Origin of the sequence: Pseudomonas allokribbensis (assembly GCF_014863605.1) — a bacterium.
GTDB lineage: Bacteria > Pseudomonadota > Gammaproteobacteria > Pseudomonadales > Pseudomonadaceae > Aquipseudomonas > Aquipseudomonas allokribbensis.
Genome location: NZ_CP062252.1, coordinates 1,099,106 through 1,156,010 on the forward strand (window position 1 = coordinate 1,099,106; position 56,905 = coordinate 1,156,010).

General features: G+C 61.0%; 53 protein-coding genes (2 of these 53 cut by a window edge). 25 read left to right on the top strand and 28 right to left on the bottom strand.

What is annotated here, in order from left to right; all coding sequences use genetic code 11:
* The 5 genes from IF199_RS04870 to IF199_RS04890 form a co-directional block, all read left to right on the top strand.
* A protein-coding gene (locus IF199_RS04870) for a PepSY-associated TM helix domain-containing protein (protein ID WP_192559820.1) crosses the window boundary here: on the top strand, positions 1-1,577 show its 3' portion. The gene continues 10 nt to the left of window position 1, outside the view; the window shows 1,577 of its 1,587 coding nt (coding positions 11-1,587); its start codon lies beyond the left edge, outside the window; its stop codon occupies positions 1,575-1,577.
* Positions 1,577-1,900 (top strand): DUF3325 domain-containing protein, encoded by a 324-nt coding sequence (locus IF199_RS04875; RefSeq protein WP_192559821.1) that lies wholly within the window; start codon positions 1,577-1,579, stop codon positions 1,898-1,900. Before IF199_RS04870 ends, IF199_RS04875 begins: the two co-directional genes overlap by 1 nt.
* A 4-nt stretch (positions 1,901-1,904) precedes the next feature.
* Complete coding sequence (locus IF199_RS04880; protein WP_096819110.1) at positions 1,905-2,471, top strand: RNA polymerase sigma factor; 567 nt, start codon at positions 1,905-1,907, stop codon at positions 2,469-2,471.
* The gene (locus IF199_RS04885) at positions 2,468-3,457 is read left to right on the top strand and encodes a FecR family protein (protein WP_192559822.1); all 990 of its coding nucleotides are present in this window, start codon (positions 2,468-2,470) and stop codon (positions 3,455-3,457) included. Before IF199_RS04880 ends, IF199_RS04885 begins: the two co-directional genes overlap by 4 nt.
* Positions 3,458-3,561: 104 nt before the next feature.
* Positions 3,562-5,991: a TonB-dependent siderophore receptor gene (locus IF199_RS04890; protein WP_192559823.1), complete on the top strand. Its 2,430-nt coding sequence runs from the start codon at positions 3,562-3,564 to the stop codon at positions 5,989-5,991.
* On the opposite strand, the gene IF199_RS04895 is transcribed toward IF199_RS04890, so the two are convergent.
* On the bottom strand, positions 5,992-6,867 hold the full coding sequence (locus IF199_RS04895) for an AraC family transcriptional regulator (RefSeq protein ID WP_192559824.1): 876 nt from the start codon (positions 6,865-6,867) through the stop codon (positions 5,992-5,994).
* Positions 6,868-7,006: 139 nt separating this feature from the next.
* On the opposite strand from IF199_RS04895, the gene IF199_RS04900 reads away from it, so the two are divergent.
* Positions 7,007-7,909, top strand: coding sequence for a DMT family transporter (locus IF199_RS04900; RefSeq protein WP_192559825.1), 903 nt, complete (start codon positions 7,007-7,009; stop codon positions 7,907-7,909).
* Between the two features lie 11 nt (positions 7,910-7,920).
* On the opposite strand, the gene IF199_RS04905 is transcribed toward IF199_RS04900, so the two are convergent.
* The 3 genes from IF199_RS04905 to IF199_RS04915 form a co-directional block, all read right to left on the bottom strand.
* A complete protein-coding gene (locus IF199_RS04905; RefSeq protein WP_192559826.1) occupies positions 7,921-8,424 on the bottom strand; it encodes a DUF2165 domain-containing protein in 504 nt (167 codons plus the stop codon).
* A 190-nt stretch (positions 8,425-8,614) separates the two neighbouring features.
* Entirely contained in the window at positions 8,615-9,589 is a 975-nt protein-coding gene (locus tag IF199_RS04910) for a 2-hydroxyacid dehydrogenase (RefSeq protein ID WP_192559827.1), read from the bottom strand.
* A gap of 430 nt (positions 9,590-10,019) precedes the next feature.
* Positions 10,020-10,988 (bottom strand): LysR family transcriptional regulator, encoded by a 969-nt coding sequence (locus tag IF199_RS04915; RefSeq protein WP_096819124.1) that lies wholly within the window; start codon positions 10,986-10,988, stop codon positions 10,020-10,022.
* Positions 10,989-11,170: 182 nt separating this feature from the next.
* Between IF199_RS04915 and IF199_RS04920 the strand changes: the two genes are divergently transcribed.
* Genes IF199_RS04920 through IF199_RS04935 form a run of 4 tightly spaced genes read left to right on the top strand, consistent with a single transcriptional unit; the run spans position 11,171 to position 15,956 of the window.
* Positions 11,171-12,682, top strand: coding sequence for an efflux transporter outer membrane subunit (locus IF199_RS04920; RefSeq protein ID WP_192559828.1), 1,512 nt, complete (start codon positions 11,171-11,173; stop codon positions 12,680-12,682).
* A 10-nt stretch (positions 12,683-12,692) separates the two neighbouring features.
* Positions 12,693-14,885, top strand: coding sequence for an FUSC family protein (locus IF199_RS04925; protein WP_192559829.1), 2,193 nt, complete (start codon positions 12,693-12,695; stop codon positions 14,883-14,885).
* Positions 14,875-15,075 (top strand): DUF1656 domain-containing protein, encoded by a 201-nt coding sequence (locus IF199_RS04930; protein ID WP_003221811.1) that lies wholly within the window; start codon positions 14,875-14,877, stop codon positions 15,073-15,075. Before IF199_RS04925 ends, IF199_RS04930 begins: the two co-directional genes overlap by 11 nt.
* Before the next feature lie 17 nt (positions 15,076-15,092).
* Positions 15,093-15,956, top strand: a complete 864-nt coding sequence (locus IF199_RS04935) for an efflux RND transporter periplasmic adaptor subunit (protein WP_096819130.1) — start codon at positions 15,093-15,095, stop codon at positions 15,954-15,956.
* A gap of 45 nt (positions 15,957-16,001) precedes the next feature.
* Here the strand turns inward: IF199_RS04935 and IF199_RS04940 are convergent, their stop codons facing one another.
* Together IF199_RS04940 and IF199_RS04945 are read right to left on the bottom strand one after the other, a co-directional pair.
* Positions 16,002-16,400, bottom strand: a complete 399-nt coding sequence (locus IF199_RS04940; protein WP_192559830.1) for a DUF4440 domain-containing protein — start codon at positions 16,398-16,400, stop codon at positions 16,002-16,004.
* On the bottom strand, positions 16,397-17,767 hold the full coding sequence (locus tag IF199_RS04945) for an MFS transporter (RefSeq protein WP_192559831.1): 1,371 nt from the start codon (positions 17,765-17,767) through the stop codon (positions 16,397-16,399). Before IF199_RS04945 ends, IF199_RS04940 begins: the two co-directional genes overlap by 4 nt.
* A gap of 109 nt (positions 17,768-17,876) precedes the next feature.
* Between IF199_RS04945 and IF199_RS04950 the strand changes: the two genes are divergently transcribed.
* Entirely contained in the window at positions 17,877-18,758 is an 882-nt protein-coding gene (locus tag IF199_RS04950; protein WP_102619490.1) for a LysR family transcriptional regulator, read from the top strand.
* Between the two features lie 7 nt (positions 18,759-18,765).
* On the opposite strand, the gene IF199_RS04955 is transcribed toward IF199_RS04950, so the two are convergent.
* From IF199_RS04955 to yaaA, 15 genes are all read right to left on the bottom strand, one after another.
* Complete coding sequence (locus tag IF199_RS04955) at positions 18,766-19,590, bottom strand: SDR family oxidoreductase (RefSeq protein ID WP_192559832.1); 825 nt, start codon at positions 19,588-19,590, stop codon at positions 18,766-18,768.
* A 35-nt stretch (positions 19,591-19,625) separates the two neighbouring features.
* Positions 19,626-20,090, bottom strand: a complete 465-nt coding sequence (locus IF199_RS04960) for a multidrug transporter (RefSeq protein ID WP_096819139.1) — start codon at positions 20,088-20,090, stop codon at positions 19,626-19,628.
* A gap of 136 nt (positions 20,091-20,226) precedes the next feature.
* Positions 20,227-21,678 (bottom strand): mannose-1-phosphate guanylyltransferase/mannose-6-phosphate isomerase, encoded by a 1,452-nt coding sequence (locus IF199_RS04965; protein ID WP_192559833.1) that lies wholly within the window; start codon positions 21,676-21,678, stop codon positions 20,227-20,229.
* A 106-nt stretch (positions 21,679-21,784) separates the two neighbouring features.
* Positions 21,785-22,441, bottom strand: coding sequence for an alginate O-acetyltransferase AlgF (locus IF199_RS04970; protein ID WP_102619493.1), 657 nt, complete (start codon positions 22,439-22,441; stop codon positions 21,785-21,787).
* A 14-nt stretch (positions 22,442-22,455) separates the two neighbouring features.
* The gene (locus IF199_RS04975; RefSeq protein WP_192559834.1) at positions 22,456-23,631 is read right to left on the bottom strand and encodes an alginate O-acetyltransferase; all 1,176 of its coding nucleotides are present in this window, start codon (positions 23,629-23,631) and stop codon (positions 22,456-22,458) included.
* Positions 23,632-23,641: 10 nt separating this feature from the next.
* Positions 23,642-25,207, bottom strand: a complete 1,566-nt coding sequence (locus IF199_RS04980; protein ID WP_192559835.1) for an MBOAT family O-acyltransferase — start codon at positions 25,205-25,207, stop codon at positions 23,642-23,644.
* Between the two features lie 87 nt (positions 25,208-25,294).
* Positions 25,295-26,419, bottom strand: a complete 1,125-nt coding sequence (locus IF199_RS04985) for a mannuronate-specific alginate lyase (RefSeq protein WP_192559836.1) — start codon at positions 26,417-26,419, stop codon at positions 25,295-25,297.
* A gap of 8 nt (positions 26,420-26,427) precedes the next feature.
* Positions 26,428-27,879 (bottom strand): alginate O-acetyltransferase, encoded by a 1,452-nt coding sequence (locus IF199_RS04990; RefSeq protein ID WP_192559837.1) that lies wholly within the window; start codon positions 27,877-27,879, stop codon positions 26,428-26,430.
* 10 nt (positions 27,880-27,889) lie between these two features.
* A complete protein-coding gene (gene algG / locus IF199_RS04995; RefSeq protein WP_192559838.1) occupies positions 27,890-29,476 on the bottom strand; it encodes a mannuronan 5-epimerase AlgG in 1,587 nt (528 codons plus the stop codon).
* A 26-nt stretch (positions 29,477-29,502) separates the two neighbouring features.
* On the bottom strand, positions 29,503-30,984 hold the full coding sequence (locus tag IF199_RS05000) for an alginate export family protein (protein WP_192559839.1): 1,482 nt from the start codon (positions 30,982-30,984) through the stop codon (positions 29,503-29,505).
* Positions 30,981-32,393 carry an alginate biosynthesis TPR repeat lipoprotein AlgK gene (gene algK / locus IF199_RS05005; RefSeq protein WP_192559840.1) on the bottom strand — a complete coding sequence of 471 codons (1,413 nt, stop codon included), beginning with the start codon at positions 32,391-32,393 and terminating at the stop codon, positions 30,981-30,983. Before algK ends, IF199_RS05000 begins: the two co-directional genes overlap by 4 nt.
* A gap of 9 nt (positions 32,394-32,402) precedes the next feature.
* Positions 32,403-33,572 (bottom strand): alginate biosynthesis protein Alg44, encoded by a 1,170-nt coding sequence (locus tag IF199_RS05010; protein WP_192559841.1) that lies wholly within the window; start codon positions 33,570-33,572, stop codon positions 32,403-32,405.
* 35 nt (positions 33,573-33,607) lie between these two features.
* A complete protein-coding gene (alg8, locus tag IF199_RS05015) occupies positions 33,608-35,089 on the bottom strand; it encodes a mannuronan synthase (RefSeq protein ID WP_176504818.1) in 1,482 nt (493 codons plus the stop codon).
* A gap of 83 nt (positions 35,090-35,172) precedes the next feature.
* Entirely contained in the window at positions 35,173-36,489 is a 1,317-nt protein-coding gene (locus IF199_RS05020; RefSeq protein ID WP_096819160.1) for a nucleotide sugar dehydrogenase, read from the bottom strand.
* A gap of 810 nt (positions 36,490-37,299) precedes the next feature.
* A complete protein-coding gene (gene yaaA / locus IF199_RS05025) occupies positions 37,300-38,079 on the bottom strand; it encodes a peroxide stress protein YaaA (protein WP_192559842.1) in 780 nt (259 codons plus the stop codon).
* A gap of 139 nt (positions 38,080-38,218) precedes the next feature.
* Here yaaA and IF199_RS05030 point away from each other — a divergent pair, with 139 nt between their 5' ends.
* From IF199_RS05030 to IF199_RS05055, 6 genes are all read left to right on the top strand, one after another.
* Positions 38,219-39,343: a polysaccharide deacetylase family protein gene (locus tag IF199_RS05030; RefSeq protein WP_192559843.1), complete on the top strand. Its 1,125-nt coding sequence runs from the start codon at positions 38,219-38,221 to the stop codon at positions 39,341-39,343.
* A gap of 349 nt (positions 39,344-39,692) precedes the next feature.
* The gene (locus IF199_RS05035; protein WP_096819166.1) at positions 39,693-41,087 is read left to right on the top strand and encodes a PhoH family protein; all 1,395 of its coding nucleotides are present in this window, start codon (positions 39,693-39,695) and stop codon (positions 41,085-41,087) included.
* Between the two features lie 102 nt (positions 41,088-41,189).
* Complete coding sequence (gene moaC, locus IF199_RS05040; protein ID WP_007957321.1) at positions 41,190-41,663, top strand: cyclic pyranopterin monophosphate synthase MoaC; 474 nt, start codon at positions 41,190-41,192, stop codon at positions 41,661-41,663.
* Complete coding sequence (gene moaD, locus IF199_RS05045; RefSeq protein WP_096819168.1) at positions 41,660-41,902, top strand: molybdopterin converting factor subunit 1; 243 nt, start codon at positions 41,660-41,662, stop codon at positions 41,900-41,902. The genes moaC and moaD overlap by 4 nt, the downstream gene beginning before the upstream one ends.
* A 3-nt stretch (positions 41,903-41,905) precedes the next feature.
* Positions 41,906-42,358: a molybdopterin synthase catalytic subunit MoaE gene (moaE, locus tag IF199_RS05050; protein WP_085711692.1), complete on the top strand. Its 453-nt coding sequence runs from the start codon at positions 41,906-41,908 to the stop codon at positions 42,356-42,358.
* Between the two features lie 182 nt (positions 42,359-42,540).
* Positions 42,541-43,317 (top strand): ABC transporter substrate-binding protein, encoded by a 777-nt coding sequence (locus tag IF199_RS05055; protein WP_192559844.1) that lies wholly within the window; start codon positions 42,541-42,543, stop codon positions 43,315-43,317.
* 41 nt (positions 43,318-43,358) lie between these two features.
* On the opposite strand, the gene IF199_RS05060 is transcribed toward IF199_RS05055, so the two are convergent.
* The 5 genes from IF199_RS05060 to IF199_RS05080 form a co-directional block, all read right to left on the bottom strand.
* Positions 43,359-44,000 (bottom strand): helix-turn-helix transcriptional regulator, encoded by a 642-nt coding sequence (locus IF199_RS05060; protein ID WP_192559845.1) that lies wholly within the window; start codon positions 43,998-44,000, stop codon positions 43,359-43,361.
* A 91-nt stretch (positions 44,001-44,091) separates the two neighbouring features.
* The gene (locus IF199_RS05065; RefSeq protein WP_192559846.1) at positions 44,092-45,219 is read right to left on the bottom strand and encodes an NAD(P)/FAD-dependent oxidoreductase; all 1,128 of its coding nucleotides are present in this window, start codon (positions 45,217-45,219) and stop codon (positions 44,092-44,094) included.
* 14 nt (positions 45,220-45,233) lie between these two features.
* Entirely contained in the window at positions 45,234-46,178 is a 945-nt protein-coding gene (locus IF199_RS05070) for an ornithine cyclodeaminase family protein (protein WP_192559847.1), read from the bottom strand.
* Positions 46,179-46,302: 124 nt separating this feature from the next.
* Positions 46,303-47,781 (bottom strand): ATP-dependent RNA helicase RhlB, encoded by a 1,479-nt coding sequence (gene rhlB / locus IF199_RS05075; protein ID WP_096819178.1) that lies wholly within the window; start codon positions 47,779-47,781, stop codon positions 46,303-46,305.
* A gap of 110 nt (positions 47,782-47,891) precedes the next feature.
* Entirely contained in the window at positions 47,892-48,548 is a 657-nt protein-coding gene (locus IF199_RS05080; protein ID WP_192559848.1) for an alpha/beta hydrolase, read from the bottom strand.
* Between the two features lie 467 nt (positions 48,549-49,015).
* On the opposite strand from IF199_RS05080, the gene IF199_RS05085 reads away from it, so the two are divergent.
* The 4 genes from IF199_RS05085 (at position 49,016) to IF199_RS05100 (ending at position 53,178) form a co-directional block, all read left to right on the top strand.
* A complete protein-coding gene (locus IF199_RS05085) occupies positions 49,016-50,047 on the top strand; it encodes an amino acid ABC transporter substrate-binding protein (RefSeq protein ID WP_096819182.1) in 1,032 nt (343 codons plus the stop codon).
* A gap of 65 nt (positions 50,048-50,112) precedes the next feature.
* Positions 50,113-51,294, top strand: coding sequence for an amino acid ABC transporter permease (locus tag IF199_RS05090; RefSeq protein WP_102619510.1), 1,182 nt, complete (start codon positions 50,113-50,115; stop codon positions 51,292-51,294).
* A gap of 10 nt (positions 51,295-51,304) precedes the next feature.
* Positions 51,305-52,402: an amino acid ABC transporter permease gene (locus tag IF199_RS05095; protein ID WP_096819186.1), complete on the top strand. Its 1,098-nt coding sequence runs from the start codon at positions 51,305-51,307 to the stop codon at positions 52,400-52,402.
* An 11-nt stretch (positions 52,403-52,413) separates the two neighbouring features.
* Positions 52,414-53,178 carry an amino acid ABC transporter ATP-binding protein gene (locus tag IF199_RS05100; RefSeq protein ID WP_008080191.1) on the top strand — a complete coding sequence of 255 codons (765 nt, stop codon included), beginning with the start codon at positions 52,414-52,416 and terminating at the stop codon, positions 53,176-53,178.
* 52 nt (positions 53,179-53,230) lie between these two features.
* Here the strand turns inward: IF199_RS05100 and IF199_RS05105 are convergent, their stop codons facing one another.
* The gene (locus IF199_RS05105; protein ID WP_085711682.1) at positions 53,231-53,719 is read right to left on the bottom strand and encodes a type II toxin-antitoxin system MqsA family antitoxin; all 489 of its coding nucleotides are present in this window, start codon (positions 53,717-53,719) and stop codon (positions 53,231-53,233) included.
* The gene (locus IF199_RS05110) at positions 53,716-54,024 is read right to left on the bottom strand and encodes a type II toxin-antitoxin system MqsR family toxin (protein WP_085711681.1); all 309 of its coding nucleotides are present in this window, start codon (positions 54,022-54,024) and stop codon (positions 53,716-53,718) included. Before IF199_RS05110 ends, IF199_RS05105 begins: the two co-directional genes overlap by 4 nt.
* A 166-nt stretch (positions 54,025-54,190) precedes the next feature.
* Between IF199_RS05110 and IF199_RS05115 the strand changes: the two genes are divergently transcribed.
* From IF199_RS05115 to IF199_RS05130, 4 genes are all read left to right on the top strand, one after another.
* Entirely contained in the window at positions 54,191-54,850 is a 660-nt protein-coding gene (locus IF199_RS05115; RefSeq protein ID WP_096819192.1) for a FadR/GntR family transcriptional regulator, read from the top strand.
* Positions 54,840-56,144: a CynX/NimT family MFS transporter gene (locus IF199_RS05120; RefSeq protein ID WP_096819194.1), complete on the top strand. Its 1,305-nt coding sequence runs from the start codon at positions 54,840-54,842 to the stop codon at positions 56,142-56,144. The genes IF199_RS05115 and IF199_RS05120 overlap by 11 nt, the downstream gene beginning before the upstream one ends.
* Before the next feature lie 100 nt (positions 56,145-56,244).
* Positions 56,245-56,718, top strand: coding sequence for a nuclear transport factor 2 family protein (locus IF199_RS05125; RefSeq protein WP_085608154.1), 474 nt, complete (start codon positions 56,245-56,247; stop codon positions 56,716-56,718).
* Between the two features lie 39 nt (positions 56,719-56,757).
* Positions 56,758-56,905, top strand: partial view of a GIY-YIG nuclease family protein gene (locus IF199_RS05130; RefSeq protein ID WP_192559849.1) — the start only. The gene runs 155 nt beyond the window's last position; only the first 148 of its 303 coding nucleotides appear in the window; the start codon lies at positions 56,758-56,760; its stop codon lies beyond the right edge, outside the window.

Here is a 56,905-nt window from a genome sequence, read left to right on the forward strand (position 1 = left end):
GTTTCCGGCAGGCGATGGCCTGGCTGCACACCTGGACCGGACTGGTCTTCGGCTGGCTGCTGTTCGCGATTTTCCTGACCGGAACGCTGGCCTATTTCAAGGACGAGACCAATCACTGGATGCAGCCGGAAATCCCGTCGCGCCCGCTCGATGCCGAAGCGAGCCTGACGCTGGCGCAAACCTATCTGCAACAGCGCGCGCCCGATGCGCCGAGTTGGCAGATCACGCTTCCCGATGCGCGCGATCCCGGGATCTCTGTCGGTTGGCAAGCCCCGACCCAACCCGGCCAGCGCGGCCGATTTACCGAAAAAATCCTCGACGCCCGGACCGGTGCCGAAGTGCCCGTGCGCAAAAGCTTCGGCGGCGAATTCTTCTACCGCTTCCACTTCCAGCTGCAAATGCCTTATCCGTGGGGCCGCTGGCTGGCGACCAGCGCGGCGATGGTGATGTTCATCGCACTGATTACCGGGATCATCACCCACAAGAAAATCTTCAAGGACTTCTTCACCTTCCGCCCGCGCAAAGGCCAGCGCACCTGGCTCGACGGGCATAACGCGGTGGGCGTGCTGGTGCTGCCTTTTCACCTGATGATCACCTACAGCAGCCTGGTGATCTTCATGGCGATGGTTATGCCGGCGAGCCTTCTGGCGTCCTACGGCAACGATCGCAGTACGTTTTACGATGAAGTGTTTCCCGAAACGCCGGCCCCGGAGCGCGCAGGCATTCCCACCACGTTGCCGCCGATGGCGCCGCTGCTGGCACGTGCAAGCGAGCACTGGGGCGGCGGACATGCCGCGCGGGTGACGGTGAACAATCCCGGCGACGCCAATGCCTCGGTGCAGGTGTCGCGTGCCAGTTCCGACAGGATCACCTACGAATACGGCAGCGACGTGACCTTCAATGGCGTGACCGGACAAATCCTCGGTGCGACCCCGGCCAAACCGCTGCCGATGACGATTGCCGGCAGTTTCTATGGTTTGCACATCGGCCATTTCGCCGGCCCGGTGCTGCGTTGGCTGTATTTCATTTGCGGCTTGGCCGGCACGGCAATGATCGGCACCGGACTGGTGATCTGGCTTGGCAAACGTCAGCTCAAACATGCCAAGACCGGGGGCATGCCGTTCGAGTTGCGGCTGGTCGAAGTGCTGAACATCGCCAGCATGGCCGGGCTGGTCAGTGCGGTGGCGGCGTTCTTCTGGGCCAACCGTCTGTTGCCAGTGAGTCTCGACGGACGGGCCAAGTGGGAAGTGAACGCGTTCTTCATCGCTTGGGCTTTGAGCCTGGTGCATGCCTTGCTCCGGCCCGGTCGCAAAGCCTGGGTCGAACAATTGACACTGGCAGCGCTGCTGTTCACCACGGTGCCGTTGCTCAACGCATTGACCACTGCGCATCACCTCGGCGTCACGCTGGCCCAGGGTGACTGGGCATTGGCCGGTTTCGACCTGACCTGCCTCGGCGCCGGTCTGTTCCTGGGGTGGGCCGCCTGGAAAATGCAGCGTGCCGGCCACACCGTCCGCGTGAAAAAGACACCTCGCGAAACACCCCGGCCGATCACGCTTGAGCAGGGGACGCACTGATGCTGCTGGCGCTGTTGCTGTGTTACGCCGGATTTACTGCGCTGTGTCTGTCGATGCCGCGACATCACGATGAGCTGCTGGGTCACAAGCCTTCAAACCGACGCGCAAAAAGTCTGAAGCTCGCCGGTTGGTTGCTGCTGTGTCTTTCACTCTGGGCCGCCGTGGCTGCCAACGGCTGGGGTTTCGGTCTGGTCGACTGGTTCGCTGTGTTGATGATCAGCGCATTGTTGCTGGTGCTGCTGATGCCCTATCGACCGAAACTGGCAATGGCGATGGCGGCGTTGAGCCTGTTGGCGACGCCGGTCGCCGCATGGGCGTGGTGATGCAATGCTGATCGGTCATCCCCCGGAATCCCGCGACGACGAACCGAGCGGCGCGCGCGCGCATTTTCTTCAGGTGTTCCTCTCGCAGCGCCCGCAAATGGAAGCGCTGGTGAACCGTCGCGTCGGTTGCCGGGCGACGGCAGCGGACCTGGTGCAGGATCTGTTCCTGCGATTCTGGCGCCGGCCGCTGGTGCAGGTTGAAGAGCTCAGCACCTATCTGCTGCGCTGTGCAGGCAACATCGCCATCGACCATTTGCGCAGCGAAGGCACGCGGGTGCGGGTCAACGAAGGCTGGCAACCGGATGAGCCGGACAGTAGCGCCAGCGAACCGCAAGCGGCACTCGAAGCAGGCAATGATCTGCGCCACGTCGAAGCGGCGTTGCGTGCATTGCCTGAGCGCACGCGGCAGATCTTTTTGCTCAATCGCATCCACGGGCGCAAGTACGCCGAGATCGCCAAAGCCATGGGCCTGTCCCAAAGCGCTGTGGAAAAACATATGATGCGCGCCCTCGAGGCCTGCAAGGCCAGCCTGCGCGAACCCGCGCCACGCCTGCCAGGGAAAGCACCGTGAATCACACCGACCGCGTCACCCCGACGCCCGCTCAGGAGCAGGCGGCTTTTGCCTGGTTGAGCCTGTTGCACGACCGCCCCAGCACCGGTGACCAACTGACCTTCAGCCAATGGCTGCGAGCCGACCCGGCCCACGCCGAGGCTTACGCCCAGGCGCAAGTCATCTGGGAATTGAGCGAAGGGCCGGCCCGCACTCTGGCGGATGAAGAGTCGTTCGCCTTGCAGGGCTATCTGAATGCGATGGACCGGCCGCGCCGTCCGCAGATTCGACGTTGGGCCGGAGCGCTGGCAATGGCGGCCTGTCTGTTGTTGATGATCAGCCTCGGCACCGGTTGGCAGCCGCAGCGCTGGGTCGATGATCTGGGCGCCGACTATGTTTCGGCACCCGGCGAAATCCGCACCGTGACCTTGGCCGATCAGTCCCAGGTCACGCTGGACGCCGACAGCGCCATCGCCGTGGATTTCAGTCATGGCGAGCGGCATGTTCAGGTACGTCGAGGCGCCGGTTTTTTCAGCGTGACCCACACCGGCGAGCCGTTTGTGGTCGAGGCTGAAAAGGGCCAGGCGCGTGTGCTTGGCACGCAGTTCGAAGTGCGCCTGCAACCGCATGGCGCACAAATCACCGTGTTGTCCGGGCGCGTTGGCGTGACGGCGGCGCGGGATGCCGAGCAGCAGATTCTCACCGCCGGCCAGCAAGTGGCATATGGCAAAGGCATCGCGGAAAAACTGCACGCCGTGGACAGCGAAGCGCAACTGGCCTGGCGTCAGGGCTGGCTGACTTACTACAAGTCGACACTGGCGGATGTGGTGCAGGATCTGCGGCGTTATTACCCGGGACGGATCATGTTGCTCAATGATGAACTCGGCGCGCGCAAGGTCAGCGGAAGCTTTCCGAGCAAGGATCCGCAAGCCGTGCTGAATTCGCTGCAGGGGGTTCTGGGATTCGAGCAGCATCAGGTGCTGGGCAAGCTGATTATCCTGCGCTGAAAATATTTTCAAATTTGTGGTGAGGTAAATCCCGACGCCATCCGTGTAGTGACTGAAACTGCGAGTCATTCGCATCCGTTGCGGTTCTACACAGGTCATGAGCAATGAAGTCCAGGGCAAAATCGGGTTCGGTCAAACAGTGGTTCGGTGCCTCGGCGCTGAGTTTTGCGGCGTTGGCGTTGCTGCCGATGAGCGTGGCGCAGGCCGCTGAAAGCAACAGCAGCCAGCCACAGAAACAGTTCAGTTTTTCCCTGGCCGCCAAACCGCTGCCGCAAGCCTTGAGCGACTTCAGTCGCGTGACCGGTCAGAGCGTGGTCTACACCGTCGAAGCGCCGTACGGCCTCAACGCACCGGCGGTCAATGGCCAGATGAGCGCGGAACAGGCGTTGCAACGTTTGCTCAGCGGGTCCGGCCTGACCTTTCGCCGTACCGACAGCCACACCCTGGCGCTCGAACCGCAACCGACCGCAGGCGCGTTGAACCTCGGTGCGACGAACATCACCTCGGTCATCGATCAACCGATGAGTTATCAGCCACCGGAAACCAGTTCGGTGATGCGTTCCTCGGCCTCGCTTCAGGAAATTCCGCAGACCGTCAACGTGATCCCGGCCCAGGTCATTCGCGATCAGGCACCGCGCAACCTCGATGATGCGCTGGCCAACGTCAGTGGTATCACCCAGGGCAACACGCTGGGCAGCACCCAGGATTCGGTGATGACCCGGGGCTTCGGCGACAACCGCAACGGTTCGATCATGCGCGACGGCATGCCGGTGGTGCAGGGCCGTGGCATGAACGCGACCGTGGATCGCGTCGAAGTGCTCAAGGGCCCGGCCTCGCTGTTGTACGGGATTCAGGACCCGGGCGGCGTGGTCAACATGGTCAGCAAAAAGCCCGAACTGACCCAGTACAACGCCCTGACCCTGCGCGGTTCCACCTACGGCGATGGCAAGAACGGCAGCGGCGGCTCGTTCGACAGCACCGGTGCGCTGGGTGACTCCGGTCTGGCCTATCGCATGGTGCTCGATCACGAAGACGAAGATTACTGGCGCAATTTCGGTACCCACCGTGAAAGCCTGATCGCGCCGTCTCTGGCCTGGTACGGCGAGCGCACCAAGCTGTTGTTTGCCTATGAGCATCGGGAATTCCTGACGCCGTTCGACCGTGGCACGCTGATCGATCCACGCACCAACCATCCGCTGGACATCTCGCGCAACGAACGTCTCGACGAGAAATTCAACGACATGGAAGGGCGCTCGGACCTCTATCACTTCGAGGCCGACCACGAACTCAACGACGACTGGAAAGCCCATTTCGGCTACAGCTGGAACCGCGAAACCTACGACGCCAGCCAGGTCCGCGTGACCGCGATCGACACCAAGAAAGGCACGCTGACCCGCAGCATGGACGGCACCCAGGGCGCGATCAGCACCGACCGTTTCACCACCGCCAGCCTCGAAGGCAAGGTCAACGTACTGGGCATGCAGCATGACCTGGTGTTCGGCGTCGATGACGAGTACCGCAAGATCTACCGCGCCGACCTGATCCGTCAGAAAAGCCTGAGCACCTTCAGCTACGTCAATCCGGTCTACGGCCGCGAAGTCGCAGGCACCACCGTCAGCCCGGCGGACAGTGCGCAGACCGATCTGCTGCGCAGTGATTCGGTGTTCCTGCAGGACTCGATTCACCTCAACGACCAGTGGATTCTGGTGGCCGGCGGACGCTTCCAGGAATACGACCAGTACGCCGGCAAAGGCGTGCCATTCAAGGCCAACACCGACAGCAACGGCCAGAAGTGGGTGCCGCGTGCAGGCCTGGTGTATCGCTACACCGACGCGTTGTCGTTCTACGGCAGCTACACCGAGTCGTTCAAACCGAACTCGACCATCGCCCCGCTGAGCGGCAGCAGCACCGTGCTCGACGGCAGCATCGCGCCGGAAGAAGCCAAGTCCTGGGAACTGGGCGCACGCCTTGACATTCCGGGGCGTGTCACCGGCAACATCGCCTTGTTCGACATCAAGAAACGCAACGTGCTGGTGGCCAACGCCGAAGGCCCGACCACGATCTACAGCGCCGCCGGTGAAGTGCGTTCCCGTGGCCTGGAAATGGACCTGACCGGCCAGCTCAGTGATCGCTGGAGCATGATCGGCAGCTACGCCTACACCGACGCCGAGGTTACGGAAGATCCCGACTACAAAGGCAACAAGCTGCAAAACGTGGCGAAGAACACCGGCTCGCTGTCGGCGGTCTACGACTTCGGCAGCGTGATCGGCGGCGATCAACTGCGCGTCGGTGCCGGTGCGCGATATGTCGGTGAGCGAGCGGGTAACGCGGTGAATGATTTCGAGCTGCCGAGCTACACCGTGGCCGATGCGTTCGCCACGTACGACACCAAAGTCGAAGGGCAGAAGGTCAAGTTTCAGCTCAACGTGAAGAACCTGTTCGACCGCACCTACTACACCTCGGCGGCCAGCCGGTTCTTCGTGTCGATGGGCGATTCGCGGCAGATTTCGTTGTCGAGCACGCTGGAGTTCTGATCAGCGCAAAAACGCCTGGCGATACTCGCCGGGCGTTCCACCCAGCACCTGGCGAAAGCGGTTGGTGAAGTGGCTGGCACTGGCAAATCCACACGCCAGGGCAATCTCCCCCAACGGCAAAACCGTCCCCCGCAACAACTCCCGCGCCCGGCTCAAACGCCGCGCCAGCACGTACTGATGCGGTGGCAAGCCGAAGCTCACCCGGAACATCCGCGCAAAGTGGTATTCCGACAATGCACACAACCCCGCCAGTTGCCCGAGGCTGATCGGCTCGGCCAATTGACTGTCGATGAACTCCACCAGTTGCCGGCGCTGGTGCGGCGCCAACCCACCTTTCAGACGCAAACCCTGACGCACGCCGACCTGGCTCAACAGGGTATGGCTGATCAATTCGTGGGCCAGGCTGCTGGTCAGCAAGCGCTCGGCAGGCTCGTCCCAGTTCAAGGTGAGTAACTGGCGAAACCGTCGGGCCTGTTGCGGATCTTCGAGAAAAGTCTGTTCCCGCAGCTGCATTTCCCGGGGCTCGCGATCCAGCAGGGTGACGCAACCCAGGGCAAATTGTTCGGCGCTGAAATACAGGTGAGCCAGGCGAATGTCGCCGTTGATCACCCAACCCGATTCGTGGTCGGCCGGCAGGATGCACAGCTTGTCCGGGCCGCCCTTGTGGCCGGGTTCGCCACGGCGAAAAGTGCCGGTGCCGCCGGCGATGTAGCAGGAGAGGGTGTGATGGCTAGGCGCTTCGTATTCCTGGGCGTCGTGGTGGTTGGTCCACAAGGCAGCGGACAGGCCGTCACCCAACTCGGCGCTGTGCACAAGGCGTGCATTGGGCGAATTGTTGAGGGCTTGGAAGACTTGCAGGGTATCGATGGCGGCCATGATCGGTTCTCTTCAACGCCTTGCATCCTACTCCGTAGATTTCGCGCTGCCAGCCTGCGCTCCGATAAAAGCGCAAGTTTATGCAAGCGCAGGTCGAGGGCGGGGGCGGACACTGAAACCCAATCAAGGAGTGTCTGCCATGAACCTGTCGTTGTATTTGTTGACCGTGCTGATCTGGGGCACCACCTGGATCGCCCTTAAATGGCAACTGGGCGTGGTGGCGATTCCGGTGTCGATCGTCTATCGCTTCGGTCTCGCCGCGTTGGTGTTGTTCGCGCTGTTGCTGCTCAGCCGGCGGCTGCAACCGATGAACCGGCGCGGGCATCTGATCTGCGTGGCGCAGGGCTTGTGCCTGTTCTGCGTCAACTTCATGTGTTTCCTGACCGCCAGCCAGTGGATTCCCAGCGGTCTGGTGGCGGTGGTGTTTTCTACCGCAACGTTATGGAACGCGCTGAATGCGCGGGTGTTCTTCGGCCAGCGCATCGCGCGCAATGTGCTAATGGGCGGGGCGTTGGGGCTGGGCGGTCTGGGTCTGTTGTTCTGGCCGGAACTGGCCGGGCACCACGCCAGTCCGCAAACGCTGCTCGGCCTTGGCCTGGCACTCTGCGGCACCTTGTGTTTCTCGGCGGGCAACATGTTGTCGAGCCTGCAACAGAAGGCCGGCCTCAAACCGCTGACCACCAACGCGTGGGGCATGGCCTACGGCGCGGCGATGCTGTCGGTGTGGTGCCTGGTCAAAGGCATCCCGTTCGAGATGGAATGGACGTCGCGCTATATCGGTGCGCTGTTGTACCTGGTGATCCCCGGTTCGGTCATCGGTTTCACTGCGTACCTGACCCTGGTTGGTCGCATGGGCCCGGAACGCGCAGCGTATTGCACGGTGCTGTTCCCGGTGGTGGCGTTGAACGTTTCGGCGTTTGCCGAAGGTTATCAATGGACGGCGCCGGCGTTGGCAGGGTTGGTGCTGGTGATGCTGGGCAATGTGCTGGTGTTTCGCAAACCAAAACCCGACATTGCAATGATCGCCAAACCTGCACATTGAATACTGAATGTTCAACTGTCGACTTTCATGACCAGGAATATAAGTGCCGGTAACAGGAAGTCGACAATACTTTGTGCCCACTTCATGGCATTCCAGTCTTTTGATTGATCCATGTCGAACCATTCATTACCAATGACTTGCAGGCAGAAGTAATAAATGAACAGCGCCACGAGAAACCCCAGCACGGCATATTTCTTGGCTTCATGAAACTGCTCGTCTGGCGCGTTTATATTCTTTGCGAGTTGATAACCTCCCAGCAGGCAGGCTGAAGTAAATATGGTCTCCAGTGTCATGATCATCCAGTAGATCCGGTGATGCATCATTTCCGAGTTGATCGAGCGGTACATCAAATGGCTGCCTGTCGTATCCATGCTCAGGATGTGGCCAAGGTACACGTAGTTTGAGTTGTAATCGGTGGCATTGCTGAAAACAATCAGAACACCCAGTATTCCTACCATGAAAACGATTGCGACTTTACTTCTTCTGATAAGTTGTGAAGTTGTAAGGTTTGTCATTTGTTAGCTCTCCATGAATTGTATCTGTCCGTTGGCAGATGGTTCACGGGATTCTATAGAGAGTGGAATGAAGTTGGGTGGGGAGTCGTTTTCAAGTTGTGTAGTTTAAAGGGCTGTGAACAACACCAGGCCCTTTTAAAAACAGGTTGAAACAGGCGGGGCTGGAAAACGATGTTCCAGCCCCGAGTCATCAGTTCTTCCAGACTTGCGGATTCACCAGATCCCGAGGCCGTTCACCGAGCAGGGCGCTGCGCAGATTGGCCAGTGCGCGGTTGGCCATGGCTTCACGGGTTTCATTCGTGGCCGAGCCGATGTGCGGCAGGGTGACCGCGTTTTTCAGCTGGAACAGCGGCGATTCCGCCAGCGGTTCCTTTTCGTAAACGTCGAGGCCGGCGCCGCGAATGCGGTTGTTCTGCAAGGCCTCGATCAGTGCCGGCTCGTCGACCACCGGACCGCGGGAGATATTCACCAGAATCGCGTCCGGCTTCATCAGCGCCAGTTCGCGATGACTGATCAGGTGGCGGGTCTTGTCGCTGAGCGGTACCACCAGGCAAACGAAATCGGCTTCGGCCAGCAGTTGGTCAAGGCTGCGAAATTGTGCCCCCAGTTCCTGTTCAAGTTCGGTCTTGCGGCTGTTGCCGCTGTAGAGGATCGGCATGTTGAAACCGAAACGTCCGCGACGGGCAACGGCGGCGCCGATGTTGCCCATGCCGACGATGCCCAGGGTCTTGCCGTGTACGTCGCAACCGAACAGTGGTGCGCCGACGCTGGCCTGCCACTGGCCGGCCTTGGTCCAGGCGTCCAGTTCGGCGACGCGGCGGGCGCTGCTCATGATCAGGGCGAAGGCCAGGTCGGCGGTGCTTTCGGTCAGGACGTCCGGGGTGTTGGTGAGCATGATCCCGCGTTCGTTGAAGTAGGCGAGGTCGTAGTTGTCGTAGCCGACGGAGACGCTGGAGACCACTTCGAGTTTCGCGGCGTTTTCCAGTTGGGCCTTGCCGAGTTTGCGACCGACGCCGATCAGGCCGTGGGCGTGGGGCAGGGCTTCGTTGAACTGGGCGTTGATGTCGCCGTTTTTCGGGTTGGGGACGATGACGTCGAAGTCCTGTTGCAGGCATTCGATCATGGGGGGGGTGATGCGGCTGAAGGCCAAAACTGTTTTTTTCATTGGCTTGGGCTCGGCTGGGCGGCTGATGTGATTGCCAAGCAAGCTAACATTTTCTGTTTGGGGTTGTCTTGGCGGCCTCTGGGCCGACCAGGTTTTGGGTTGTTTTGTGTGAATATCCGTTTCTGCGGGTGTTGCTGCTGGCGGTTCCGCTCTTACAGCGGCTCACTTTTCCAAACGCCGGAATGCCGGCCCAGCAAAAAGTAAGCAAAAGGCTTGGCCTCGGCGTTCGGCACCTCGCTTTGGCTCGGTGTTCCTTCGTTACGGGATTCATCCGGGGGCATCGCCTACGGTTTGCTTCGCTGCACCTCCTCTCGATGCATGCGGCTGCGCCGCACGGCGCTGCGCGCCCACCCCCGGATGAATCCCTCCACTCAGCCTGCCGATGGGGCCGGCACGTCAAAAGCGGTACTCGAGCTAACGCTCATTGTGTTTAATTCGCCACCCGCGCCCCCGCCAGACTCCCGCTCATCTCATAAGCGGCCAACTCCGCCTGATGCCCCGCCAATATCTCCGGCAACGACCCACGCAGATACTCAACCCAAGTCTTGATCTTCGCATCCAGATACTGCCGTGACGGGTAGATCGCATACAGGTTCAGTTCCTGCGAGCGGTAGTTCGGCATTACCCGCACCAGTGAGCCGTTGCGCAAGCCTTCGATCGCGGCATACACCGGCAATACACCGACACCCATCCCGCTGGTGATCGCGGTTTTCATCGCGTCGGCGGAGTTCACCAGAAAGGGCGAGCTGTTGATGGTGACCATTTCCTGGCCTTCCGGGCCGTCGAAGGCCCATTTTTCCAAGGGGATCACCGGGCTCACCAGGCGCAGGCAGGCGTGGTTCAGCAGGTCGCTGGGTTTTTGTGCGCAGCCGTTGGCTTTCACGTAGGCCGGGGAGGCGCAGACGATGCTGTAAGTGATGCCCAGGCGTTGCGAGACGAAACCCGAATCCGGCAGTTCGCGGGCGAGGACGATGGACACGTCATAGCCTTCGTCGAGCAGGTCCGGCACGCGGTTGGCCATGGTCAGGTCGAAGGTCACGTCCGGGTGGGTCTTGCGATAGCGGGCGATGGCGTCGATCACGAAGTGCTGGCCGATACCGGTCATGGTGTGCACTTTCAGTTGTCCGGCCGGGCGGGCGTGGGCTTCGCTGGCTTCGGCTTCGGCCTCTTCGACGTAGGCGAGGATCTGCTCGCAGCGCAGCAGGTAGCGTTTACCGGCTTCTGTGAGCGCGATGCGCCGGGTCGTGCGGTTGAGCAGGCGGGTTTGCAGATGGGCCTCAAGGTTGGAGACCGCGCGCGAGACGTTGGCGGTGGTGGTGTCGAGTTGCACGGCGGCGGCGGTGAAGCTGCCCGCTTCGGCCACACAACTGAAGGCGCGCATGTTTTGCAAAGTGTCCATGGGGTGCTCTCAAGGGAGATGGCAAATTGTGACACGAAGTTTCAGGGGCTGAGACCCCCGACCAAGGGATTATCTCGTTAACGGTAACAAAGATTCACAGGAATCCCAGCTTATCGCCGTAAGGGCGCCCCCCTAGAATTGCGCCCACCTCGAAACATCCCCCACCTCAGGAATTCGCAGCAGTGCCGCGTCGCATCAACAGAGCGCTTTTGCCGCTCAGTGTTCTGGCTTTTACGTTAGGTCTCAGCGGCTGCATCGGAACCGGAGGCATTGCCCCGCAGGGCAAGGCACTGGAGGCCAATGAACTGGCCACCGACGAAGCCATCGCCCACGCCGCCCGTGACGCAAACTGGCCCACCGCCCAATGGTGGCAAGCCTACGGCGACCCGCAACTCAATCGCTGGATCGACCTCGCCGTGCAAGGCAGCCCGACCCTGGCCATGGCCGCCGCGCGAGTGCGTCAGGCCAGGTCGATGGCCGGCGCTGCCGAAGCCGCCGAGTCGTTGCAGATCAATGGCGAGTCGACCCTCAAGCGTCACAACTGGCCGACCGACCAGTTCTACGGCCCCGGTGAGCTGGCCAACAGCACCACCTGGGACAACAACGCCGCGCTGGGTTTCAGTTACGCCCTCGACCTCTGGGGCCGTGAAAGCAACAGCACCGAGCGGGCCGTCGATCTGGCGCATATGAGCGCTGCCGAGGCGCGGCAGGCGCAGCTCGAGTTGCAGAACAACATCGTGCGCGCCTACATCGAGCTCTCGCTGCATTACGCCCAGCGCGACATCGTGGCGGCGACGCTCAAGCAGCAACAGCAGATTCTCGAGCTGGCGCAGAAACGCCTGAACGGCGGGATCGGCACGCATTTCGAAGTCAGCCAGGCCGAAACGCCGCTGCCGGAAACCCATCGGCAACTGGATGCGCTGGACGAAGAAATCGCCCTGAGCCGCAACCAGATCGCGGCACTGGCCGGCAAAGGCCCAGGCGCCGGCGCGCAATTGCAGCGTCCGACCCTGTCCCTCGGCGCGGCGCTGAAGTTGCCGTCGGCATTGCCCGCCGAATTGCTCGGTCAGCGTCCGGACGTGGTCGCCAGTCGCTGGCAAGTGGCGGCGCAGGCGCGCGGGATTGAGGTCGCGCATGCCGGGTTCTACCCCAACGTCGATCTGGTCGGCAGCCTCGGCTACATGGCCACCGGCGGCGGGGCGCTGGAGTTCCTGACCGGCAAGAAGCTCAACTACAACGTCGGGCCTGCGATCTCGCTGCCGATCTTCGACGGCGGGCGACTGCGCGCTGAACTGGGTGAAGCCTCGGCGGGTTATGACATCGCCATCGCGCATTACAACCAGACCCTGGTCAATGCGCTGAAGAACATCTCCGACCAGTTGATCCGCCGCGAGTCGATGGACAAACAGCAGACGTTCGCCGCCGAATCGGTGGCCACGGCGCAGAAGACCTACGACATCGCGATGATCGCCTATCAGCGCGGGCTCACCGACTATCTCAACGTGCTCAACGCCCAGACCCTGTTGTTCAAACAGCAACAGGTTCAGCAGCAGGTGCAGGCGGCGCGGTTGAGTGCCCACGCGGAACTGGTGACAGCATTGGGTGGTGGTCTTGGCGCGGGTAAAGACGTACCGACCGCCGAGCAGACCGCCGCACCGAAAACCCCGGCCCTTCTTCAAGCCCTCGACCACTGAGCAAGATTCAATGACTCCCTTGCCCGCACCTTTGCGCTGGCTCTACTCCCTGGAATGGCGCCGGGGTTTCTTTGACTGGGCGCGCAGCGACGGCGTGACCTGGGTCTACATCTTCAAGGTGTTGATCGCCGCATTCCTGACTCTGTGGCTGGCGATGCGCCTGGAACTGCCGCAACCGCGCACGGCGATGATCACCGTGTTCATCGTCATGCAGCCGCAGAGCGGTCAGGTGTTCGCCAAGAGTTTCTATCGCTTCCTCGGCACCCTGGCCGGGTCGGCGATGATGGTCACGCTGATTTCACTGTTCGCCCAGAACACCGAACTGTTCCTCGGTTCGCTGGCGATCTGGGTCGGCATTTGCTCGGCCGGCGCCGCCCGTTGCCGCAACTTCCGCGCCTACGGTTTTGTGCTGGCCGGCTACACCGCCGCGATGGTTGGCTTGCCAGCGCTCGCCCATCCCGATGGCGCGTTCATGGCGGCGGTGTGGCGGGTGCTGGAGATCTCGCTGGGGATTCTCTGCTCGACGCTGGTCAGCGCCGCGATCCTGCCGCAAACCGCCAGCGCGGCGATGCGCAACGCCTTGTATCAGCGCTTCGGTGTGTTCGCCCTGTTCGTCACCGATGGCCTGCGCGGGCGCAGCAAACCGGAGTCGTTCGAGGCCAGCAACGTACGCTTCATCGCCGAAGCGGTGGGCCTGGAAGGGCTGCGCAGCGTGACCGTGTTCGAAGACCCGCACATGCGTCGACGTAACGGTCGGCTCAGTCGCCTGAACAGCGAGTTCATGGGCATCACCACCCGTTTCAACGCCTTGCACCAGTTGCTTGAACGCCTGCGCCGCAACGGCGCCGATCATGTGGAAGCGGCGATCAAACCGGGCCTGCAGGATCTGGCCGAAGTGCTCGACGGCTTCAGCGGCCGCGCCCTGACCAGCCCGGATGCGGCGCGTCTGGTGACGGCGCTGACGGCTTACAAGGAAGGTTTGCCGGCGCGGGTGCGCAGTCTACGGGCGGTCTTTCAGGAGAGCGCGCCGAGCGAGGCCGAGCTGCTGGATTTCCACACGGCGTATGAACTGCTTTATCGCTTCGTCGATGACCTGCACAGTTATGCACAGACCCACGCCTCGCTGGCCGATCACAGCCACGAACGTGAGCGCTGGGACGAGCCGTTTACCCCGCAGACCAGTTGGTGGGCGGCGGCGGCTTCGGGGATTCGTGCCACGTTCATCCTGGTCGTGCTCGGCAGTTACTGGGTCGCCACGGCGTGGCCGAGCGGTGCGACCATGACCCTGATTGCCGCTGCCACCGTGGGCTTGTCGGCGGCGACACCGAACCCGAAACGCATGGCGTTCCAGATGGCGTGCGGCACGTTCCTCGGGGCGTTGATCGGCTTCGTCGAGATGTTTTTCATCTTCCCGTGGATCGACGGTTTTCCGCTGCTGTGCGTGATGCTCGCGCCGGTGATCGTGCTCGGTTCGTTCCTCGCGTCGCGGCCGCAATACGCCGGCGTCGGCCTCGGTCTGCTGATCTTTTTCAGCACCGGTTCGGTGCCGGACAACCTGACGATCTACAACCCCTACACCTTCATCAACGATTACATCGCCATGGTCATGGGCATGCTGGTCTGCGCAGCAGCGGGCGCGATCATTCTGCCGCCGAACAGTCGCTGGTTGTGGCGACGCCTGGAGCAGGACCTGCGCGGACAAGTGGTGTACGCGATCAGCGGCAAGCTCAAGGGCCTGGCGTCGAGTTTCGAAAGCCGTACGCGCGATTTGATGCACCAGGCATACGGTCTGGCGGCCGGTCAGCCGCTGGTGCAGAAAAACCTGCTGCGCTGGATGTTCGTGGTGCTGGAAGTCGGCCACGCGATCATCGAGTTGCGCAAGGAACAGGCGATCCTGCCGGTGCACCCGGCGTATGCGGAATCCCAGCCGTGGCGTCAGGCAATCCGGGTCATGGGGCGTTCGCTGGTGCGGCTGTTCCTGCAACCGAATTCGAGCAATCTGGAGCGCGCACTGGTGGCGGTCGATCACGCGATCAGCCGGGTCGCCGCCACTGACGAGCCGTTTGCACCGCACTTCGATACCTCGGCGCTGCGGCGGGTGAAAAGCTACCTGCACTTCATCCGCACCTCGTTGCTCGACCCGCAATCGCCACTCGCCGCCTACGCCATCGCCAAGCCCGAAGGACTTGCCCATGCCTCGTGAAATCGCCTTCCACGGTGTGTACATGCCGACCATGACCCTGATGTTTTTTGTCGCCGCAGCACTGGCCTGGGCGCTGGACCGGTTTCTGTCGGGGTTCGATCTGTACCGCTTCTTCTGGCACCCGGCGCTGCTGCGCCTGAGCCTGTTTACCTGTCTGTTCGGCGCGATGGCGCTGACTGTTTACCGTTGAGTCTGAGAATTGTCCCGATGAAAAAGTTTTTCAGCCTGCTCGCGACCCTGCTGGTGCTGGCCCTGGCGCTGTGGATCGGTCGCACGTTGTGGGAGCACTACATGAACACCCCGTGGACCCGCGACGGACGGGTGCGCGCCGACATCATCAACGTCGCTGCCGACGTCACCGGTGAAGTGGTCGACGTGCCGGTACGCGACAACCAATTGGTGAAGAAGGGTGATCTGCTGATGCAGATCGACCCCGAGCACTATCGCCTGGCGGTGAAGCAGGCGCAGTCGCTGGTCGCATCGCGCAAGGCCACGTGGGAGATGCGCAGGGTCAACGCCCATCGCCGCGCTGATATGGACGCTTTGGTGATCTCCAAGGAAAACCGCGACGACGCCAGCAACATCGCCGACTCGGCACTGGCCGATTACCAACAGGCCCAGGCGCAACTGGAAGCCGCCGAACTCAACCTCAAACGCACCGAAGTGCGTGCTGCGGTGGACGGTTACGTGACCAACCTCAACGTGCATCGTGGCGATTACGCCCGGATCGGCGAAGCGAAAATGGCCGTGGTCGACATGAACTCGTTCTGGGTCTACGGCTTCTTCGAAGAAACCAAGCTGCCCCACGTGCGCGTCGGTGACAAAGCCGACATGCAACTGATGAGCGGCGAAGTCCTCAAGGGCCACGTGGAAAGTATTTCCCGCGGCATCTACGACCGCGACAACCCCGAAAGCCGCGAGCTGATCGCCGATGTGAACCCGACCTTCAACTGGGTGCGTCTGGCGCAACGGGTGCCGGTGCGGATTCATATCGATGAAGTGCCGGAGGGTGTGCTGCTGGCGGCGGGGATTACCTGCACCGTGGTGGTGAAGCAGGACGCTGTCGAGTAACCCTTGTGGCGAGGGAGCATGCTCCCTCGCCGGATTGGCTCGTTGTCAGCCTTGGCAAAACGTCTCGTGCAGATGCCGCCAGATCACCCGCCCGGATTCGGTTTTTTCAAACACCACAGTCGAACGTCGATCCGTGTGCAACCCGCTCGCATCGGTCTGCTGCTCGCGGTAACTCACCGTTGCACCCCGCTCATGCAGGGCAATCCCACAAAGCTCGCCGAGCTCGATCCTGAACCCGCTCTTCTTCCCGCCCGCCATTTGAAACAACGCACGCAAGGCTTCGAAATTCAGCACACGCCCCAGCGGCGTCACCATGGAAAACCGTGGCGAAAAACGCGTCAGCAATCGCTCCAGTGCAGCCTCGTCTTCCTCCACGGCAAACCATCGTTCGATGGCCTCATGGGCCTGGATCACTTCGTCAAAGTAGTCGGTGTAGTCAGTCATGTGGATTTTTCCTGAAGGTGAGGTGAGTGCAAAAGGGCGAGCACGTTCGATGAGTCGAAACGCAGCACGGCGACCATCGGTAACAGCGTGAGCAACGCGGCGGCGAGAAAGCAGTATTTGAAACCGCTGGCCCCCAAGGCGCCCAGCAGTGAGCTGAGCAACGCCGCACCGAGGCAGAAACCGAGCTGGCGATTGATGTTCCACAGGGCGCTGGAGTGGCCCATTTTCTCTGGCGTGATGCCGACAAATGCCAGGGTCTGCGCGGTGACGCTGCAAAGACTGCCGCCCAGCCCCATCAAGGCGTAAGCGAGGATCAACGGGACGCTGGCGGGCTGGTCGATCTGCATCAGCACGACGATGCCAAGGCATTGCAACAGCATGCCGGCGATCAGCAATGGCTTGGGACCGGTCCGGTTGAAACGGCGTTTGCCAAGCATGATCGCCACGCCCGAGGCGGCCGCCCAGGACAGCATCAGCGCCCCGATGTGTGCTGCGCCGAAACCGAGGTCATGCAGGTACAACACGGCAATCATGTTGGTGCCGGTGAAGATGCCGGGCACAAACAGGTAGATCAGCATTGCCAGGCGCAGGGACGGGTTTCTGGTCAGTTGCAGATCCAGGACGGCACCCGGTTTGCCCCAGCCATCGCGCAGGTAGACCCACAGGGTCACGGCGCTGAGCAACAACACACCGCCTGCGAGGTGACGGGTTTCGGGTTCACTCGCCAGGCTGACGGCAATCAACAACAGACTCAGCGCAGACACGGCCAGCAGCAGGCCACGTGCGTCCAGTGTCGGGCGTTCGCTCGTTGGCTGATCCGCTTTCAACCAGAGCAGGCCCAGACCGAAAGCGAAAAGCGCCACCGGCAGGTTCAGGTAGAAAATCCAGCGCCACGACAACGCTTCAACGATCAAACCGCCCGCCGCCGGCGACAGGGCCGGCACCATTAGCGCCACCAGCAAAACCACGCCCGTGAAGTGCGCGCGCTGAGTCGCTGGAAACTCTCGATAGGCCAGCGCCTGACCGACCGGCAGTAACAACCCGCCACCCAGCCCTTGCAGCAGTCGCCAGCCGATCAGGCTTTCAATCGAACTGGCCTGAGCGATGAGCCCGGAGGCGATCCCGAACACCAGCAGCGAACCGAGGATCAGCCGCCGCTCGCCAACCTTTGCCGCCAGCCAAACGCTCATCGGAATGATCAACGTCAGTCCGAGCATGTAGGCGTTGGTGATCCACGCCAGTTGCGTCACCGAGGCGTGCAACTGCGCGGCGATGTCCGGGTAGGCGATGCTCGCGGCGAACATGTTCAGCAGGTCGAGGGCGAACCCCAACAGATACACCAGCGCGACTTTCGAGCGATAGGCCATGGCAGCTTCCCTGTGATGAGGCGTGCAGGGTAGGGCGCTTGTGGCGATAGAAATACGCTGGTTTGGATGCTAGTTTGTCAAAATTATTTTGACAGTGAGCGCAGCGAATATGGTCAGCCTGGATCGATTCGATACTTTCAAAGCTGTGGTCGAGGCCGGCTCTCTGACCGCGGCCGCCGATACGCTGGGACAGACGCGGGCGGTGGTGAGCTTCAACCTCAAGCGTCTGGAAGAGGAGTTGGGCGTCACCTTGCTCACCCGCAACACCCGGCAACTGGCCCTGACCGATGCCGGCGAGCGTTTTTATCGGCGCTGCCTGCGCACGCTGGACGAAGCGCGTCTGGCCATCGAGGAAGCACGCTCGGAACACTCGCAGCTCAAGGGCACATTACGCATCACCACGACTGTGGAGTTTGCGCTGGCTCAGGTGGTGCCGGCGCTGGAGGTGTTTCGACAACAGCAGCCGCAACTGAATATTCACTTGTCCACGTCTTCGACCCATGCCGATCTGATCTCCGAACGGTTCGACCTGGCGATCCGTCTGGGGCGCATGCACGACTCCAATCTGCGCGCGGTGCAGTTGTCGACGTTCGAGGTGTTTGCCGTGGCGGCGCCGGGGCTGGTCGAGGGTTTTACTCCGGTAAACACCTTGGCGGTGCTGGAGTCGATGCCGACACTGGGACATGGGCGAGTGCCGGAAATGACGGTCACCGACCCGGCCGGCACCGAGCATCTCTACCAGCCGAAACCGGGAACCACAGCCATTGTTGCCGACAACTCGGCGACGCTGCGTGCCTTTGCGCTGACCGGGCAAGGCGTGGCGATTCTGCCGCAATGGTTGATTCAGGAAGACCTCGACGCCGGGCGATTACAGCGTCTGTTGCCGGATTACCGTTTCGCCCAACAAGGCGTGTACGCACTGTACCCGGACACCCGGCACCTGCCGCTGAAGGTGCGGGCGTTCATTGATTTCATGAAAGGGTGGGGCTGACTCGATTTCAGAGTTGCCCGCGCAACCCGAACCGCTTCATCAACGTCGACTCCAGCAACCCTTTCGGCAGCAAGGTCGCCAGCAACGGCAACGCCCGGCTGCCATTGCCGATGCGGATCAGCCGTGGCGGTTTGTTCTGCTGCACAGCCTTGAGCAGCTCGGCGGCAAATTCGCTGGCCGGCGTCGGTTTGTCCTGGGACGCCTTGGCCCGCGCCCGAATGCCTTCGCGCAATGGAAACCACGGCGATTGTTCGTTGATCAGTTGTTCGGCCTCATGGCCGGCATTCTTGGCGAAGCTCGATTGAATCGCCCCCGGCTGCACTTCCATCACGCGAATGCCGAATGGCGCCAGCTCCATGCGCAACGCATCACTCAACGCGTGCACCGCCGCTTTCGATGCGCAATAGGCGCCGGCGAATGGCGTGACCAGCACCCCGGAGACGCTGCCGATATTCACCACCAATCCCTTGGCCCGGCGCAGCACCGGGAACAGCGCACGAGTCACGCCGACAATCGAAAACACGTTGGTTTCGAACTGGCGCTGCATGGCCGGAACACCGCCGTCGAGCAGCGGGCCCATGGCGCCGTAACCGGCGTTGTTGATCAGCACGTCGAGGCCGCCGTGTTGCTGGTTGATACGCTCGGCGAGTTGCTCCAGCGCTGCGTTGTCATTGACGTCGAGCTGCACGGCCGTGAACCCGGCCGCGCCGAGCGCCGCGACATCTTCAGCCCTGCGCGCACTGGCCCAGACTTCAAAACCGGCCGACTTGAATGCATCGGCGAGGGCGCGGCCGATGCCGCTGGAACAACCGGTAATCAACGCAACGGGCATGGCGCATTCCTTGTGCAAAAGGGTGGGAGAGGTGATCAGTCGGAGAAACTACCCTGCAATCGCTCGGCGCGAAACTCCAGGGTTTGCGGGCGATAACCGGGACGTAGCGGCGGCATCGGCAAGCAGTCTTCCCAATTGCCGCCGGCCTGCAGTTCACCGGGGCCGCGATAGCGTGGGGCGGCGTATTGATTGTCGGCCAGATTCACAGTGTCGCCCGGCGCGTACGCTGCGATGCGCCAGCGCAGTTCGGTCAAAGGCACGTCGTTGCCGTTGTTCATCTTCAATTGCAACGGGCGATCCGCCGGGCATTGCTCAGGTGCATACGTGATACGCAACTCAAGCCGCGCCAGTTGCTTGATCTCGCGGTTGTCCAGCCACACCACCCACATCGCCACCAGCCCGAGGCCGACAGCGGCAGCCATGGACACCGGCAAGGCCTTGGCCGGGTAGCGCAACAGCAGGATCAGCCAGGTGATAACCAGCAAGACGCCGATGAACATGTCGCGAAACCTCGTGGGCAGGGAAGGTTCATCCTACCTAAGCCTGGATGAGGTTGGCGAAAAAAAAAGCCCCCGCCCAACCCACTGCGGATAGGGGACGCAGCGGGCCGGGCGAGGGCTTTTTATTGCAGAGCGATCACTGCGCGATGGTTTTCACCGACACGCCGCGCTCGATCGGGGTGGAGCGACCATAGATATCTTCGAAGCGTTCGATATCGTCTTCACCCAGGTACGAGCCCGACTGCACTTCGATGATTTCCAGCGGGATCTTGCCCGGGTTGCGCAGGCGATGCACCGACGCGATCGGGATGTAGGTCGACTGGTTTTCGCAGAGCAGGAACACGTTCTCGTCGCAGGTCACCTCAGCGGTGCCGCTGACCACGATCCAGTGTTCGGCGCGGTGGTGGTGCATCTGCAGCGACAGGCATGCGCCCGGTTTGACCGAGATGTGCTTGACCTGGAAGCGCCCGCCCATGTCCACCGAGTCGTAGGAGCCCCACGGACGGTAGACCTCGCAGTGGTTCTGGGTTTCGCTGCGGCCCTGCTCGTTGAGGGTGTTGACCATCTGCTTGACGCCCTGAACCTTGTCCTTGTGGGCGATCATCATGGCGTCCTTGGTTTCGACCACCACGATGTTTTCCAGACCGATCACCGACACCAGTTTGCCGTTGCCGTGGATCATGCAGTTCTTGCTGTCCTGGATGACCACGTCGCCCTTGCTGACGTTGCCGTTGGCGTCCTTCTCGTTGACTTCCCACAGCGACGACCAGCAACCGACATCGCTCCAGCCAGCGGTCAGCGGCACCACGCAGGCGCGCTGGGTCTTTTCCATCACGGAGTAGTCGATGGAGTTGTCCGGGCAGCAGGCGAAGGTGGCCTCGTCGAAGGTGATGGTGTCGTTGTCCTGCTCGCTGCGTTCAAGGGTCAGCAGGCAGGTGTCGTAGATGTCCGGATCGTGTTTTTTCAGTTCTTCGAGGAAGCGGCTGGCGCGGAACAGGAACATGCCGCTGTTCCAGTAGTAACCGCCGGACTCGACGTACTCGGTGGCGCGTTTGACGTCGGGTTTCTCCACGAAGTGCGAGACGCGGCTGACGCCTTCCGGCAGCAGCGAATCGCCGGTGGACTTGATGTAGCCGTAGCCGGTTTCCGGTTTGGTGGCCGGCACGCCGAACAGCACCATCTCGCCGTTTTCGGCGGCGACGGTGGCCAGGGCCAGCGCGCGTTGCAGGGCTTTCTGGTCTTCGAGAACGTGGTCGGCCGGCAGCACCAGCATCAGTTCGTCGCGACCTTCATTGACCAGCATCATCGCGGTCAGCGCCACGGCCGGCGCGGTGTTGCGGCCGAACGGTTCCATCAGGATCCGCTGGCATTCCAGCTTGCGATTGGCCAACTGCTCGTTGACGATAAAACGGTGATCCTTGTTGCAGACCACGATCGGGGTGTCCATGCCTTCGAACACCAGACGTTCGAGGGTTTGCTGGAACAGCGTGTGTTCGCCGGTCAGGGCGAGGAATTGCTTGGGAAACTGCTTGCGCGAAAGCGGCCAAAGACGTGAGCCGCTACCACCTGACAAGATCACCGGAATCATATTGTTTACTCCATAAAATCGATTGGGTCAGAGCCACGAACGTTGTGTCGTTTCACTCTTGTTGTTATTCCGTACCGGGCAGCGACGGCTGCCCGGTTTCATGTGCTTAGCGGGTCGATACCGGGCGTTTCACCCAGACTGGCGACAGGTTGCTGCCGTTGCCGGTGACGTACAGCACTGCGGCTTCACCGCGTTCCAGGGCGACCGGTTTCACGTCGCCGACTTTCTTGTCGCCCTCGTACAGCGCGAGGCTGACTTTCACCGGGTTGATTTCACGCTCGCCACGGCCCTTGGCGGCGACATTCGGCACCACGTCGGTCTTGCCGTCGGCGGTCTTCAGGGTCAGCGGCTTGTCGCTGAGGTTCTGCACGCGCACCAGGGATTTCTGCTTGTTCTTGAACGGCGGTTCTTCGATCAGTTGCGGCGCGCCGGATGCGTTGTTGACCAGGGTGTAGTAGTGATCACCGGCGAGTTTCACCGGCAGGGTCTGGCTACCGACCTTGGCGCTGTAGTCGCCGCCCGGCATGAAGCTGAAGTCGCTGCTGGCCAGCGGCGCGACGTCGGCAAGGTTGGTGCTGCCGACGGTGGCGCTGACTTCAGCGTTGCTGGCGTTGTAGATGCGCACGAAGGTCGAGCCTTTCGGTGCGGTCGGGCCGTACAGCGCAGCGTCGCCGCCGGCAAACGCCTGGACCGACAGCACGCTCAGACCAGCAACCAGTGCGAAGCGTTTTGCGAGACGACGAGGAGTAGTAGTGAAAGTCATGGTGTACCTCTCTTTCAGTTTTGCGCCCGATCGGGCGTCTCGGATTTAGTGTTTACAGCTACGTTTTGTTGGCGCGCGCCGGCTTGTTTAAGCTCTGCGACCCACTGCGGGTCGGCGTCGCCGATTTCGTTGTTCACAGGCAGATATCGTTCGGGAAACTCCCAGATCAGCACCTGTGGCGGGCTGTTCTTGAAGTCATCGCTTTTCAGGTAGCTGAGCATCGGCAGGATCGGGCCGTGGCCGTCCTCGGCGTAGTTCACGACGTCGCTGTGCAGCGCTTGCTTGAGCGCACCGACGAAGTTCCAGTTGGGGTTGGCGCTGTAGCTGGTGCCGATCAGCGCGACCGGCACTTCGCTGTTGGCGAACAGAGCGTCGTCACCGGCAGGCTGCTCGGTGGCGGCCACGGTGTTGCGCTTTTGCAGCGGCTCTTGCGCCGGCATCAGGTTTTCGAACAGCGGATCCAGCGGCAGGAACAGACGCAGGTCGCCCTTGTGCGTGACCTTCTCGGCAGGCGTGGTGACGAAACGCTGCGGCTCGCCGCTGAGCGGGAACTTGTCGGCGATGGTCTTGGCCAGGGTGTTGGCGGCGATTTCCGCGCCTTCCGGGGTCCAGTGGGTGTCGGTGCGCAGGAACACTTGCTGACCGTTCTGCTTGGCCTTTTGCAGCGGGCCGAGCAGGTCCGGGGCGAGGATCTTGTCTGCTGCGACACGGGCGTGGAAATCCTGGTAGAGGTTGGCGTGGATGCTCGCCGGTTTCACTTCACCCAGGTGTTCCGGGTACAGGCGAACCTTGGCCGGCACAATCGCCATCACCAGTTTCACGCCTTTCTCTTTCAGGGTCTGGCGCACGCCTTCGACCAGCGCGTAGTTGCCTTGCAGGTTCAGCTCTTCGTTGACGATCGGGTTGAATTCCTCATCGCTGTACAACCACTGATCGCGACCGAGCACCACGCCCGGACGACCTTCGTTGAACAGTTTGAAATCCAGCGCGGCCCAGAGATTGGTGCCTAGACGCTTGATCGGAAATTCATCGTCGTAGTGGGTTTCCACGGCTTTGGTCCAGCGGCCGTTGAGCACCGTCGCGTCGGCATTGGTGCTGAAGCCAAAGAAGCTGCGCACCGACCACAGACCGAGCACCAGCAGGGTCACCAGAAACAGCGCGATGTAGAAGATGCGTAATGAGCGGGTCATGTCAGATCCCTCAGAACTGGAAGTAAAGGAACGGCGAGAAGCTTTGCGCCGAGAGTTTGAGAATCGAGGCGATGAACAGCAGCAGGATCAGCCCGCGCATCACGTAGCGCGACCAGTCCGCCGTCCAGTACGCCGGTTGCACCTGGGCGTCGACGCCGACGGTGTAGCCAGGTTCGTGGATGCTGGCCGGGTTTTCGCCAGGAGCAGCCTTGATCAGACCCGGTTGTGCGCCGGCAGGGCCGTCGCTTTCGACGTTCACTACAGGTTTGGTCTTGGCCGGAGGCTGATGGGTGTACAGATCACGCAGGCCGAAGAACGCCAGGGTCACGTAAGCCACCACCAGAGTCGCCACTTGCAGACCGGTGAGGCTGGCCTGGTTGAGTTCCGACAGCGACCAGTCGCCGAAGCTGAACATCGCACCGTACATGCGACCGGCAACGTGCAGGTTCTCGGCGCGGAAGATCACCCAGCCCATGACCACCAGCAGGAAGGTCAGCGCCCAGCGGATCGGATTGAGGCTGCGCGGCGAGGTGTTGAGGCCGAGCATTTTCTCGATCGCCAGCCACATCCCGTGCCACGCACCCCAGACGATGTAGGTGATGTTCGCGCCGTGCCACAGACCACCGAGCAGCATGGTCAGGAACAGGTTGCGATAGGTCATCAGCGTGCCTTTGCGGTTGCCGCCGAGGGTGATGTAGAGGTAGTCACGCAACCAGGTCGACAGGCTGATGTGCCAGCGGCGCCAGAACTCGGTGATCGACTGGCTGATGTAAGGCTGCTTGAAGTTTTCCATGAAGCGGAAACCCATCATCAAGCCCAGGCCGATGGCCATGTCGCTGTAGCCGGAGAAGTCGAAATACAGCTGCGCGGTGTAAGCCAGCGCGCCGAGCCAGGCATCGCCCGTGGTCGGGTTTTGCAGGGCGAAGCAATGGTCGGCCACCACGGCGAGGGTGTCGGCGATGAAGACTTTCTTGATGAAACCCTGCATGAACCGCGTACAGCCCTCGGAGAACTTGTCGAGGGTGTGGGTGCGGTTGTTGAACTGGTCGGCCAGGTCTCGGAAGCGCAGAACCGGACCGGCGATCAGGTGCGGGAAGATCGCTACGAACGCCGCGAAGTCGATCAGGTTGCGGGTGGCCGGGGTGTCGCCGCGGTAGACGTCGATGATGTAGCTGATCGACTCGAAGATGTAGAACGAGATACCGATCGGCAGCAGTACGTGGGTCAGGATGAACGGCTCAAGACCGACCGACGTCATCATCGCGTTGATGCTGTCGACGCCGAAGTTGGCGTACTTGAAGTAGCCGAGGATGCACAGATCCACCGCCACGCCGAGCAACAGCCAGCGCTGGGCCGGTTGGGTGCGCACGCCGGCGGCGCCGACTTTCAGGCCGATCCAGTAGTTCCACAGGGTGACGCCGGCGAACAGCGCCAGGAAATCCACCCGCCACCACGCGTAGAACACGTAGCTGGCGATCAGCAGCAGCAAGTTGCGATAGCGTTGCCCGCTCAGGTAGTACAAGCCGAGAAAGATCGGCAAGAACAGAAACAGGAACACGTTGGATGAAAATACCATCCCGATCTCTCCATGTTTGAACCAACAGTCAAGGGCCAAAGCCCCCCCAAACCCCCCGTGGAATTGGAGGGGTGAAACGATCAGCGACTAACTGCCCTTGTTGCCTTTCTCGTGGGACGGGTCGTAGACCTTGGTCAGGTCGCCGCCGAGGCGGAAGGTCTTGAACGGCTGCATGCCGTGCTTCTTCTCCAGCACATCCGGCGAACAGGTGTAGAGCGTGCAGAACGGCTCGAGCCAGGCGAATTTCATATCCTCTTTCAGGTCGGTCATGTCCTGTTCCTTGCCGTTCTTCTTCTCGAAGTCCTCGGGATCTTTCACCCCGGCCAGCACCCGATCACCCAGGCGTTTCAGCGCGCCGTTGTTTTCCTGACGCAAGTCGACACCGTTGACCTGCGCAAAACTGGCGATCATCGCCAGCGGCGGCAGGGCGTAGTTGTGATAGGCAAGGGCGCGTTGCTGGCGCTTGAGTTCGTTCGGCAGGTAGCCGTCGGCGTCGATCTGATTGGCGCCGACCTTGTATTCCTTGACCGCCCAATCGAACAGGTCGCGGCGGTTGGTGGCGATGGACGTCGCCATCACCGACCAGGCGGCCCAGTACGAGTGGTTGTTGGTTTTTTCCAGCGGCAGGTTGTCCCAGTCGCTGACCACCTGATCGGCCATCTTGCTGAACCAGGCTTCGATCAGTTGGGCTTCCTGCTGGTGCTGGGCCAGCGGATGGGAGTCGGAGAACTTCAGGCGAATGTACGAAGAGGCCATGCTGCCCAGCGCCCATTTGCGCATCGACTTGCCGGTGTGGTTGAAGTCCTTCGACATCAATGCATCCGCCCGAGCCCAAGTAGCCAGCCAGTTCAGCGTGCAATCGAGCTGTTCCGGACGACCGTCGCGCATGAACTGCATCACCCGTTTGGCAGTGCCGCGCTCCAGGGTGGTGATGTCTTTAGTGGTATCACGGAAGGCCTTTTCCGACTGCACGTTCAGCGTGGCGCGGGCCTTGTCCGAGCCTTCGTATTTGCTGCGAAATTGCAGCGGGCCAGTGTACGGGGCCGGCATCGCGTCGCAGCCTTCGCTTTTGTCGCCGGTCTTGAATTTATCCACAGGCGCAAAGTAGCCCTGAGGGGGACGCAACGGCGCGGCGGCCTGCGCGGTGCCGGCGAAGATCGCCAGTCCGAGCAGCGTCGGCGCTAACAGAGTTTTCAGTTTCGGATTTCGCATAGCAGACCTCATTGCCCGACCTGAGCGGTTTGTTGCCCAGCGCCCGGGAATACGTTGCGTTTGCAGATTTTCGCTTCGACTTTCTGTGGCGCGGTGCCCGCATCCGGGCCCTGGACTTCGACCGCCAGCAGGTTCTGCGAGGCCCAGTCTTCGTCCGTACGCAACTCAAAGGCGAAACGACCGTCGGTGTCGGAGGTTTCCGGTTTCTCGATCTTGATGTCCTCGTGGCGACCGTTCATGTACCAGAGGGTGGCTTGCAGTTTTTTCACCGAAGGGTCGGCGAAGCGGATGTCGACCTGATGACCGCTGTTCTGCAGGTTCAGGTTCTTGCTGTTGACCAGCAGTTCTTGTTTGCCGCCGGGCTTGAGTGTGGTGCTGGCGGACATTTGGGTTTCCTTGCCTTCGCAACCGTTATCCAGCAGCGCCATCATCTGGCGATAGATGGTTTCCTGGTCGAGGCGGTACAGCGGTGAGAATTCCCAGATGAGGATTTTCGGTGGAGTCTTCTGGAATTCGTCGCTGCCCAGGTACTGCAGCATCGAGCCTTCCAGACCGCCGCCGGGGAAGGCGACGTTGAGGATGTCGGCACCGATGGCTTCTTCGAGGAACCCGGCGAAGTTGTAGTTCTTGCCACTGTGGGAGGTGCCGACCAGGGTGATCTGCGGGTTGCCGGAATCACCGAACAGGTCGCCGTCACCGGCTTCGCCTTTCGGTTCGGTGGTGAACTGATCCATGTACTGGATTGCGTAACTGGTGCCGCACAGTTGCCCGGCCATGTTGTGCAGGGTGCCGGTCTTGCCCATGCGCCCGGAGCGTTTGGTTTCGAATTCACGCTTGGGAATGTCGGCGAAGGCCGGGATCTGCTTGACCTTCTCGGCGACGATTTTCGCCGTGCGCTGCGCACCGTACGGCGTCCAGTGCTGGTCGCCACGGAAGTAGAAATCGTGAGCGGGCAAAGTGTCGGGCAGCGACTCGTTGGTCAGCGGCGACAGGTCCGGCACCACGTAACCCATCTGCGCGAAACGGCCGAGCATGGTCTTGTAGTTGCCCAGCGCTTTCTCGTAATCGAACGCGGCTTTTTCCTGCGGGTTGAGCTTGTTGCGGTTCACCAGACCACGGGTGGGCTGGTAGACAATCACCAGTTCGACACCTTTGGCCTTGAACGCATCGTGCAGCTGTTGCAGGCGCTTGTAGCCGGCCGGGGTGGTGTTGAACTCGGTGCGCAAATCTTCCTGGGTCCGGAACAACCAGTCGCCCTGGGCCTGCACCAGGGTGGTGAAGTTCTGCTGGTAACGGGTGGTGTAGTTCTTCGCGTCGTGGGCGGCGGGGCACAGGCTGCAGCACGGTTCGGCGGTGAACTCGGGGGCTTTCACTTCGTCCGCGCGGGCGCCGTTGCTGGCCGCCAGAATGCCCACGGTCAGGGCCGACAGGCTGAGTAACTTGATCAGGTGTGGGTGCATAAAATTGTCCTCAGTCCCGCATTTCGGTCTGGCGTTCGACAGGGTCGATCAGCACGGCTTTCTGCTGGCGCACCAGCAGGTCGAGAATTTCATCCTGGCGTTCGCCGAGGATGCCGTTGAAGCTGATGCCGCTGGATTTGGTCGGCGCCAGCATCGACACGCGATACAGCTCGACACTCAAGGGCGAATCGATCGACAGCGGGCCGCTGCCGTTGGCCGCCAGTTCACCGCCGACCACGATCAGCGAAACCTGAGCGTCGAACGGGTCGAGCTTGATGTCGCGGTCGGTGTCGGTCAGGTCCTTGATGTGGCCGTAGACGCCGGTCAGGCCGTTGGCCATGGCGACGTTTTCGTAGAGGCGGATGTTCACGCTGTTACGAATGCGGATGCCGTGGCGCTTGTTGCTGATGACCTTGTTGCCCCACAGCAGGTTGTCGGCGGACTCGTAGAGCGTGATGCCGTCGGTGTGGTTCTTGTAGATCTCGTTGTAGGCAATGATGTTGTTGACGCTGTTACGGTCGATCACCAGGCCCGAGAGGTGGTTGTCGAAACTCTTGTTGTTGAAGATGAAGCTGTCGTTCACCTCACGGGAAATGATGATCCCGTGCTTCTTCTTCGTGCCGTACACCGTGTTCTCGGCAATGATCAGACCGTGGGAACGGTCGTGCGGGTCAATGCCGTAGACGATGTTGTCCTTGTAGGTGTTGCCCTTGACCACGAAGTCGCGGGTCTCGTAGCAGTAGAAGCCGTACCACATGTCCGAGAACTCGGAGCCGACGATCCAGCCGGTCGGCTCGGGACGCTTGAGCACCTTGGCCATGTTCGGCGTGTACTGGGAAATACTCACGCCGTAGGACTTACTGTTGGCGTAGCCGAAGCTGGCCATCTTGCTGTTGACGATATAGGTCTCGGTGCCACCCCAGGCCAGCAGGAACGGGCGGAATTCTTTCGGCGAACGGAACGTCGCCGGGCCGTTTTCCTTCTCGCGCCAGCCAGTGATCCTGGTATCACGCACGAACAACTGACCGTCGTTGACCAGGAACGAACCGGCCTCCTGGGACAGGCGCAATTCCTGGGTCTGGCCATCGATTTCGAGAATGCCTTTGCGGCCGACCACGATCGGCAACTTGGCCAGGTACACGCCCGGCGAGGTTTCGCTGAAGTATTGCTTGGGCAGTTTCTGCGCCAGCTCTTTCAGGTTCAGGTAGCCGTCGTCGACGAAGATCGCCTGCGGGATGCCGTGCTGACGCACCACCCATTCGGCCATCTTGTTGTCGCCGCCGATGAAGTCCTTCAGGGCGTCTTCCTGCATCATCCGGCGCACGCTGATCTTGCCCGGTTTGCTGCGCACGATTTTCGCGGCAGCGGCTTCGGCGGTGAAACCGGAGAGGTCGGGCAATTTCGGCTTGGCCAGTTCCAGCGCTTCGGTCGGGGCGCTGCTGACGGTGTAGGTCTTGGCCTGTTGCAGCTCTTTCGCCGTGGTCACAGGTTTGCCTTGTTGAGGGGCAACCGGCTCCACGTTGGCGAAGGCCCCGGCCGAGGCCAGCAGCATCGCGCCGGCCAACAGGCTGAGCGAGCCTTTCCTTGGGTTGTTCATGTCGGGCACTCCCTTCGCGGTTTGCATCAGAAGCGCCAGATCACGTCGATGAACGCGCGGTGCATGTACGAATCGACCTGGCTGCCATAGGCATCACCCGGCTTGAACACGCCGCCACGGAACCGCACCAGGGCCGAAGGCTCGTCGATCGACTGGCTCAGCGCTGCCGGCAGCAGGCCTTGCTTGAAGTACTTGGTGACCACCAGATCCATTTCCTGGCCGAGGTCTTTCTTGCCATCGTCCAGTGGCAGGGAGGTGCTGGAAAGGATCGCGCCGGTGACGTCGTCGGTGTTGTTTTCCACGGCGTTGATGCCGTTGCTGCCCACCGGTTTGTTGCCGTCCACACGCCAGAACTTGTGGTAGATCAGACTGGCGTCGTACTGGTCGTTGAGCATCCACGAACCGAACAGCGTGGCGGTCTGCATGTTGTTCATTTCGCCACGGAACGCTTCGCCGAAACGGTGAACGCGGGAGCGAGTACCGGTGTAGTTCGAGCGGTTGCTTTCCAGGCCGTTCTGTTCGTAATCGGCGCTGGCACGGGCATACGCCGCACCGACCTGCCACTGCGGATCGAGGCGCAGACGCACGCCGATGTCGGTGGCCCAGCCGTTGATGTCTTCACTGCGCTTGGCTTGTGCCGGACGGCTGCCATCGGCGTTCAGCGGGTTGACCGTGTCGCGGTCACCGCTCATGCCGGTGATGCTGCCCCAGTAGTTGACGGTGTTGGTGTTGCGCCAGTTGTAGGCGTCGCTGTCGGCGGTCAGGCCGAGCCAACTGATGTCGCCGTTCTGGGTTTTGTCGAGCGAATCGCGGGGTACACCCGGTTCGGCGTAATCGAGTTTGCCGTCGTCGTGGGTGTGATGGCCGCGAATGCCGACCCAGTTGCCTGGCGTCCACTGATAGGCAGCGTCGGCGTAGGCGTGCAGGCGATCCTTGTCTTTCGGTGCCAGCTCTTTGAGGTCGGTGCGGTATTCGCTGAAGCGTTCGGCAACACCGGCGTTGGCGCGCAGCAGGGTGGTGTCGAAGGTCCAGTTCAGCGCTTCGATGTTGGTGTCGCGCCACTGGCCGTCGTCGTTGCGCAGGCGCTGGCGACCGAACTTGAGGATCTCGCCGGGGTAGGGCGTGAAGCCGCTGTAGCCGACCCAGAACTCGCGCATCGCCAGGTAGTTTTTCTTGGTCTTGCGATCACCGCTGTCGGTGTTTTCGGCACCGTCGGACTGCTGCAGGGTGTCGGTTTCGATGATGTCGCTCGAGGCGACCGCCTGACCCATGGCGTAGGCGCTCCACGCACCACTTTCGCCGTAGACCCACGGGCGCAGGTCGAGGCCGACGCCGTTGACGTCGCCACCCTTGGCAGTGCCGAGGTCGCGGTCGTCTTCGGACTGGCCGGTGATTTTCACTTCGAGGCCGAAGTTCTTGGTTTCAGTGATCGCGGCCAGTGTCGGGCAAGACCAGATCAGCGCGAACGAAAGGCCAAGGCCGGCCTTCACGAATGGATTCAACTTCATAATTTTTCCTCGCCGTCTTCTTCTTGCAGGGCGTGCAGTTGCAGCGTGTTCTGGTTCAGGGCGCCTCGGCTGGCCTGTTCCTGCTGCAACAGACGCTGGGCTTCGGCCAGGCGCTCGGGCGGCAATTGCGCCGCGAGGGTGGTCGCCAGCTCATCGGCTTGCGGGGTGTTCTGCGCCTTGGCCAATTGGCTGAATACGTAGGCGTTGAGTGGGTCGGGTTTGGTGCCCTTGCCTTGGGAGAACAGCTGGGCGATGGCGAAGTCGGCACTGTTCTGGCCGTTGCGCGCAGCAGTCAGCAGATGGTCGAGAGCCTTCTGCGGATAGACTTTGCCGAGATAGCCACGGCGGTAGATCTGGCCGAGGTAGTAGTCGGCGGCGACTTCGCGGCCGACGGCTTTCTGGAAATGTTCCTCGGCGACTTTCGCATCGGCCGGCACCAGTTTGCCTTCGTAGTAGAGCTTGCCCAGCAACAGTTCGGCGCGCGGCTGGTCAGCGGCGCGGCCGTTGTCCAGGTACTTCATCATCTGGTCGGTGTCGCCGAGTTCCGGGAAGTCGTAGAGCAATTGCGCAAGGGTGACCCACGACGCCGGGTAGCCCGGAGCGATCGGCTCGAGCAGCGACTGCGCGGTTTTTTCGTCGGTTTTGCCCAGGGTCGAATCGGCGAGTACACGGGCAACGGAATCCACGCGCTGGGCGCTGACGCTGCCACGGCTGTGAGTAGCCTGCAGTTGTTTGATCAGCTCGGCCTGTTGCTCCGGCGCGCCACGTTTCTGATAGACCGTGGCCAGTTCGACGTAGCAGATATCGGTGGTGTTGAGCGCGGCCTTGCAGATCTTTTCCACCTCATCCAGATGCTGGTCGTAAGTACCCTGGGTGCGATACAGCAGCACCTGCGCCAGGCCGGCTTCCGGGTAGCCGGATTTGCGCCACTGGTCGATCTGCTGCTGGGCGTTGATGTTCGGGAAACTGTGCGGGTATTGCAGGTACAGCATCGCCAGCGGGATCAGCGTATTGCCTTCGCCATGGGCGGCGGCTTTCTTCAGCAGGGTTTCGGCTTCCTGATGCTCGGCCTCGGTGGCGCCGGGCTTGGCCACCAGCAAGCGACCGAGACGCGCCTGGGCACGCGGCGAAACATCGGCCGCCGCGCGGTAGGTCGCCTCAGCCTGTTTGATCTGCGCGGGGTCACGGCTGTCGACCTGAATGTCGGCCAACCCGACCTGAGCTTCGCTGTAACCCAGGTCGGCCAGTGCACGGTAGTTCTGCGCGGCGGTCGCGGTGTCACCGCGCTTGAGCGCTTCGTTGGCCAGACGCTGGTCGGGCAGGCCGGCGCAACCGGCCAGGGCGATTGCCATGGCCATGGCCAGGCTCAGCGGGGCCGGCGGGATTCTGATAGGGCTCGTCATAGGCATGTCCTCGACTTAAAGACCGGCAGCCATGGCTTTGTCGATCAGCCAGTTCAGGTTCGGACCACGGTCGCTGTTCACTTCCACCGGGCGGCCGGCGAAGCTGCTGTCCAGCGGCTCGCCAGGCTGGATCTGCACACGGATGTCGGAGGACAGGTCGGCGCTTTTCAGGCTGGTGCTGCTGACGATCTTGCCGGTGCGGGTCTTGTCTTCGCCGGCGATCTGGAAGCTCACCGGGGTGCCCGGGCGCACGTCGCCGAACTGGCGATAGGAGAAGCGTGCATCGACGGTGGCCAGGGTGTTGCGCGGTACCAGCGAGAAGATCACATCACCTTTGCTTGCGTATTGACCGTCAGCCACCAGTTGCTGGGCCACGGTGCAATCGCAAGGGGAGGTCAGGGTGCCGGTCATTTGCTTGCCGAACAGTTCTTCAACCTTGGCCGGTTGCAGTTGATCTTCGTCCAGATGGCCCTTGAGCACGTCGAGCATGCTGGTGCTGAACGTCGCCAGCGGTGCGCCCTTGGCAGCGACGCCGTCGGACTTCACCAGGCTCTGCACGGTGCCGTCGCGCGGCATGGTGATGTTCATCCCCGGCACGCTGACCAGACCGGCCTGTGCGTGGCTGACGAAATACATGCTGTACACCGATTTGAAGACGAAACCCGCTGCCACGAGGCCGATCGCGAAGATACCGGCGCTGAAGGTCACGGCTTTCAGGCGACCGAACGGGGTCATGCCGTGGCCGCCGTCCTTGACCTTGCGCGCCTTGGTGAAGTTGTCGCGCTGCAGGGTTGCCAGCACTTCGCCGATGCTGACGATGTCGCCGGCCAGGTGCGAAGTGATCAGGTGGCGCAGGGTCGAAATGTCTTGCGGTTCGAGGTTCTGGAACTGGCAACCGGCGCGGCCGGTCTGGCGGTCGTAGGAGCGCACTTGCAGTTCAACGTCCATGGCAATGCCGAGGTTGTCGATGACGAATTGCAGACGTGCCTTGCGCACCTCGCCAATGGTCAGCGGCAATTGACCGGCATTGAACGCCAGACCACCGGCAGACAGGTCGATGACCCGTGCTTCGACCGGTGTCCGGTCGGGACCGAAGAACCGCAGCTTAGCCGGGATTTTCACCCGGGCGTGTTGGCGCTGGGCTTCGGATTCATGCACTACGTTGGCGTTGACGGCGGTATTCATAGGGGCGATTTCCTTGTTAATTCAAGAGGGGCGGGTCAGACCATCATCAGCAGCACGGCGACGAAAATGCTGCCGGCGGAGAAGGTCATGGTCCGAGACGACCAGGTGTTGAACCAACGTTGAAAGCTGGCGAGATCACGGGTCAGGGAAGTGGGCTGGCGAGTCCAGGATTGTTGGTCGAGGCGGAAGAACACGTAGATCTTCACCAGCGCACCGACGATCTGGTTGTAATAGAGAATCACCGGGTACGCCGGGCCGATGCGGTGGCCGGAGCAGGACAGCAGCAGCGTCAGAATCAGGCGGGTGATGCCGATCCACAGCAGGTACGCGAGGATGAACGCGCCGCCGTACTTGAAGCTGGCGATGATTGCTACGGTCAGTCCGAGCAGCGAGGTCCACATCGACACGCGCTGGTCGAACAGCACCACCGAGGTGAAGGCGCCGAGGCGTTTCACACCCAGGCCCAGTGCCCGGGAGTTCTGTCGCAGGTTGTTGCCGTACCAGCGGAACATCAGTTTGCGACTGGCCTTGATGAAGCTCTTTTCCGGCGGGTGCTCAACGGTGTTGATCGCGGCATCCGGCACGTAGAAGGTGTCGTAGCCCAGGCGCATCAGGCTGAACCAGCTCGACTTGTCGTCGCCGGTCAAAAACTTGAAACGGCCCAGACGCCAGTGTTGCAGCGAGTCGCTTTCGACGTCGGCGATGAAGTCCGGGTTGGTGACCACGGAGGCACGGAACACCGACATCCGGCCGGTCATGGTCAGCACGCGCTTGGACAGGGCCATCGAGCACATGTTGATGTGGCGCTGGGCGAAGCGCAGCTTGTGCCACTCGCTCATGATGTAGCCGCCGCGTACTTCGCAGAATTCGTTGGTGGTCAGGCCGCCGACGTTGCCGAACATCTGGAACCACGGCACGGTCTTGCGTACCACACCTTCGGCGAGCACGGTGTCGCCGTCGATCACGGCGACCACGGCACGGTCGTCCGGCAGGTGACGGGAGATCGCACGGAAACCATAAGCCAGGCCGTCGCGCTTGCCGGTGCCGGGAATGCGCACGAAGTCGAGCTTCACCCGCTCTGGCGGATTCATCCGCGCCCACAGCGCCTTGACCAGCAGCTCATCGGACATTTCCACGATGGAGCAGACCACGGTGGTCGGCAGTTCGCAGTCGATGGCTTCGCGGATCACCGAGCTGTAGACCTGCGCGGTGGTCAACGCGTCGATACGAAAACTGGTGACCATCAGAAACACATGCGACGGGTCCGCCGCCTTACCCAGCTTGCGAACCTTGCGGCGCAGGTGCGGGTAGACGATGTAGAGAAAAATCATGCCGCGCACAAAGTGTGTGGCACCCATCGAGTAGCGCCAGATACCCACGGCGCCAATCAGGAAAATGAAGTCCTTCGACTCGGAGTCGAACGTGGACGTGGGCAGCATCAGGGCCAGGCCCATCAGCAGGCTCAGAAACAAAAGCCAGCCGGCGGATTGCAGAAAAAAATGTTTGAGCTTGGACATGACCGTCATCCGAAGGTGATGGGGGCTTCAAGCCGCCTGCCGATTCACGGCGTGCGGCTTGAAGCTCGAGGCTTGCTGCTGCGTTACCAGCAGATGCCTTCGGTGCGGGTGCCGGCATCGGTGGCCTTGGCCATGAAGCCGACCAGGTCGATGACCTGTTTGCCGTGCGGGGCCTGCTGGGCCAGCGCGCGGAACTTCTCGTCGCGGTTGCCGAGGATGATCACGTCGGAGTTGTCGATCACCGAATCGAAGTCCGCATTGAGCAGGGACGACACGTGGGGGATCTTCGACTCGATGTAATCCTTGTTCGCGCCGTGGACACGGGCGTACTGGACGTTGCTGTCGTAGATGCTCAGGTCGTAACCCTTGCCGATCAGCATTTCGGCCAGTTCCACCAGCGGGCTTTCGCGCAGGTCATCGGTGCCGGCCTTGAAGCTCAGGCCGAGCAGGGCGACTTTGCGTTTGTCGTGGCTTTCAACGATGTCGAAGGCGTTCTGCACTTGCGATTCGTTACTGCGCATCAGCGAGTTGAGCAGCGGCGCTTCGACGTCCAGGGAACCGGCGCGGTAAGTCAGGGCGCGCACGTCTTTCGGCAGGCACGAACCGCCGAAGGCGAAGCCCGGGCGCATGTAGTACTGGGACAGGTTGAGGGTCTTGTCCTGGCAGACCACGTCCATCACTTCGCGGCCATCGACGCCCACCGCTTTGGCGATGTTGCCGATCTCGTTGGCGAAGGTCACTTTGGTCGCGTGCCAGACGTTGCAGGTGTACTTGATCATCTCGGCGACGGCGATGTCCTTGCGGATGATCGGGGCGTCGAGTTCTTCGTAGAGCGATTGCAGAACGTCGCCCGAAGCCTTGTCGAACTCGCCGATGACGGTCATCGGTGGCAGGTCGTAGTCGGCGATCGCGGTGGATTCACGCAGGAACTCAGGGTTCACGGCTACACCGAAATCAACGCCGGCCTTCTTGCCGGAGCAGTCTTCGAGGATCGGGATCACCACGTTGGCCACGGTGCCCGGCAGCACGGTGCTGCGCACGACGATGGTGTGGCGGGTGGATTTTTCACGCAGGACAAAACCGATCTCGCGGCACACCGCTTCGATGTAGTTCAGTTCCAGGTCGCCGTTCTTCTTGCTCGGCGTGCCGACGCAAATCATCGACAAATCGGTGTCACGAATCGCCTCGGCGAAGTTGGTCGTACCGCGCAGACGACCGGTCTCGATCCCTTGCGCCAGCAACTCGCCCAGACCCGGTTCGACAATGGGGGATTTGCCCGCGTTGATCATATCGATCTTGTCTTTGGCAACATCGACGCCAACCACGTCATGGCCCCGTGCAGACAGGCAACCGGCACACACTGCGCCGACGTAACCCAAACCAAATATGCTGATGCGCATCGCAATTACCTCTGTATATATCAGGCCGTTAAAGGGCCGGAGTTAATGGTGTTCAGCGGTCTTAGTGCACTCGAAAGTGTGACTTGCAGGCGCCACAATGCCGTGTGCAGGCATACTAAGTTTCGAGTGTCTAAATAAGTGCACTCAAGATGTGCGCAACCAGGCCTTATTGTTGTGACGTGCCCTGTTATGCAGCTGATCCTCTGGCAAGAGGACTCTTGTGCAATCTCGTATTGCGCGCTCGATGTCAGGCGCAGGCCTGTGGATCGGGCGGTTGGGTGCTCAGGCGAGCACGTTTATAAGGGCGCGGCCTTGGCCTTGTAGGGGATATTGATGGTGCGTATCTCCTGTCCTTCGATAGTTGTCCAGAGTTGTTATCCATTCAGGCAAGTTGCTGTGACAACTTGGTTACATGGTTTTGATCTCTGCGTAAGTTATCTCGTACATGTTCGGCGAGAATCGTTACCGGTGGTATGAGCTATGCATTTGGACATAGTTCCAGTCCGCCCATCGCCAAATCTGAAATTTCTTGAAATATTGAGAAAGATGGCACTGCTCTCATATTGATAGCACTTTCGATTTCGCCCTTTATTGATAGGCAGATAATCGCGTTAGATGGTTTTGTGCCACTACCGGTAAAAAATTTACGTGCCACTACTGAAAAAAATGACAACTGTCGAGTGAAAGAAAAGATAGAAATCGAGGCGATGTTTTTATGGCGCCAATAAAACGGCGAAAAGAGGGGAGGTTTTTTTGACGTCGTGCGAGCTGCACGACTCTCACTATAAAGAGTCGTGCAATGAGCATGCTTTATTCCGGGGCGTGGTCGCGCAGAAACACCAGATTGTCCGGTTTCGACTGTTCGGCACTGTAGCGATAACCCTGAGCATCGAACTGTTTGAGAGCGGCCGGATCGTTGATGCGCTCCTGGATCACGAAGCGACTCATCAGGCCGCGGGCTTTCTTGGCGTAGAAGCTGATGATCTTGTACTGGCCGTTCTTCAGGTCCTTGAACTCGGTGTTGATGATCCGCGCGTTCAGGGCTGAGCGTTTGACCGCCGAGAAGTACTCGTTGGAGGCCAGGTTCAGCAGCACGTCATCGCCCTGGTCGGCCAGCGCTTCGTTCAGCCATTCACTGATGCGCGTGCCCCAGAATGCGTACAAGTCCTTGCCCCGGGCATTGGCCAGTTTGGTGCCCATTTCCAGACGATAAGGTTGCATCAGGTCGAGCGGGCGCAGCAGGCCGTAGAGGCCGGAGAGCATGCGCAGGTGCTGTTGCGCGTAATCGAAATCGGCTTCGCTGAAGGACTGGGCGTCGAGCCCGGTGTAGACGTCGCCCTTGAAGGCCAGCAGCGCCTGTTTGGCATTCTCGGGGGTGAACGCCGGTGTCCAGCTGCCGAAACGCGCGGCGTTGAGGCCGCCGATCTTGTCGGAGACGTGCATCAGTTCGCTGATCTGCGCAGGCGTCAGCTCGCGCAATTGCTGGATCAGCTCCTGGGAATGGTCGAGGTATTGCGGCTGGGTAAAGCGCTGGGTCGCCGGCGGTGTTTCGTAATCGAGGGTCTTGGCGGGGGAAATCACCATCAGCATGAAGTCGTCTCCTTTAATCGTGGGGGCGATTCTAGGGGGTTGAGGCGGATGACTCCAGCTATCAGGTCCATAGGTGATCGGCGGTTTGCGAGCCGGATCGGCTATAGTGCCGCGCGGGTTTTGTTATGGAGACATCCCATTGCGCATTGTTCTTTTATTCACCGTGTGGCTGTTGAGCTTCGGGGCCGTTGCGGCGCCGGGCGATATTGCCACGCTCGATCGCAGCACCTGGCCGGAGAAACTCGACAACCCGACCCTGTTCGACGTCGCCTCCCGGGCGGAAATCCTGATGTTCGCCCGGGGCCTGCTGGGCAGCGAGTCGCTGGATGAGGCCGCGCTGGCCCAGCGTCTGGGGCTGCGCACGGTCAATCTGGAGGCGATCAACAGCCTGCGTGAGCGTCTGTGGCAGCGGCTGCTCGCCAATTACAACTTCGCCCAACAGAGCTGCGATCAGGACGCCTCGTTCTGCTTCCTCGTCGAAGACCTGCCGACCCTGCGCGAGCAGGCGACCAAGTTCGTGGTCAGCGACGAAAGCTATTACACCAAGTGGGCAGAGCCGAGCCGGATCTTCCATCAGCAGTACCTGGATGAACTGATGCGCAAGGCGGCGCTGTCGCCGCAGACCACCAGCGAAGTCGATCATTTCGGCGACTACGAGCGCAACGGCGACGAGATGCACGACCGGCTGTTCCTGTTGAGTTTCGACAGCGCTGCGAACCTGCAGCCGGACAATACCGACTGGATCGCTGACTACCTGCGCAAATCCAGTCTGAGCGGCACCTTTTTCCTGCTGGGCAAGGATGTGCAGGCGCGGCTGGCGGATCGCTCGGTGAATAACCTGCAATCGGAATTCTCGAAACTCTGCGTGGGCGTGCAGGGTTGGGAGTTCCGTTCCCACAGCCACTGGCAGGACTGGCAGGACTCGGTGCGCCGCAGCAGCGATCTGGTGAAGAACAAGCTGCCGGAGAACTACGTGCCGCTGTTCCGTCCACCAGAGGGACAGCGCCGCAGTGATGCCGGCAGTTTCTTGCGCAATCAGGGCCTGCAAGTGGCGCTGTGGGACATCGATGCCCAGGACGGTGCCGGCAAGCTCAAGGGCAATCCGAGCGCACAGCGGGTGCTGACCCTGATGCTGTTGTGGCGCCACGGGGTGATCAATTTCAACATGAAGCAGGATGCGGTGAAGACGGCGTTGCCGTGGCTGATCACGCAAACCGCGCAAAGCGGCATCGGCTGGGAAGACTGTCAGGACGCTTTTCGCTGACAAGCGGCGAGAGCCCGGAAACATTGGGCTTGGGGTGAATTTTTTGCAAAATTCGATGCAGGCGGACTTCCGACTCTAACGGGGGCGGGGCGGTCCGCCAAGGGCTTTTCGTCACTTTGCAAAATAAACTTCAAAAAAGCGTCAAAGTGCTTTTTTCTGTCACGGGTTTTGGAGTATTACGAAGTCAGACCGCCGAAACCTGCAACACAGGTGGCGTCTTCCAAGACCCATTTTGTGTGCGGTTCACCTGCTATCCCGACAAAAGCTGTGCAGGTGGATTCGGCAGTCACTTCGAGGCGCAGCACCGTCCAGGTATTGCGTCGAATGGCTCCCACAAAGGTGACCGAGTATGGATGATCACGGACGTAGCCCTTCCTCCAACCAGCCAATCCTTTATGTACTCGATACCAACGTACTGATTCACGATCCAAACGCCCTGCTGAATTTCGAAGAACACCACGTCGCGATCCCGATGACCGTGCTTGAAGAGCTGGACAAGCTCAAGAGCGGGCATCACAGCGTGGCCGCCGAATGCCGCCAGGCCATCCGGCTGATCGACAAGACGCTGGGCGATGCCTCGCCCGAAGACGTCGAGCAAGGGGTGCCGATCCAGCGCGGAAAGAGCGGGCCGAAGGGGTTGCTGTCAATTCTGATGAGCAAGCAGGCGGAGTCGAACCTGATTCTGCCCGAGCACCTGAACGACAACAAAATCATCAACCAGTTGATCGATCTGCACACCCGCGACCCGAAGAAACCGGTGGTGCTGGTCACCAAAGACATCAACATGCGCCTCAAGGCGCGCGCCTGCGGGATTGCGGCCGAGGACTACAGCACCGACCAGTTGGTCGACGACGTGTCCCTGCTGCCCAACGGCTACCACAACATGACCGGCTCCTTCTGGGACCGCGTGAGCAAGGTCGAAACCCGTCAGGACCATGGCCGCACCTGGCATCAGGTGCAATTGATCGACAACCTGCCGGCCGTGCACATCAACGAGTTCATCATCGATGAGCAGGGGTTCGTCGGCTGGATCAAGGAGATTGAAGAAGACCGGCTGCTGATTCTCGATCTGCACCAGGAACCGCTGCTGCATCAGGAAGCCTGGGGCCTCAAGCCGCGAGACATCTATCAGAGCCTGGCGCTGTACGCCTTGCTCGACCCTGACATTCACCTGGTCAACCTGTCCGGCGCCGCCGGTTCCGGCAAAACCATCCTGGCACTGGCCGCTGCGATCGAGCAGACCATGGTCAGCAAGCGGTATCGCCGCATCATCGCCACCCGCAGCGTGCAGGGCCTGGACCAGGAAATCGGCTTCCTGCCCGGCACCGAAGCGGAAAAAATGGAGCCGTGGCTGGGGGCCATCACCGACAACCTCGAAGCCTTGCACATGGATGACGAAAACACCCATGGCAGCGTCGACTACATCCTCAGCAAAGTGCCGTTGCAGTTCAAATCGCTCAACTACATTCGCGGTCGCAGCTTCCAGCAGAGCCTGATCCTGATCGACGAATGCCAGAACCTCACGCCGCACCAGATGAAAACCATCATCACCCGGGCCGGCGCCGGTTCCAAAGTGGTGTGCCTGGGCAACCTGGCACAGATCGACACCCCTTACCTGTCCGCGACCAGTTCCGGGCTGACCTACCTGACCGAACGTTTCAAAGACTTCCCCAACGGTGTGCACATCACCCTGCAAGGGGTGCCGCGTTCGATTCTGGCCGAATACGCCGAATCGCATCTGTAACCCTTACAAAGGAACCGGGCGACTGCAAAGTCGCCCGGTTTTTTATGTGCGGAAATTTGACCCGCAGGTTTACAATCGGTGCTCCTGATCAGGAGTAATCCCGTGCTGACTCATCTCGATTCCCAAGGTCGCGCCAACATGGTCGACGTCACCGAAAAAGCCGTGACGTTCCGCGAGGCGACGGCCCAAGCGCTGGTGCGCATGCTGCCCGACACCCTGCAGATGATCGTCAGCGGCGGCCACCCCAAGGGCGACGTGTTCGCCGTGGCGCGTATTGCCGGCATTCAGGCAGCGAAGAAAACCAGTGATCTGATTCCCCTGTGCCATCCGCTGATGCTGACCGGCGTCAAGGTCGAACTCAGCGCCGAAGGCGACGACGCCGTGCGCATCGTGGCTCGCTGCAAACTGTCCGGGCAGACCGGCGTCGAGATGGAAGCGCTGACCGCCGCCAGCGTCGCCGCCCTGACCATCTACGACATGTGCAAAGCCGTGGATCGCGGCATGACCATCGAAAGCGTGCGTCTGCTGGAGAAAGTCGGCGGCAAGAGCGGGCATTTCCAGGCGGAGCAGCCATGAACCTGACCGTGAAGTTTTTTGCCCGTTACCGTGAGGCGCTGGGCGTGGATTCGGTGAAGGTCGAGGGCGATTTCGCGACGGTCGACGATGTGCGCGCATTGCTCGCCAAGCGTGACGGCGCCGAGGTGCTGAGCGAGCAAAATCTGATGTGTGCGCGCAACGAAGACCTTTGCCAGCTCGACGAGCCGGTGGTCGATGGCGACGAAGTGGCGTTTTTCCCCACCGTGACCGGAGGCTGAGACATGGCGATTCGTGTGCAGTCCACGGCGTTCGATCCCGGCGCTGAAGTCAACGCGATGCACGCGGCCAATGTTGGCGTCGGCGCGGTGGTGAGTTTTGTCGGCTACGTGCGCGACTTCAACGATGGCCTCGATGTTGCCGGAATGTTTCTGGAGCACTATCCGGGCATGACCGAAAAGGCCCTGGGCAAGATTGCCGTCGAGGCCGAACAGCGCTGGCCACTGTTGAAGCTGGAAGTGCTGCACCGCATCGGCGCGCTGGAGCCGGGTGAGCCGATCGTGTTCGTCGGCGCCGCCAGTGCCCATCGTCAGGCGGCATTCGACGCCTGCGCCTTCGTCATGGATTACCTGAAAACCCGCGCGCCGTTCTGGAAGAAAGAGAACACCAGCGATGGCCCGCGCTGGGTCGAAGGTCGTGACAGCGATCATGCGGCGGCGGATCGCTGGAAGCAGTAACTCCTCTCCTCAATCAGTCTCCCCTCGACTCCCGACCATCGGCTGACGCCGATGGCGTTTGTCCAATTGACGGCTTGTACGTAAAAGTCCAGTATGGATTTACAAGTACAAATAAAGTTTTTCCCTGTTTCAGCTCTTTCTTCTGTCTTGCCAAACCAACAACAACCCGCGAGAGAACGAACATGAAGAAATTCCCCCTCATCACCGGTCTGGCGCTGAGCCTGTTGGCGTGCAGTAGCGTGTTTGCCGCCGAGAAAACCCTGCGCATCGGTATCGAAGCGGCGTATCCGCCCTTCGCCTCAAAGACCGACCAGGGTGAAATTGTCGGTTTCGACTACGACATCGGCAACGCCCTGTGTGCGCAGATGCAGGTCAAGTGCGTGTGGGTCGAGGGCGAGTTCGACGGTCTGATTCCTTCCCTGAAAGTGAAGAAAATCGACATGGCGCTGTCGTCCATGACCATCAACGAAGATCGCAAGAAGTCGGTGGACTTCACCCACAAGTACTATTTCACCTCGTCGCGGCTGGTAATGAAGGAAGGCGCGACCGTCGATGACCAGTACGCCAGCCTCAAGGGCAAGACGGTCGGCGTGCAGCGTGCGACCACCACCGATCGTTACGCCACCGAGGTGTTCGAGCCCAAGGGCATCAACGTCAAGCGCTATGGCAACAACGAAGAAATCTACATGGACCTGGCGGCCGGGCGTCTCGACGCGATTTTTGCCGACACCATTCCACTGACCGACTTCCTGTCGATGCCGCGCGGCAAGGGTTACGCCTTCGTCGGGCCCGAGCTGAAGGATCCGAAATACGTGGGCGAGGGCGCGGGGATTGCGGTGCGCAAGGGCAACGTCGAACTGGTCAGCCAGTTGAACACTGCCATCGACGGCATTCGTGCCAGTGGCGAGTACCAGAAGATTTCCGAGAAGTACTTCAAGTCGGACATCTACGGCGACTGAGTTTCAAAAATGTGCAGCCTGCCATCGCAGGCTGCACGGTTTCAGCCCTTCAATTCCTTCAAATGCTTGTACACCGTCGCCCGCCCCATGTTCAGCACATTGGCCACATAGTTCGAGGCACTCTTGCCCTTGAACGCCCCCTCGGCATGCAGCGCCAGTACCAGCTCACGTTTGTGGTCGCGGGTCAGCAGGTTCAGGCTCAGTTGCCGCTCGCGCAGCCAGGCATGCAGGAAGGTGTTGATCCGCTCCTGCCAGTCATCGCGAAATAGTGAGTCCGGTTGCGGGATCAGTTTGCTCGGCGAGAGGAACAAGTCCAGCGCGGCTTTGGCATTTTCGAACAGCGAAATATTCAGGTTGATGCACAGCACCGCCAGCGGATGACCTTCGCTGTCGCGCAGCACGGTGCTCAGGCTGCGAATCTTCTGGCCGTCCCAGTTGAGCTTTTCGTACGGGCCGATGTTCCGTTCGCTGACGTCGTCGCTGAGCATGTCTTCCAGCGACGATTCATCGCCGATCACCCGTTTCGACAGGTTGTTGGCGATGTAGTCGACCTTCTGTGTGCGCAGGTCATGCAACACCACTTCGGCATGTGGAAAGAACAGCGTGGCAATGGCGTCGGCGATGGCGTGGTAGTTATCCAGCGCGGCGTCATTCAGCTCGGGAGATTGTTCGGGGGCGGTCATAACTGTGGAGCTCCAGGCAACGTCAACGCCCCCGTGGTCCGGGGGCGTTGCGAGTGTGCCGCAATCCGTTGGGCGCGTCATCCGGGGGCGGTCAGGCCAGGCGGGCGGGGGAGAGCATGGCGGCGGACAGACCGAACTGCTTGAGGTGCTCGGGCAGCGACTCACCGCGCACCAGCGCCGCGCTGGCCTGGCCCATCGCCGGCGAAGTCTGGATGCCGTAACCGCCCTGGGCCGCGACCCAGAACAGTCCTGGCACCTGCGGATCGAACCCGGACAACAAATCACCATCGGCGACGAAACTGCGAAGACCGGCCCAGGTGCGGGTCGGGCGGCGGATGGTCAGGGTCGTCGCTTCTTCGATCTGGTAGATGCCCATGGCGATGTCCAGTTCTTCCGGCTGCACGTCGTGCGGCTCGACCGGGTCGGCGTTGGCCGGCGAGCCGAGGAACATGCCCGCGTCGGGCTTCATGTAGAACGACTCGTCGAGGCTGACCAGCATCGGCCAGTGGTGAATGTCCACGCCTTCGGGGCCGGCGAAGATGAACGCGGCACGGCGTTTTGGTTGCAGGCCCAGCGGTCGGGCGCCGGCCAGGGCACCGATCTTGTCGGCCCAGGCGCCTGCCGCGTTGATCACGACAGGAGCGCTGAAGGACTGGCCGTTGGTCTGGACTTGCCAGATATCGTCAGCATCACGGCTCAGCCCGAGCACTTCGCAATCGGTCAGGACTTGCCCGTTGTTGCGACGGATACCACGCAGATAGCCTTGGTGCAGAGCGTCGGTGTCGATGTCGCTGGCGGTCGGATCGTAGATTGCGCCGTGGACCCTTTCCTGGCGCAGGATCGGCAGCCGCACGCACGCTTCTTCCGTGCTGAGCAGTTGCATCTCCGGCACCGTGGCCTTGGCGCTGAGGTATTGATTGTTCAGTTCGGCGGCGTCACCGGTGAAATCCACAGTCATTTCGCCGCGCGGAGTCAGTAGCGGGTGTTCACAGAAGCCGCTGGGCGGGTGATCGAAAAACGCTCGGCTGGCCTGGGTCAGCGCCCGAACCTGCGGGGTTCCATAAGCGGCGGTGAACAGCGCGGCCGAACGTCCCGTTGAGTGATAGGCAGGGTGCGATTCGCGCTCCAGCACCACGACCTTGCCATGTTGCGACAGCCAGAAACCGGTGGAAGCGCCGGCAATCCCGCCGCCGATGATGATGAAATCTGCATGACTCATGAAAATCTCCGGTGTCAGCGCTGCAATTGATAGACGGCGTTGGCCAGGGCGATGTCTTCCAGACCCAGACCGATGGAGCGGAAGAACACGTGACGGTCGTAACCCGGACGCTGCACTTTCTCGCTGAGCAGATCCGCCAGGTCACCGATAATCGCGCTGTTGTCCCAGCCATGCTGTTCGCTGGCGATCAGCATCTCGCCGGCCGAACCCGGCGTGGTCAGACGATAGTCGCAGAACACCTGCATGTCGTTGAGGCTCTGCGGCGGCACTTCGTGGGCGCGCGGTGCGTTGGTGCTGATCGAAGTGATCAGCGCCGGTTTGTTCAAGGTTGCCGGGTCGATCACAGGTCCTGCGGACGAGGTGCAGAGCATGATCACGTCTGCATCGGCAATGGCGGCCTCGCGGCTGTCAGCGATGCTCGCGCGCGGATCGAGGGTTTGCAGCAGGCGGGCGGTTGCCGGGTCTTCATTCAAGGTGGGCGAGTACACGCGGATGCTCTGCCATTCGCGCAACGTCTTGACGTAATGCAGGTGCGCCTGGGCGACCTTGCCGCTGCCGATGATCGCCAGGCGCGAGGCTTTCAAAGGGGCGAGGGCGTCGACGGCGACAGCTGTGGTTGCAGCCGTGCGTGCGGTGGTCAGTTCGCCGGCATCGCAGAGCAACAGCGGCTGGCCGGTCTGCATCGACATCAGCAGCGTCCACGCCGTCACCAGCGGGCCCTGTTCGCGAACGATGTACGGCGAGGTCTTGACCCCGTACACGCCGTCTTCGGCCAGCACGCCCAGATAGTTGATGAAGTCCCCGGCGCCTTGGGGGAATTCCACCAGTTGCTGCGCCGGTTGCACCGCGTGCCCGGCCGCCAGATCGCGGAACAGCTTGCGCAGGATCTGCGGCACATCGATCCGGGCCAGAAGCTCACGGGCCTGGGTTTGGTCGATCACGTAAGGCGTACTGGACATGTCGGACTCCGGAGACTGTATCTAAACTAATTTGTCCATTATGGACTTTTAGTTTTATTGAACAATATCCGGGCGAAAAAAAAGCGCAGTCCGTTGCCGGCTGCGCTTCTCTTTTTGGCGTCGCTTACTGTGGGCGCTTGCGCTCGACCGCCCGCAACAGATGGGTCGGTGGTGTTTCACAACTGATCTTGCGACCCAGTTTTTCTTCGATGGACGGCAACTGATAGGAGTCGTCTTCACCGGCAAAGCTGATCGACACGCCATCGGCGCCGGCCCGACCGGTACGGCCGATGCGGTGCACGTAGTCGTCCGGGACTTCCGGCAGGGTGAAGTTGATCACGTGGCTGATGCCGTCGATGTGAATGCCGCGACCGGCCACGTCGGTGGCGACCAGTACGCGGATCTTGCCTTCGCGGAAGCCTTCCAGCGTCTTGATCCGCTTGTGCTGCGGCACGTCGCCGGACAGTTGCGCGGCGTTGATGCCGTCGCGTACCAGGCGTTCTTCGATGCGCCGCACTTCATCCTTGCGGTTGGCGAACACGATGACCCGCTCCCAGCCGTTGTCGTTGACCAGGTTGAAGAGCAGTTTGTATTTGTCAGCCCCGGCCACCGCGTAGATGTGCTGTTCGACGTTCTCGTTGGCCACGTTGGTGACTTCGATTTCGACGATGGCAGGGTCGGTGGTCCACTGCTTGGCGAGGTTCATCACGTCTTCGGTGAAGGTCGCGGAGAACAGCAGGGTCTGGCGTTCGCTTTTCGGTGGAGTCTGGCGAATGATCTGACGCACTTGCGGGATGAAGCCCATGTCGAGCATGCGGTCGGCTTCGTCCAGCACCATCACTTCGACCATGTCCAGGTGCACGTCGCCACGCTGGTTGAAGTCGAGCAGACGGCCCGGGGTGGCGACGAGGATGTCACAGTGGCGGGCTTCGAGGTGCTTGAGCTGCTTGTCGAAGTCCATGCCGCCGACGAACGTCATGACGTTGAGGCCGGTGTACTTGGTCAGGTCGGCGGCGTCCTTGGCGATCTGCACTACCAGTTCACGGGTCGGCGCGATGATCAGTGCCCGTGGCTCGCCCATGTAGCGCTCTTTCGGCGGTGGGGTCTGCAACAGCTGGGTGATGATCGAGATCAGGAACGCGGCGGTCTTGCCGGTACCGGTCTGGGCGCGGCCGATGGCGTCTTTGCCGGCGAGGGTGAAACCCAGCACCTGCGCCTGGATCGGCGTGCAATACGGGAAACCCAGGTCCTGGATGGCGTGCATCAGTTCCGGGGCGAGTTTGAAATCGTGGAAACGGGTCTTGCCTTCCTGTGGCTCGACGACGAAGTCTTCGAGTTTCCAGGGAATGACCGGCGCCTTGGGCTTCGGTTCGCGGCGTGGTTTGGCCGGTTTGGGTGTTTCGCTGCGGGCGCTTTCTGGAGCGGGAGCGGAAACAGCAGCGGGTGCCGGTTCGCGTTTCGGTGTGGCTACGGGAGCCTGGCGGTCCGCCGGTTTGGCATCGCTGCGATGACCGGGGGCGTGCGACGGCGCACTGGGAGCTGGCGCGAGCTGCTCAGCCTCGCTTTTTCCGAACATCTTCTTGAGTGCTTTGAGCACGGTCATCTCATCAATTGGTTAAGGAATGTACGCCGGCCAGTGTAATGCAAGAAACGGGCGCGGCGTAGTGGGATGATCAAAGGGGCCCGACCACTGGAAAATCGAGCCCCGGACGATCAGCGCAGGCGTTCGCTCAGCCACACGCCGATGTCGCGAATTTCTTCGGGTAACACTTCGTGCTCCATTGGGTATTCCTGCCATGTCACGGTGACACCATGGGCCTTGAGATACTCATACGCCGTGCGGCCCATCGAGTTTTGCACCACGTTGTCGAACTGGCCGTGCAGCGCCAGCACCGGAATCCGTTGCTGACTGGCGGACAACTCCAGTTCGTCGCTGAACGTCGGCGCGTAGGTCGACAACGCCAGCACGCCACCCAACGGCCCCTGCCATTTCAGAAACGCGGTGTGATAGACCACGGCGCCGCCCTGGGAAAATCCGGCAAGGAAAATCCGCGAAGCGTCTATTCCGCTGGCGCGCTGTTGTTCGATCAATTCGATGACGTGATCGGCGGACGCTTCCAGCTCATCGCGGTCGATGGCACGAGCCGGGCTCATCGCCTTGATGTCGTACCAGCTCGGCATGGCATAACCGCCATTTATTGTCACCGGGCGGGTCGGCGCCTGGGGCAAAACGAAGCGCGTGCTCAGCAGGCTTTCCTGCAAGGCCTCGGCCACCGGCAGAAAGTCATAGCGGTCGGCGCCGAGGCCGTGCAGCCAGATCACGCAGGCGTCGGCTGCCTTAACAGGCTGAAGAATCAAGGGCTCGGTCATGGCTGCTCCAAAAATGTGCGGGCGCTCTCATTAAGTGCGTGATTGGGGTGCGCGCCCGGTTGATCCGTTAAGAAGATGTCGCAAGGCTACAAGTTTTGCTATTGACCTGTCGCTCAATCGCTTCGGCGAGCGGTGTGGTACGGGCTTTGCTATGAGGTAGTCGTGCAATCGATCTCGCGCCTGGCGGTAACACTATCAGTGAACGCCCGGCGACGGGATAGCAAAGAATCCGGTGATGGATGTTCGCCAATGGCCGCAATGGGCTTCGCGAACGTGAAAGGGCTACAGCCCGTTCGGCCGACTGGTGAGAAGTGAGTTGTCCATGATGTGGATTTTCTCCTACTAGACTCATAGCGAAGGTCCTGCGTCGGTTGACCCCATAAAAAGCCAACACGGGTCAACAACGCCTCAAAAGGGTGCGACTGGACTCAAGCTCCGACACAACAAGAGCAAAACTGGAGGTTTGAATGAAGATGTTGAAATCCACTCTGGCGGTCGTGACTGCTGCAGCAGTCCTCGGCGTCAGCGGGTTCGCTCAGGCGGGTGCAACCCTGGATGCGGTACAGAAGAAAGGTTTCGTGCAGTGTGGCGTCAGCGACGGTCTGCCGGGCTTCTCCGTACCGGATTCGACCGGCAAGATCCTCGGCATCGACGCCGACGTCTGCCGTGCCGTGGCCGCTGCCGTATTCGGCGATGCGACCAAGGTCAAGTTCAGTCAGTTGAACGCCAAGGAGCGTTTCACTGCTCTGCAGTCCGGCGAGATCGACATCCTGTCGCGCAACACCACCATGACCAGCTCCCGTGACGCGGGCATGGGCCTGAAATTCCCTGGCTTCATCACTTACTACGACGGCGTGGGCTTCCTGGCCAACAACAAGCTGGGCGTGAAAAGTGCCAAGGAACTCGACGGCGCGACCATCTGCATTCAAGCCGGTACCACCACCGAGCTGAACGTCTCCGACTACTTCCGCGCCAACGGCCTGAAGTACACCCCGATCACTTTCGACACCTCCGATGAAAGCGCCAAGTCGCTGGAATCCGGTCGTTGCGACGTGCTGACCTCCGACAAGTCCCAACTGTTCGCCCAGCGCAGCAAGCTGGCCTCGCCGAAGGACTACGTGGTTCTGCCGGAAACCATTTCCAAGGAACCTCTGGGCCCGGTCGTGCGTAACGGCGACGACGAGTGGCTGGCCATCGTGCGTTGGGTCGGCTACGCGCTGCTCAACGCTGAAGAAGCCGGCATCACTTCGAAAAACGTACTCGAAGAAGCCAAGTCCACCAAGAACCCGGACGTTGCCCGTCTGCTGGGTGGCGACGGCGAGTACGGCAAGGATCTGAAACTGCCGAAGGACTGGGTCGTGAAAATCGTTTCCCAGGTGGGTAACTACGGCGAAATCTTCGAGAAAAACCTCGGCAAGAGCACTCCGCTGGAAATCGACCGTGGCCTGAACGCGCTGTGGAACAACGGCGGCATTCAGTACGCACCACCAGTGCGCTAATGGTTCTATCACCCGGCGGGCCAACCGCCGGGTGATGTTCTGTTCCATTTCTTGCGGGGCACTTCATGCAAAATTCAATCGGCGCACCAAAGCAGAGGTTCAGCCTCAGCGATCCACGTGTGCGTGCGTGGCTATTCCAGATCATCACCGTTGTGGCGGTGGTCGCCATGGGCTGGTATCTGTTCGACAACACCCAGACCAACCTTCAGCACCGGGGCATCACGTCCGGGTTCAGCTTTCTGGAGCGCAGTGCCGGGTTCGGCATCGCTCAACACCTGATCTCCTACACCGAAGCGGACAGCTATGCCCGCGTGTTCGTGATCGGCCTGCTCAACACCTTGCTGGTGACCTTCATCGGCGTGATCCTGGCGACCCTGCTGGGCTTCATCATCGGTGTGGCGCGGCTGTCGCCGAACTGGATCATCAGCAAGCTGGCGACCGTGTATGTGGAAGTCTTCCGCAACATTCCGCCGCTGCTGCAAATCCTGTTCTGGTATTTCGCGGTGTTCCTGACCATGCCGGGGCCGCGTAACAGCCACAACTTTGGCGACACCTTCTTCGTCAGCAGCCGTGGCCTGAACATGCCGGCCGCGCAGATGGCCGACGGCTTCTGGGCGTTCGTGGTCAGTGTCGTGGTGGCTATCGTCGGCATCGTGCTGATGAGCCGTTGGGCCAACAAGCGTTTCGAGGAAACCGGCGAGCCGTTCCACAAGTTCTGGGTCGGCCTGGGGATCCTGCTGGTCATCCCGACGCTGTGTGCGCTGATCTTCGGTGCGCCGCTGCATTGGGAAATGCCGAAGCTGCAAGGCTTCAACTTCGTCGGTGGCTGGGTGCTGATCCCGGAACTGCTGGCCCTGACCCTGGCCTTGACCGTGTACACCGCGGCGTTCATCGCCGAGATCGTGCGTTCGGGGATCAAGTCGGTCAGCCACGGCCAGACCGAAGCGGCCCGTTCCCTCGGCCTGCGCAACGGCCCGACCTTGCGCAAGGTGATCATTCCGCAAGCGCTGCGCGTGATCATTCCGCCACTGACCAGCCAATACCTGAACCTGGCGAAGAACTCCTCGCTGGCGGCCGGTATCGGTTACCCGGAAATGGTTTCACTGTTCGCCGGCACCGTGCTGAACCAGACCGGTCAGGCGATCGAAGTCATTGCCATCACCATGAGCGTGTACCTGGCGATCAGTATCAGCATTTCCCTGCTGATGAACTGGTACAACAAGCGCATTGCGCTGATCGAGCGGTAAGGAATAGCGCATGAGTACTCATACTTTCAAACCCGACATGCCACCGCCGGCCAAGGTCTTCGGCCCGATGGCGTGGATACGCGCGAACATGTTCTCCAGCTGGCTCAACACCCTGCTGACCCTGTTTGCGTTCTACCTGATCTACCTGGTGATTCCGCCACTGCTCAGTTGGGCGATCTTCGATGCCAACTGGGTCGGCACTACCCGCGCCGATTGCACCAAGGCGGGCGCTTGCTGGGTATTCATCGAGCAACGTTTCGGTCAGTTCATGTACGGCTACTATCCGGCGGATCTGCGCTGGCGCGTGGACCTGACCGTGTGGCTGGCGGTCATCGGTGTGGCCCCGCTGTTCATCAAGCGCGTGCCGCGTAAAGCGGTATACGGGCTGAGCTTCCTGGTGGTGTATCCGATTGTTGCCTGGTGCCTGCTGCATGGCGGCGTGTTCGGTCTGAGCGCCGTTGCCACCAGCCAGTGGGGCGGCCTGATGCTGACCCTGGTGATCGCCACCGTCGGCATCGCCGGCGCGTTGCCGCTGGGGATCATGCTGGCGCTGGGACGACGTTCGAACATGCCGGCCATTCGTGTGGTCTGCGTGACGTTCATCGAGTTCTGGCGCGGCGTGCCGCTGATTACCGTGCTGTTCATGTCTTCGGTGATGCTGCCGCTGTTCCTGCCTGAAGGCATGAACTTCGACAAGCTGCTGCGGGCGTTGATCGGCGTGATCCTGTTCCAGTCGGCCTACGTCGCCGAAGTGGTGCGCGGCGGTCTGCAAGCGATCCCCAAAGGTCAGTACGAAGCCGCTGCCGCGATGGGCCTCGGTTACTGGCGCGCCATGGGCCTGGTGATTCTGCCGCAAGCCCTGAAGCTGGTGATTCCCGGCATCGTCAACACCTTCATCGCGCTGTTCAAGGACACCAGCCTGGTGATCATCATCGGCCTCTTTGACCTGCTCAACAGCGTCAAACAAGCCGCTGCCGATCCGAAATGGCTGGGCATGGCCACCGAAGGCTACGTGTTCGCCGCCCTGGTGTTCTGGATTTTCTGTTTTGGTATGTCGCGCTATTCCATGCATCTGGAACGCAAGCTCGACACTGGCCATAAGCGTTAGGAGTTTTTTCGATGAGCGAAGCAATCAAAAAGCCAGTGGGCCCTGAAGGCATCATTCAGATGCAGGGCGTGAACAAGTGGTACGGCCAGTTCCACGTGCTGAAAGACATCAACCTCAACGTCAAGCAGGGCGAGCGTATCGTGCTGTGCGGCCCGTCGGGTTCCGGCAAGTCCACCACCATCCGCTGCCTGAACCGTCTGGAAGAACACCAGCAGGGCCGCATCGTGGTCGATGGCGTGGAGCTGACCAACGACCTCAAGCAGATCGAAGCGATCCGTCGTGAAGTCGGCATGGTGTTCCAGCACTTCAACCTGTTCCCGCACCTGACCATTCTGCAGAACTGCACCCTGGCGCCGATGTGGGTGCGCAAGATGCCCAAGCGCAAGGCCGAGGAAATCGCCATGCATTATCTGGAACGCGTACGCATTCCGGAGCAGGCGCACAAGTTCCCCGGGCAACTGTCCGGCGGTCAGCAACAGCGTGTGGCGATTGCTCGCGCGCTGTGCATGAAACCGAAAATCATGCTGTTCGACGAACCGACCTCGGCGCTCGACCCGGAGATGGTGAAAGAAGTTCTGGACACCATGATCGGCTTGGCCGAAGACGGCATGACGATGCTCTGCGTGACCCACGAAATGGGCTTCGCCCGCACCGTGGCCAACCGCGTGATCTTCATGGACAAAGGCGAAATCGTCGAGCAGGCGGCACCGAACGACTTCTTCGACAATCCGCAGAATGAGCGGACCAAGTTGTTCCTGAGTCAGATTCTGCATTGATATCTGATGCATAAAACCAACCCGGCCTTGTGCCGGGTTTGTTTTTTGGGGATCAGGACACGGTGAGGGTTTCGTGTTCTTTGTGGACGGTGTGCGTGAAGCCTCTCAAGTCTGCCCCTTCACCGAGAGACTTTGCATCGGTCAGCAAGTACGGGTAACGATCCAACAGTCGCATCAGCAGTATCAGTGCTTTGGGCGGCAATATTTCGCCGCGCTCGTAGCGAGAGAAAGCGTTATGTCCACCACCCGACAATAATTGCACTGTCTCTTTTTGCGTAAGGTGCAATTTTCGACGGATACGCCTCATCTCGTCACCGATCATTTGCCTGGCAGCGAATACCAGTTCATCCCCTGCTTCCCCAAAACGTTCTGCGCTGTCAGTGTCGAAGTCCCACTCAACCTCACCGCACTTCTGGCACTCCCAGCCAGAAAGATTATCTACACGGCGCTCCATGCCTTTGACACTCAAGGTTTCGGCGCGACCCTCGAAATGCCTCATTCCCTCACGTGCACCGCAGCTGACACATTGCTGGGTTTTCATGGGTTTTTCTCCTTGAAGGAAATTACCGGTGGGCCGCCTGGGCGGTAGGTCACCTTGATGTAAATCTCCTGATCTTGTGAAGTGATGTGATACACGTCCTGCCAGACTCGATGATCGTCATAAGTGGTCATGGATTTGTACAACATCCTGTTCTGTAACTCGAAAACGATCTCTTGCATCTCTCTGAAGCTAAAGCCGAGCTTCTCACCGGATTTTGCCGAAGACCTGGTGAAGGCTTTTTTGCCAAGTCGCCTGACCTCAGCCTTGATCACCACCAAGTCGTAATGGGGTGTGTTCTTTTCCATAAGAAACCAAAACCCTATCCTTGAAATTACCCTTAAAGGGTAATTTTGACCAATCGAAAATCCCGCTTCATTTGCCTCCTGATCAACCTAGGTGGTTGCCGTCCTACACGGAGCTGACTAACATGTCAGAAAATTCATCCCATGATTGGATGAAAGGGCGAATCCTATGTCAGACATTTCTCCACTTATTAAGCGATCCCTGGTCGATCAGGCCCTGGATCTATTACGACAGCGCATCACCGACGGCACCTGGCAGGTCGGTCAGCGCTTGCCGACCGAGCCCGAGCTGTGTGCCGAACTCGGTATCAGCCGTAACACCGTGCGCGAGGCGATGCGGGTGCTGGCGTTCTCCGGATTGATCGAGATCCGTCAGGGCGATGGCAGTTATCTGCGGGCGGTGGTCGATCCGATGGACACGCTCAAGGCGCTGTCCAAGTGCTCACTGGATCAGGCTCGGGAAACCCGGCACATCCTTGAAGTCGAAGCCATCGGCCTGGCGGCGTTGCGCCGTACCGATGAGGATCTGGCGGGCCTGCGCGAGGCGCTTGGCGTTGCCGGCAGCCACTATCACGGCGATCTCGACAGCTACATCGCCTGTGACCTGGTGTTTCACCGCCGCCTGGTGGATGCCGCGCACAACCCGACGCTCAGCGAGCTGTATCGCTATTTCTCCAGCATCGTCGGCGCGCAATTGCGCCAGACCCTGAACATCGTCCCTCGTCGACAGGAAGTCTTCGATTTGCACATCGCCCTGTTCGAAGCCGTCGAACAGCGTGATCCGGAACGGGCCAAAGCCCTGTCGAGGCAACTGATCAATGAACCCTGAAACCGAGAAAACCATGTCCCGCCCTGAAGCCGTCAACGCCCCGAAGCGCACCGCCGAACTGGAGGAGTTGCTGATCGATGCCGAGGCCGACGACGAGCAGGTGCAGCAAAGTCATCCGCTGGTACGTCGCCCATGGCTGTTGCTGTTGGGCCTGATTCTGGTGGCGTTGAACCTGCGTCCGGCGCTGTCGAGCATGGCGCCGCTGCTCAGTGAAGTGTCGAAAAGCCTTGGCTTGTCCGCCGCTCAGGCGGGGTTGCTGACGACGTTGCCGGTGTTGTGCCTCGGTCTGTTCGCCCCATTGGCTCCGGTGCTGGCGCGACGTTTCGGTGCCGAGCGGGTGGTGCTGGGGATTCTTCTGACACTGGCCGGCGGCATCATCCTGCGCAGCAACTTCGGTGAAATCGGTCTGTTCGCCGGCAGCGTGCTGGGTGGCGCGAGTATCGGCATCATCGGCGTCTTGCTGCCCGGTATCGTCAAACGCGACTTCGCCAAGCACGCCGGCACCATGACCGGTGTCTACACCATGGCCCTGTGCCTGGGCGCGGCGATGGCGGCGGGTTCGAGCGTGCCGTTGAGCGAACACTTCGATCACAGCTGGGCCATGGGCCTCGGCTTCTGGGTGATTCCGGCGCTGGTTGCTGCGGTGTTCTGGCTGCCGCAAATCGGTCAGAAGCATGGTGCACACAATGTCGCCTACCGGGTGCGCGGCTTGCTGCGTGATCCGCTGGCCTGGCAGGTGACCTTGTACATGGGCCTGCAATCGTCACTGGCCTACATTGTGTTTGGCTGGTTGCCGTCGATTCTGATTGGACGCGGGCTGACGCCGACCCAGGCCGGTCTGGTGCTGTCCGGTTCGGTGATCATCCAGCTTGCCAGTTCCCTGGCAGCGCCGTGGCTGGCTACGCGTGGCAAGGATCAACGGCTGGCGATCGTGGTGGTGATGGCACTGACCCTCGGCGGTCTGTTCGGATGTCTCTACGCGCCGATCGAAGGCCTGTGGGGCTGGGCGATCCTGCTGGGCCTGGGGCAGGGCGGGACGTTCAGTCTGGCGTTGACCCTGATCGTGCTGCGCTCGCGCGATTCCCATGTCGCGGCGAACCTGTCGAGCATGTCCCAGGGTTTTGGCTACACCCTCGCGTCCATGGGGCCGTTCGCGGTCGGCGTGGTGCATGACTGGACCGGCGGCTGGAACGCCGTGGGCTGGATCTTTGGCATCGTCGGTGCGGGTGCGATCCTTGCCGGTCTCGGTGCCGGGCGCGCGCTTTACGTGCAGGTCGAAAGCGAAAAGGTCTGACGCGCACACACTGCCGGTATTCGGAATGCGAATGCCGATAGTGTTTCGGGCGTTTGCGGATTATCGTGCTGGCAATCTGTACCTTTCCTGGAGATTGCCCATGAGTGAAGAAGCCCACAGCGCGTTGATCACCCGTTTCTATCAGGCTTTCCAACGCCTTGACGCCGAGGCCATGGCCGCCTGCTACACCGACGACGTGGTGTTCAGCGATCCGGCCTTTGGCGAGCTGCGCGGTCGCGATGCCGGCGACATGTGGCGCATGCTCACCACCCGGGCCAAAGACTTCTCCCTGACCTTCGACAATGTCCGCGCCGACGAGCGCAGCGGCGGCGCTCACTGGGTGGCGACCTATCTGTTCAGCCAGACCGGTAATATCGTGATCAACGACATCCAGGCACGCTTCGTCTTCCGCGACGGCAAGATCTGTGAACACCACGACCACTTCGACCTGTGGCGCTGGTCTCGCCAGGCACTGGGCTTCAAGGGCTTGCTGCTGGGCTGGACGCCGCTGGTGCGCAACGCCGTCCGCGCCCAGGCGCTGAAAGGGCTGAAGGCATTTCAGGCGAGTCGCTGATAAGATCGCGGCCTGTTCCTCACACGCCTTTATTGCCCAGTGACCAGCCTCAGCGAAAATCCCCTCGATGCCGACGTTCCAGTGAGTAAATCCTGGTTCGTCTACCTCGTTCGCGCCGCCAACGGTTCGCTGTACTGCGGGATCAGCGATGATCCCGTGCGCCGCTTCGCCAAACACCAGAGCGGCA

Excerpts from the sequence above, each read along its gene's own strand:
- IF199_RS05060 (WP_192559845.1), bottom strand. The coding sequence starts at position 44,000 with ATGACCGCCCCCGAACAATCTCCCGAGCTGAATGACGCCGCGCTGGAT.
- IF199_RS04905 (WP_192559826.1), bottom strand. The coding sequence starts at position 8,424 with ATGACAAACCTTACAACTTCACAACTTATCAGAAGAAGTAAAGTCGCA.
- IF199_RS04915 (WP_096819124.1), bottom strand. The coding sequence starts at position 10,988 with ATGGACACTTTGCAAAACATGCGCGCCTTCAGTTGTGTGGCCGAAGCG.
- IF199_RS05000 (WP_192559839.1), bottom strand. The coding sequence starts at position 30,984 with ATGAAGTTGAATCCATTCGTGAAGGCCGGCCTTGGCCTTTCGTTCGCG.
- IF199_RS05100 (WP_008080191.1), top strand. The coding sequence starts at position 52,414 with ATGAGCGAAGCAATCAAAAAGCCAGTGGGCCCTGAAGGCATCATTCAG.
- IF199_RS05090 (WP_102619510.1), top strand. The coding sequence starts at position 50,113 with ATGCAAAATTCAATCGGCGCACCAAAGCAGAGGTTCAGCCTCAGCGAT.
- IF199_RS05110 (WP_085711681.1), bottom strand. The coding sequence starts at position 54,024 with ATGGAAAAGAACACACCCCATTACGACTTGGTGGTGATCAAGGCTGAG.
- IF199_RS05070 (WP_192559847.1), bottom strand. The coding sequence starts at position 46,178 with ATGTCCAGTACGCCTTACGTGATCGACCAAACCCAGGCCCGTGAGCTT.
- IF199_RS04965 (WP_192559833.1), bottom strand. The coding sequence starts at position 21,678 with ATGATTCCGGTGATCTTGTCAGGTGGTAGCGGCTCACGTCTTTGGCCG.
- alg8 (WP_176504818.1), bottom strand. The coding sequence starts at position 35,089 with ATGTCCAAGCTCAAACATTTTTTTCTGCAATCCGCCGGCTGGCTTTTG.
- IF199_RS04935 (WP_096819130.1), top strand. The coding sequence starts at position 15,093 with ATGAAAAAGTTTTTCAGCCTGCTCGCGACCCTGCTGGTGCTGGCCCTG.
- IF199_RS04950 (WP_102619490.1), top strand. The coding sequence starts at position 17,877 with ATGGTCAGCCTGGATCGATTCGATACTTTCAAAGCTGTGGTCGAGGCC.
- IF199_RS04990 (WP_192559837.1), bottom strand. The coding sequence starts at position 27,879 with ATGCACCCACACCTGATCAAGTTACTCAGCCTGTCGGCCCTGACCGTG.
- yaaA (WP_192559842.1), bottom strand. The coding sequence starts at position 38,079 with ATGCTGATGGTGATTTCCCCCGCCAAGACCCTCGATTACGAAACACCG.
- IF199_RS05065 (WP_192559846.1), bottom strand. The coding sequence starts at position 45,219 with ATGAGTCATGCAGATTTCATCATCATCGGCGGCGGGATTGCCGGCGCT.
- IF199_RS04900 (WP_192559825.1), top strand. The coding sequence starts at position 7,007 with ATGAACCTGTCGTTGTATTTGTTGACCGTGCTGATCTGGGGCACCACC.
- IF199_RS04940 (WP_192559830.1), bottom strand. The coding sequence starts at position 16,400 with ATGACTGACTACACCGACTACTTTGACGAAGTGATCCAGGCCCATGAG.
- IF199_RS04945 (WP_192559831.1), bottom strand. The coding sequence starts at position 17,767 with ATGGCCTATCGCTCGAAAGTCGCGCTGGTGTATCTGTTGGGGTTCGCC.
- IF199_RS05055 (WP_192559844.1), top strand. The coding sequence starts at position 42,541 with ATGAAGAAATTCCCCCTCATCACCGGTCTGGCGCTGAGCCTGTTGGCG.
- IF199_RS04880 (WP_096819110.1), top strand. The coding sequence starts at position 1,905 with ATGCTGATCGGTCATCCCCCGGAATCCCGCGACGACGAACCGAGCGGC.
- algK (WP_192559840.1), bottom strand. The coding sequence starts at position 32,393 with ATGCCTATGACGAGCCCTATCAGAATCCCGCCGGCCCCGCTGAGCCTG.
- IF199_RS05125 (WP_085608154.1), top strand. The coding sequence starts at position 56,245 with ATGAGTGAAGAAGCCCACAGCGCGTTGATCACCCGTTTCTATCAGGCT.
- IF199_RS04890 (WP_192559823.1), top strand. The coding sequence starts at position 3,562 with ATGAAGTCCAGGGCAAAATCGGGTTCGGTCAAACAGTGGTTCGGTGCC.
- IF199_RS04925 (WP_192559829.1), top strand. The coding sequence starts at position 12,693 with ATGACTCCCTTGCCCGCACCTTTGCGCTGGCTCTACTCCCTGGAATGG.
- moaE (WP_085711692.1), top strand. The coding sequence starts at position 41,906 with ATGGCGATTCGTGTGCAGTCCACGGCGTTCGATCCCGGCGCTGAAGTC.
- IF199_RS05010 (WP_192559841.1), bottom strand. The coding sequence starts at position 33,572 with ATGAATACCGCCGTCAACGCCAACGTAGTGCATGAATCCGAAGCCCAG.
- algG (WP_192559838.1), bottom strand. The coding sequence starts at position 29,476 with ATGAACAACCCAAGGAAAGGCTCGCTCAGCCTGTTGGCCGGCGCGATG.
- IF199_RS04930 (WP_003221811.1), top strand. The coding sequence starts at position 14,875 with ATGCCTCGTGAAATCGCCTTCCACGGTGTGTACATGCCGACCATGACC.
- IF199_RS04955 (WP_192559832.1), bottom strand. The coding sequence starts at position 19,590 with ATGCCCGTTGCGTTGATTACCGGTTGTTCCAGCGGCATCGGCCGCGCC.
- IF199_RS05035 (WP_096819166.1), top strand. The coding sequence starts at position 39,693 with ATGGATGATCACGGACGTAGCCCTTCCTCCAACCAGCCAATCCTTTAT.
- IF199_RS04980 (WP_192559835.1), bottom strand. The coding sequence starts at position 25,207 with ATGGTATTTTCATCCAACGTGTTCCTGTTTCTGTTCTTGCCGATCTTT.
- IF199_RS05020 (WP_096819160.1), bottom strand. The coding sequence starts at position 36,489 with ATGCGCATCAGCATATTTGGTTTGGGTTACGTCGGCGCAGTGTGTGCC.
- IF199_RS04910 (WP_192559827.1), bottom strand. The coding sequence starts at position 9,589 with ATGAAAAAAACAGTTTTGGCCTTCAGCCGCATCACCCCCCCCATGATC.
- IF199_RS04875 (WP_192559821.1), top strand. The coding sequence starts at position 1,577 with ATGCTGCTGGCGCTGTTGCTGTGTTACGCCGGATTTACTGCGCTGTGT.
- IF199_RS05120 (WP_096819194.1), top strand. The coding sequence starts at position 54,840 with ATGAACCCTGAAACCGAGAAAACCATGTCCCGCCCTGAAGCCGTCAAC.
- IF199_RS05095 (WP_096819186.1), top strand. The coding sequence starts at position 51,305 with ATGAGTACTCATACTTTCAAACCCGACATGCCACCGCCGGCCAAGGTC.
- IF199_RS04895 (WP_192559824.1), bottom strand. The coding sequence starts at position 6,867 with ATGGCCGCCATCGATACCCTGCAAGTCTTCCAAGCCCTCAACAATTCG.
- IF199_RS05105 (WP_085711682.1), bottom strand. The coding sequence starts at position 53,719 with ATGAAAACCCAGCAATGTGTCAGCTGCGGTGCACGTGAGGGAATGAGG.
- rhlB (WP_096819178.1), bottom strand. The coding sequence starts at position 47,781 with ATGACCGTGCTCAAAGCACTCAAGAAGATGTTCGGAAAAAGCGAGGCT.
- IF199_RS05080 (WP_192559848.1), bottom strand. The coding sequence starts at position 48,548 with ATGACCGAGCCCTTGATTCTTCAGCCTGTTAAGGCAGCCGACGCCTGC.
- IF199_RS05085 (WP_096819182.1), top strand. The coding sequence starts at position 49,016 with ATGAAGATGTTGAAATCCACTCTGGCGGTCGTGACTGCTGCAGCAGTC.
- IF199_RS05115 (WP_096819192.1), top strand. The coding sequence starts at position 54,191 with ATGTCAGACATTTCTCCACTTATTAAGCGATCCCTGGTCGATCAGGCC.
- IF199_RS04960 (WP_096819139.1), bottom strand. The coding sequence starts at position 20,090 with ATGTTCATCGGCGTCTTGCTGGTTATCACCTGGCTGATCCTGCTGTTG.
- IF199_RS04970 (WP_102619493.1), bottom strand. The coding sequence starts at position 22,441 with ATGACTTTCACTACTACTCCTCGTCGTCTCGCAAAACGCTTCGCACTG.
- IF199_RS04985 (WP_192559836.1), bottom strand. The coding sequence starts at position 26,419 with ATGCGAAATCCGAAACTGAAAACTCTGTTAGCGCCGACGCTGCTCGGA.
- IF199_RS04975 (WP_192559834.1), bottom strand. The coding sequence starts at position 23,631 with ATGACCCGCTCATTACGCATCTTCTACATCGCGCTGTTTCTGGTGACC.
- moaD (WP_096819168.1), top strand. The coding sequence starts at position 41,660 with ATGAACCTGACCGTGAAGTTTTTTGCCCGTTACCGTGAGGCGCTGGGC.